Source organism: Nostoc mirabile CHAB5784 (genome assembly GCF_020829645.1).
GTDB lineage: Bacteria > Cyanobacteriota > Cyanobacteriia > Cyanobacteriales > Nostocaceae > Nostoc > Nostoc mirabile.
In genome coordinates this window covers 1-57,671 of record NZ_JAIVFS010000025.1, presented here as the reverse complement: position 1 = coordinate 57,671, position 57,671 = coordinate 1, and the positions used below count along the sequence as shown (strand labels likewise).

Below are 57,671 nucleotides of genomic sequence, written 5' to 3'. Positions count from 1 at the left end.
TCTAGATGGGTTTTGTTTTTCATAAAGAGTTTTTGGTACATACCTGGCCCCTTCTGGGCGAAAAAAACTAATGATATCAGACTAATTCAAACCACATCAAAGAGTGGGCGTGGTTTCTCTTGGACTAATGACTAATGAAGCAATTTGCCTGATCATTAGGTAGCCAATTGTGATGACAACTTGATAGTTGAAAATAAAAGCATTGTAATTCCTCACAGAACTGGTAGAATCACCATATTCTAGATAAAGAATGTGATGTTTTTGGTGTTTGTAACTACATACATGGAATCATTTAGTATTATAAACACTATATAGCTGTATTCCGATCAATTATTTGTAGATTTAGTGGAGGAAATAGAATGAGTTTGTGGCAACGCCCACTGAAAAAGTTACAAGCGATCGCGTTCAATAGAACGTATCGGTTCAGACTGAATTCGCTTAAAGGCTTTGTATCGCTCTTTTTAGTAGGGACTGTTTTGAGTGTGGCGCTTGCCGCCTGCTCTGGTGGAACTGCGAGTAATTCTTCTACCGAAGCCCCTGCTGCTAGTCCTGCTGCTGCTAGCAACAAAGATGTTGAACTAACCCTGGTTTCCTTTGCGGTTACTAAAGCAGCTCACGAAGCCATCATTCCTAAATTTGTCGAACAGTGGAAGAAAGATCATAACCAAACTGTCACCTTCAAGCAGAGCTATGGCGGATCTGGTTCCCAAACTCGCGCCATTATCGATGGTTTGGAAGCAGATGTTGTTCATTTGGCACTAGCTGGAGACACCTCAAAGATTGAGAAAGCTGGATTGATTCAGCCAGGATGGGAGAAGGAAGTTCCCAACAATGGTATTGTCTCCAAATCAGTTGCAGCATTAGTAACTCGTTCAGGCAATCCTAAAGGCATCAAGAACTGGGAAGATTTAGCCAAAGACGGCGTAAAATTAATTACTGCTAACCCCAAAACGTCAGGCGTTGCTAAATGGAATTTCTTAGCACTATGGGATTCTGTGATTAAAACAGGTGGCGATGAGGCTAAAGCTACTGAATTTGTGACTAAAGTTTACAAAAATGTCCCAGTATTGCCTAAAGATGCGCGGGAAGCGACTGATACATTCGCCAAGCAAGGGCAGGGAGATGTCTTAATCAACTACGAAAACGAAGTGATTTTGGCACAGCAAAAGGGCGAAAAGGTTGAGTATGTCGTTCCCGATGTGAATATATCCATTGACAATCCGATCGCTGTAGTAGATAAGAACGTCGATAAGCACGGAACCCGCGAAGTTGCTGAAGGTTTTGTGAAATACCTCTATACCCCAGAAGCACAGCAAGAGTTTGTCAAATTGGGATTCCGTCCTGTGGATGAGACTATCGCTCAAACTAAAGAAGTTACAGACAAATTTCCCAAGGTGAAAACTTTGGGTACAGTTGCAGACTTAGGCGGTTGGGAAGCAATTGATAAGAAGTTCTTCGCAGAGGGGGGCGTGTTTGACAAAATTCAAGCCCAAAAATAAACGGTAATTAGTCAACATAATTCGTAATTCGTAATTATTACTCCACAATTGTTCGCACAGCGTGCCATAAGCTTTGTTAGTTGCTCTGTCCTTCAATTACGAACTTGTACTGAGCCTTGGGAGAGCGTAGCCGACTTGTACTGAGCGGCGTCGAAGTAAGGGCGTAGCCGAAGTATTACGAATTACGAATACTGACAAAAAACTTCTTTTAAATTTTGAATTTTTGACTATGACGACTGTATCTCCTTCTGTGGAAGTTGGACGCAAAACGCCATTCTGGAAGACATTGGGGCGGGTTCCTTGGACTTGGCGAATCACCATTGGATACCTGACGGTGATGTTGTTTATCCCCATAATTGCCATGTTCCTGAAAGCAAGTACGGAACCTCCGGCGAGATTTTGGGCGATCGCAACCAGCGATATCGCATTAGCCACTTATAATGTCACTTTTGTGACAGCAATCTTCGCTGCCTTACTCAATGGGATTTTTGGCACTCTGATTGCTTGGGTTTTGGTTCGCTACGACTTCCCCTTAAAACGCGTGATTGATGCCACAGTAGATTTACCCTTTGCACTACCAACTGCGGTAGCAGGACTAACCCTGGCAACAGTTTACAGTGATAATGGGTGGTTAGGTTCGTTACTAGCACCACTGGGAATTAAGGTATCTTTTACCCGCACGGGAGTAGCGGTGGCAATGATATTTATCTCACTACCTTTTATCGTGAGAACTGTGCAACCCGTGCTTCAGGAAATGGAACATGAAATTGAAGAAGCCGCTTGGTGTCTAGGTGCTTCTCAATGGCAAACCTTTTTGAAAGTGATTTTGCCACCTTTATTTCCGACAATTTTAACTGGTGTTGCCTTGGGTTTCTCTCGTGCTGTTGGGGAATATGGTTCAACTGTGATTATCTCTTCCAATACGCCTTATCAAGATTTAATCGCACCTGTGTTGATTTTCCAACGCTTAGAGCAGTATGACTATTCTGGTGCAACAGTAATTGGCATAGTTTTACTATCAATTTCGTTGGTACTGCTATTAGCAATTAATTTCTTACAAGCATGGGCAAGGCGATATGACAGTAGATAAGCCAAGTTTTCACTCATCTGCATCTGATACAGATATAGCCAAGCCTAAAGAACAGAAAAGTTGGGTGCCAATAGTTTTAATTGGTATAGCGATCGCCTATTTAGCCCTAGTTCAATACATCCCGGCAATTAACGTTTTTATCCAAGCCTTCAGCAAAGGAGTTGGGCCATTTCTGTCCAATCTGACGCGGCCAGCTTTTCTCCATGCAGCTTGGCTAACGCTATTGCTGGCTGTGATTTCTCTACCTTTAAATACGGTATTTGGTTTATGTGCAGCTTGGGCGATCGCTCGTCATAAATTTCCCGGACGCGCCGTAGTTTTGAGCATTATTGACTTGCCCTTTTCCATCTCGCCCGTAGTCGCAGGATTGATGATTGTGCTACTTTACGGACGCAATGGGTGGTTTGGCCCTTGGCTCCAGGCTCATGATATCAAGATAATCTTTGCCTTTCCAGGTATGGTGCTGGCTACAGCCTTCGTGAGTATGCCCTTTGTGGCGCGGGAAGTAATTCCTGTTTTAGAGGAATTTGGTAAGGATCAAGAAGAAGCTGCTAGAACTCTAGGTGCGAAAGATTGGCAAATATTTTGGCGCGTCACCTTGCCTAGTATCCGTTGGGGTTTACTCTACGGTTTAATTTTGACCAACGCCAGAGCAATGGGTGAATTCGGCGCGGTTTCGGTCGTATCTGGCAACATTGCTGACCAAACCCAGAGCCTACCACTGTTTGTAGAAGACGCTTACAAACAATATGAAACCGAAGCTGCCTTCTCTGCGGCTGTACTGTTAGCGTTGCTAGCAGTAGTAACCTTAGTGCTGAAGGAGATTCTGGAACGGAAAACCCGCATTAAAGATGTTGAATAGAAAAATCAAGAGATTATAGTTATCCTTTGAATAGGATACAAGCAAATCATGGGACATGGTACGATCTACTTAGTACCTATCAGGAAAATACCGTTAGGGTTAAGAGTAGTTCTGTACCAATCCCGATCAGGGATTGAAATAATTCAGATATGGCTACTGACAATACACTTACCAACAAACGGATTCGACTAAGAATTCCCAAAGATTATCACCAGGAACCTGTAATTTCTCGCTTGGTGTCTAACTATGGACTGACTGTGAATATCACGGCAGCGATTTTGGGAGCGAATGCTGTCGGTGATGGTTGGTTTGACCTTGAACTACAAGGAACAGATGCACAAATTCAGAGCGGGTTAACCTATCTCCGCGACTTGGAATTGGAAGTCTGGGATGACACTAAAGAAACTGATTGGTAAGGGTTATAGCAAATATACAGTGAGGGCGTAGGGCTAGCTGCACGCCCTCACGAATCCTTTTCCTTATACCCAGTTGAGAACTGCTATATTAACCAACTACGCTTGAATGATGAAGTCTGTAGCTGTGAGAGTGGGCGCACCGCTAAGGGTGGCAAATAGACCACCGCTACCAAAACCAGCCGCACTACCATTTTGGTTGTAGAACAACTGCCCACTTACAGCGTTGTAGACAATTTTCGCTGTGCTGGCTTTGCTTAAAGTAGTCACTTTAAAATCACTGGCATTACTAAAACCTGTTCCTGGGGTAGAAGCGATGCCTACGGCAACCCGAAGCGGGAACGCATTAAAGGTAGTCTTATCTAGGATAATCTTGTCACCTTGGGAGTGTTTGAAGTCCGCGATCGGATCTTGACCAACAGCAGAACTAGCAAAAGCAGTATTGGTATTGTAAAGGAATCTGTCAGCACCCGCACCACCGACTAGAGTATCATTACCTGCACCACCAACGAGAGTGTCATTACCAGCACTACCCCGCAGCAGGTCGTTGCCACTCAAGGCGTCGATTTTGTCATTACCTCCCTGACCATTAACCACATCAGCAGAGTTGTCAAAACCCCTGATGTTGTTGGAGAGGTCATTGAGGAATGTCACTGTGTTCTTGTTGAACAGGCTAGTTTGAGTTGAGTTAGCATCCAAAACATCAAAACTGTCGAAAAGGCTGGTTTGGTCATCAAATAGGATATTACCAATGGCAGACCTTGCTCCAGAAGCTGGTAAGTTATCCAGGTTTTCTAATTGAAAGTTTTGCAGAGTGACTTTGGTATTAGGCACATTTTCAAAGGTAACTTCCAAATTGTTGGCATTTTGAGTCAATAGCAGATTTCGGGCAGTTAAGTCAGTCCCGATAAATTGCAGTGTGTCAACATTGGCAATTACTGCTGCTGATGGGTTTGTACCTTTAGTAACACCACCAAAATCGGTAATGGTGTCATTGCCATCGCCTCGGCGAATCACAAACTTATCTTGACCACCATTACCTGTCAGGGTATCGTTACCAGCTTTGCCGTCGATGATGTTGTTGGCAGGTGTGCCGAAGAGAGTATCTGCACCAGCAGTTCCCGCGATCGGAGCTATCACCTTCAGGGTGGTAGTAGCAACGTTACTGGTATTGCTGTGGGCTTCGCCATCATCGACAACAAACTGAATTGTACGGGTAGTAGTGTTGGGAGTAGCAGCTGTATTATGGTAAGTTACCGTCCGCAAAACTTTCTGGTAATTCGCTAGTGTATCTGTACCACTGAGGGTAAGGATGCCAATGGCAGCGTTGTAACTAGCGCTGATGCTGGTGCCAGTTGTGTTAGCATTGAGGCTTTCATTTGTACCATTCAAGAGATTAGTAATGGTAATGGTCGCTTGTTTGAGAGTCGAAGTGTTGATGTCGGCAACGGTGAGCTTGGCACTATCCACAACTGCTACAGGGGTGGCGCTAAAGGTGGCAGCATAATTAATGCCTGCACCAGCACCGTTGAGGTCAACTTTTGGGGCGGCGTTGCCGTAGAGGACATAGCTTTGCCCAGCATCGTCATTGCCGTTGGGGTCGGCACCACTTGCCCCAATAATCAAGTCGTCAATATCATCACCGTTGATATCTCCCGCTTTGCTGACTGAGCGGCCAGAGAAGTCACCAACAGCAATGCCGTTGATGGCGAAGCCGTTAGTGCCATTGAGGTCAGATAGGTTTAAGATGCCGTTACTCCCCACATTCGTCCCCCCAAAAACTACATAGCTTTCTCCTGCATTAGAGTTGCCGTTGGGGTCGGCAGTAACTGCCCCAACAATTAGGTCATCAATGCTATCACCGTTAATGTCCCCTGCATGGCTGACCGACCAGCCTGATTGGTCTTCAGCAGCAATACCGTTAATTAAAAAGCCATTAGTACCATCCAGGTCAGATAGGTTGAGGATGCCGCCATTCCCCACATTCGTTCTTCCAAATACCACATAACTTTGCCCGGCCAAATCTTTGTCGTTGGGGTCGGCACCTCTTGCCCCAATAATCAGGTCATCAATACCATCGTTGTTGACGTCTCCTGCATTGCTGACTGACCAGCCTGAGTCGTCAAATCTAGCAATACCGTTAATTAAAAAGCCATTAGTGCCATCCAGGGAGGAAAGGTTGAGGCTGCCACTACTACCCACATTCATCCCCCCAAACACCACATAGCTTTGTCCAGCATAATTATTGCTGGGGTCGGAACCAACTGCTCCAATAATCAGGTCGTCAATGCCATCGTTGTTAACGTCCCCCGCTTTGCTGACCGACCAACCTAATTGGTTACCAAAAGCAATGCCGTTAATGACAAAGCCATTAGTGCCATTCAGGTCAGAGAGGCTGAGGCTGCCACTACTGCCGACATTTATCCCCCCAAACACCACATAGCTTTGTCCCGAACCAATGTTGCTGTTAGGGGAGGCTAAATTGTCCCCAATAATCAGGTCGTCAATGCCATCGTTATTGACGTCCCCCGCACTACTGATTGAGATACCTAAATCGTCATTTTCAGCAATGCCATTAATAGCAAAGCCATTAGTGCCATTTAGGTCAGAGAGGCTGAGGCTGCCACTACTAGTTACATTTGTCGCTCCAAATACTACATAGCTTTGCCCAGCAGCTTTGTTGTTGTTGGGGTCGGCAAAGGAGGGTGCCCCAATAATCAGGTCGTCAATGCCATCGTTATTGATGTCCCCCCCATTGCTGACCGACCAGCCTAATACGTCACTTTCAGCAATGCCATTAATAGCAAAGCCATTAGTGCCATTTAGATCAGAGAGGTTAAAGATGCCGCCACTGCCCACATTCGTTCCCCCAAATACCACATAGCTTTGGCCAGTACGAGAGTTGCCGTTGGAGGCTAAATCTGCCCCAATAATCACATCGTCAATGCCATCGTTGTTGATGTCCCCTGCATTGCTGACTGAAAAGCCCGATCCGTCATCAGCAGCAATACCATTAATGATGAAGCCGTTACTGCCATTGAGGTCAGCGAGATTAAATGATGAATTAGCCATGATTTTCTCCTATGTTTTTTGTTATTCAGGGAGTAGCTCATATCTGCTATCAGGCAACTCTGAGTCTCGGTTACATGCAAGACAAGGATTTCAAAACCAAGCAGACTTGCTTTGTGTGCGCGTAAATTCTGCACACTTTAGGGTGACGATGATTGGTCAGATATTTAAACCAATGAAAATTAAACATACAAATTTCGCCACTAGGTTTTTACTTGAGTGTCCCTAGTTTTTTTAGTCATCATTGATCTTGATGGATTGCCAATTCGGCAATTTGATTACCCATCAGAATTAATGCGATCGCCCGCTAGTGGTCTGTCCCATTAATTTTGAGGGGTTGGATAAATCTTTGAAAGCTTAACTCTTGCGTCTTCTGTACGAAAACACCAATCTACACAAACTTTATTTTGATTGCGATCGCGTTCCCAAATCGATACCTCTGTTTCTAAAGTTTCAAGATCCGGAATTCTTCTTTGAAGACATTGACGGACGAGTACAGACAATTCAGATTCAACCATATTTAACCAAGAAGCATGTTTTGGTGTATGGTGAATCTCTAATTTTTTGGCAATTCGTCTGGCCTCGGCAGGTTGAAACACTTCATACAATGCACCGATTGTATGAGTATTTAAGTTATCCATTACCAATCGAATTACAAGAGCGTCCGCAAAGTGGATATCGACCAATTCTTTCATACAAATTGCAAAATCTACTTTGGTACGACGTGAGGTTACTTTCATGTGTCTCCATCCTAAATATGGGGCAAAAAAGGTGAACAAATTACAACTACCATTGCGTTCATATTCGTAATCAAATTTTTCAATAATTCCGGGTTTCTCTTCTGTTTTGGCTGTTGGTGGTATAGGTTGATGAACATCTTTAATCATCAGGCATAACCTTTCATCAAAGCATACTAGTGGGCGTTTTGGGTCAAGTGGTCTTGAATACAAATCAAGCACATCTTCTATTCGACATACAAATTCTGAATTTACTTGTGGGATACACCATTGCTCTTTTAACCAAGGTTTTAGCTCGTTTTTTTTAATATCCGACCAACTGTACTTTTGCTCAAGCTATCAACTATTTCAAGACTCACAAGTTTGTCTGCTAACATTCTTAAAGTCCAGCGTGCGCTCCCACAAGGTGCATCACTACAAGTTGTCGCAATTAAATATGCTTCTGCAAAAGCAGTTAATTTTTGTGGTTTCCCACTACGCTTTCGCTCTTTTAATGTCGCTTCTAAATTTTCTGTACAAAACTGTTTGCGAGTTCGCTCCACTGTTGCTACTGATATGTGTAATGTTTTTGCTATTACCTCATCACTCTTGCCACCACTGGACATAAGCAATGTATGTGCGCGACGAATTTCTCTGGCACTCGCTTTTCCCTTTTTTACTATATCTAGTAGTTTCTGTTTATCCTCGGCGCTGAGTTCAATTTTATACTTCTTACTCATACACTTTTTTTTGCTAGCGATCGCACCTGGGCTTGTGGCTTTGTTGAGTCCACATTGCTCTGTAATCAGGATACAACATTACCCCTCAAAATTAATGGGACAGACTACTAGTGGTCTGTCCCATTAATTTTGAGGGGTTCGTAGTAGGCACTGAAGTGCTTAAAAATCTAGTAGGACTTACGCAAAATATCTCTCAAACTCTGATTTCTCCGTGTACTCTGCGCCTAATAAGGTTCGTTATTCCGTAACTCTTGCGTAAGTCCTATCTAGGACTAAAGTCCTTACTACGAACTTGTTCACCCCTCGTAACTAATGGGACAGACTACTAGCCAGTCAATTAATTTCGATTAAAAACTTTAAATTGCGTTTCAAGCTGTGGAAACACTTAAATATTATTATGTCATACATCTCTACTACAGATATAGTAATTTGTCAACAGTTATAGTACTAAAATACTCCAGATCAATTGAGCATAGTTACGTGTATTTACTCATTGCTTTTTTGCGATGTTTGTGAGAATCTCCTTTACATAACAATTAATGCATTAAATCGATAGTGTTACCGTAGTTTAATAGAAGCCAGAAATATGAAAATCTCTATAAGGCTGACATTCAAGCAAGCGCAGTTGAGTTGTAGGGGTACGGCATCAGCAAAATTCTCTGCCAAACCTAAAAATTGCGTAGGCGCAGCCCGTCATAGGCATTGCTATTGGGAATTAATCTGATGTCTCAGAATAAATCCGTAGAACCCGCTTCAGTCCACAGTCGAATTCTCGTGCCTCAGAGGTATCACAGGCAACCTGTAATTTCTCGGTTGGTGTCTCGTTATGGTTTAACCGTCAATATCAAAGCTGCATCCTTAACATCTGACAGTGACAGCGATGGCTGGTTTGATTTGGAACTTTCGGGAAATCCCCAAAAACTGACAAATAGCCTATCTTACTTGCAAGGATTGGGAGTTAATTTGCTGGAATTAGCGATCGCTACCCAGATTCAACCCAACCAACACTCTTTAACTTTCCCACATCCAGCTAGCAAACGGAGTCCCAAAGACTCTAGATGGCTAAAAAATCAATGGCAAGAACAATTCCAGCAATGGATTTCTCTCGGTCAAACCAGTCGATTGCGCTTGCAACTGTGCGTCTTAAAATCTTATTACGAAGAACCAGTGATTTCCGAATTAGTTTCTCGTTATGGACTAACAGTCAATATCACCAGTGCTAGACTCCAACCCGATACCGAAGATGACGGCTGGTTTGATTTGGATTTGTGGGGGAGAACAAAGCAACTCTACTCTAGCCTGAGTTATTTAGAAAAACTGGGGCTACCAATTTGGCTGGATTTGTCTAGCGTTTATAGCGATGTCTACGACGGGCTACGCCTACGCTAATTCCCAAAATAGTCACTACCCAATGGCAGCATTAAATAACCGTCAAACCAATTCCCAAACCAGATTATCACTGGTTTCTTCAGTTGACACAAAAAGCCAAGTCACCCAAATTCGTCTGCGGATATATATTCCTAAATGCTATCTGCAAGCGCCTGTGATTTCGCAGTTAATTTCTAGTTACGGCTTGGTAGTTAATATTACTAAAGCTATGCTACAACCAAATACAGATCAAGAAGGATACTTTGACATTGAATTGCGGGGAACAGTGCCACAAATCTCTAGCGGTCTGGCTTACCTGGAATCCCTGAATCTGAGAATTGTGGGCAAACCGAATGCTGACGGCGATAGCTGGTTTTGCTGAAATAATTTAAATTTCGTAGTACCAAATTTCTTCTTCTCGCAGCACAATTCGATGCAAGGAAAGACGAGCAATCAGTCCCTCTTGCTCAAACTGTCCAAGAATACGAGTGATAGTCACACGAGTTGAACCGAGCATTTCCGCCAGGTCTTCGTGAGTCAGACGCATATCTATTAAACGTCCTTTTTCAACTTCCGAACCAAACTTTTTGGATAACCATGCCAACAGCTTGAGCAGCATAGTTTCAACTTTTTTATGGCTACGAATAACCATCAATTCTTGAGCCTGTTGGATATGGGTAAGTAGAGTTTCTGTTAGTTTACTCCATTCCTCTAAAGGTAAGACCGTCGCCTCTACTTTAGTTAGGCATTCCATTTGGTAAGGATCTAATTTTGACAAAGCCTTACCAACGACATCTCCAGGGCCCCACAATCCCAGAGCGACGGTTGTACCATCTTCCAGATAGGTAAAAGTCCGAACAAAACCCGTTTCAATTTTCCAAAGATTGTTTTGATGTTCTGGCAAAAATGACCGACGTGCAAAAACTTCTTTGGTACTACTGGATGGGTTAGGAATAACTGTGTATAAAGACACCATATTATTTAAATACTGCTTATCGATCAACTAATCGTATTATATATATATCAGGTTACTGAGTAATTTGGTAGCATAGAACCTGCCCATCCCTAAAGATAGCCCATGATTACATGGACCAGGAATGCGGGACGGAAGAATGTTCAATTCATCAGTTAGTTTAAACCATGCTGTGTCCCTACTTTCTTATATAAGACTTAAATTCCTGCACCATCGAGAAAATCTTCAATTATCCCATCAGAATTATTGCTCTTAGGGTTGTCGGTTAGTTCGTCGTCAAGCTCAGTTGGGGACAAACTTGATTGTTGCAACTCCTCGAACTGTTTCTCTAGAGCCTTGACGCGTTCAAATAAAGCGCGGATGACTTCAGCTTCTACGTCCCGTACTTTATCATGATCCAGAACATTGGTAGACGAGTTGTTCTGACGAGTCACGCGCCCTGGAATCCCAACTACAGTAGTGTTACTGGGAACATCTCGCAGCACCACAGAACCAGCTCCAATACGGACGCGATCGCCAATTTGAATATTTCCCAATACCTTTGCACCCGCTCCCACAACTACATGAGAGCCTAAAGTTGGATGGCGTTTGCCGCTTTCTTTCCCAGTCCCGCCAAGGGTGACACCTTGATAAATCAGGGCGTAATCACCCACGATCGCTGTCTCGCCAATCACAACTCCCATCCCATGATCTATAAACACTCCCTGGCCAATTAATGCCCCAGGATGAATTTCAATTCCGGTTAAAAACCTACTAATATGAGAGATAAGCCTTGGTATAAAGGGAATTCCAATTTTATACAGCCAGTGTGCCAATCGATGAAACACTAGAGCTTGGAGTCCAGGGTAACAGAACAATACTTCTAGCCAGTTACGGGCTGCTGGGTCACGCTCAAAAATGGTTCGCAAATCAGTTATTAGCATACTCTGTTAAGGTTTTCGTTGGTAGGTGAGGCTCTGAAAACAGAAACTCAGGATAATTCCTACAAAAAGATCAAGTCATTTATAGGAATTGTGTAAAATAATAATCTACGGTAAGTCGATAGCGTATAGTGGTTTTGTGGGTAATAAGTGGGATGCTATCACATTCCACACTTTGAGAAAAATTAATTTCGCATAAACTGCGAGAAGTCCCCCAATTCACCGTAGTATGTTGAGTACAGTCTTGAATAGCCAAAACTACGCTCTCTTGGATTTGTCTTCCAAAGTGGAATACGCGCTGCTGGCACTCTTAGAACTGGCAAGCCACCACGGGAAAAAGCTTCCTCTAACCATGAGCGAGATCACTGCCAAGCAACCCATACCTGAGCGCTATCTGGAACAAATTTTGACCAACCTCCGGCGTGCTGGTGTGGTGCAGAGTCAACGCGGCTCTAAAGGAGGTTTCGTTTTAGTTCGTGAACCTTGGCAGATTACAATACTTGAAATTGTCACTTTGGTAGAAGGCGAGCGGAAAGAGAAAGATACTTCTGAATCTCCGACTCTGGAAAAGACTCTGCTTTATGAAGTTTGGGAGCAAGCTAACGCTGCCTCAATTGAAGTTTTGGGTCGTTATACACTCCAAGACTTGTGCCTAGAAAGAGAGACTCGCGCACAGCAAAGTCCGATGTATTATATTTAGACACGACGGAGTAACCACATGCGGATAGCCAAAGATATCACAGAGTTAATCGGCCGAACTCCTTTAGTTCAATTAAATAAGATTCCCCAAGCTTCAGGAGCGGTTGCTCAGATTGTGGTGAAGCTAGAAAGCATGAATCCAGCATCTTCTGTCAAAGACAGGATTGGTGCGAGTATGGTGGAAGCGGCGGAGGAAGCAGGCTTAATTCACCCTGGAAAAACCGTTTTAGTAGAGCCGACTTCTGGAAATACAGGAATTGCGCTGGCGATGGTAGCGGCCGCCAAGGGTTACCATCTTATTCTAACGATGCCTGACACAATGAGCCACGAAAGACGATCCATGCTCAAAGCTTATGGCGCTCAACTAGAGTTAACGCCAGGGGTAGAAGGGATGCGAGGAGCGATCGCTCATGCAGAGCAGATTGTAGCTAAAACGCCTAATACTTATATGTTGCAGCAGTTCCGCAACCCCGCTAACCCAAAAGTTCACGTCCAAACTACAGCCGAAGAAATTTGGAATGATACCGATGGAGAGGTAGATATTCTCGTGGCGGGAGTGGGTACTGGTGGGACGATTACGGGAGTTGCAGAAGTTATTAAAAAACGGAAGCCGAGTTTTCAAGCGATCGCAGTTGAACCAAGCAACAGCCCAGTATTAGCAGGCGGTAAATCAGGGCCTCACAAAATTCAAGGTATCGGCGCGGGATTTGTCCCAGCAATTTACCGTTCAGAACTGGTAAATGAAGTGATTCAGGTAGCAGATGATCAAGCGATCGCTTACAGCCGTCGTCTAGCAAAAGAAGAAGGATTGCTATCGGGGATTTCTACTGGCGCTGCATTGTATGCTGCTATTCAAGTAGCACAACGACCAGAAAATGCAGGTCGCCTAATCGTCATGATACAGCCTAGCTTCGGTGAACGCTACCTCAGTACTTCACTGTTTAAAGATCCAGAGGAGAATGAGTGGTTGAGTAAAGTTTGATTTTTAGATTTTAGGAACTTCTAAAAAATAAATGATCTAGTAAGGTGTGTTAACGCGACAGCGTAACGCACCTATTATCTGTTAGGCGGTGCGTTAGGCTTAACGCCGTAACGCACGCTACGATTATTGATTGGATATTTTTTTAATTTGGAATCCCTGAGATTGTCACCCACGGATCAATGGTTTTTTTTGAAACCGATTTTTTAGATTTAGATGAAAAATCTAAATCTAAAATTTGCTTAATTATCTACTAGAATTTTCTTCAATTTCATCGGTACTTTCATTATTTTTCACCAAAATAATCAAACACAAACAACTAGCAGCTAGCTTTATTAAGCTCAAAGCTTCACTTTTTAATACAATAAAAGTACCTAAGCCTATAAGAACAAAAGGCACAATATTATTACCATAGCGAGTCAATACATCAGCTATTACTCTGTATTTAATTAATTTGTATGCCGCATAGCACCAAACTCCTAACAATAGAAAAAATAATCCGATAATTATCACAAAACTCTCTAAGTCGCTGCTAGCAAATAATGGCACATAGACACTAATATTGTCACTACCATTTGCAACTGTAATAGCTGCCACGCTGTAAGTTTGAGGAGATAGGAAACTAGTAATTGTTGATGCCTCAGATTCTTCAGTTGTAGCTACAACTTCCTCCAATGCATCTTCTTGCTTATTGACTAAGCTGCTGATACCTATGGCAATTGGTAGTAAACCAAGTAATCCAATCCAGCTTTTTGATAAAACTAACCCACCAAATAAACCAGAAAGACTAAGGATTAACAAAACTGTAAAACCTAGAAACTGACCGGCAACTATATGCCTGCGGCGAAAATTAGCATTTATTTGAGAAAAAAGCAACAATAGAATGACAATATCATCAATGTTAGTGGCAATGAACGCAATTGACCCTGTACTAATTGCAGTAACTAACTCGTTCATATTTTAAAAGAAATATAGACATGCTTTTATTTTGCATAGAGAATCTCACCTTAGACATTTCCAGAAATTAAATATGCGTTATCCAGAACCCTTGTAGAGACGTAGTAGTGCTACGTCTCTAGATTCTTTTTCATATCATGTCCGCTTGATTACTTATTAAACCCGAAGAACCCCACCCCGCCAAAGCTGTGCTTTGTCTCCCCTCCCCGCCTGCGGGGAGGGGTTGGGGGTGGGGTGTAATGATCGTGGTTAGCATAACTATTTATGCGGACATGATATCACTCCTATGTCTAAGAGAGTGTTTGAAAAGTCTTCTTTTTAGTAGCAAAACGTTCTAAGTACCTCTAAGTACCCTAAAAAAGGGTTACTTAGAAAGGTTTTGCACCCTTTTGAAGGGGGGTTGGAGGGATCAATAAGTGCAAAGATACAGCCAACCACTTTTCAAACAACCTCTTAATAACTGCTATAGACCTTTGCTTCACTCCCAAGTATAGTTAGCTAGTTTACCTAGAAACAAAACTGTTCCCATACTATTCACGACCAAGGCAAAACTATCGCTTAACGAGTCCAAGAAGCGCCCCATAATTTTTTTATGAAGTTGTGGAGTTTCTGGTTGAATAGCTACAAAGTCTTCTCTTGAAAAAGTATCTACACATTCGTATTTCTCTACTATCTCCTGTTCATAATTTACTGGTTTGTCTTGCTCATATTGAGTTTGGGAAAACGTGGAAAAAATCTTGCCTGTTTGCTCAAGCTCACCTACAATTTGACTGACTAAAGCCTGACTATTTTCATCGAGGTCAGCTAGACTCGCCCCACTAATCACAATCTCAGGCTCAGAATCTCCTCTGAGGTTAAAAATAATTAACAGGGTTGGCTCTATGAAGATGGGAACGTTCAATTTAATAGCAACAGTAAATTCGCAGGCGTTAGGGTAGCATTCGGGGTTGTATGTAGACATAAGTTGTACATTACTCCTTAGATAATCGATTGTTTGTTAACCCTTTAGTTCTTTGCTCTCCTCGTTAGCACAGCAAAAAACCGTTTTAAACCCGCATTTCTCACAAGCGGTGTGATCGCTATTACCCAAACTTTTATCCAGCTTAGATTTTGAGCATTTTAGACACTGCACGAATCACAACAGGGGAGCATCTCACTTTCGTAAAAAGCCTTGTAAAACCTCACCCCAACCCTCTCCTTGGTAAGGAGAGGGAGTAAGAATCTTGTTTCTCATCTGGTATATTTGCAAAACTGAGATACTCCCTTGCAAGCTAGACTCAGCGTGAGAGTTCGATAATAACCACAGCAACATTCTCTGCTATGAGATGAGTAGACATAAATTTCATAAGTGAACTTTTCTTATATTCAATATAGAATAGTTTTTATTAAATACAAAATTTATAAATCTCATATATTTTAATCAATATAGATTTAAAAGCTCATGCAAATACTAATATCTAGGTTCCTAAAAATATCAGGGTTAGCGCATCTCAAAGCCTATTGACAAGCGGACTCGCCCGATCAGCAATAAGGTTTGAAACAAAGTGGCGCTATCAGAGGATGTTTGAAAAATCGCAAAGTATACTACGAACCCCGCTTCCATTCTTCTCCCCGAAAGGTCGATAGGCTTTGAAACCCGCATTCCCTTGTAGAGAAGGCTTGCTCGGGAGGTTAGGTTTCCGAGGCTTTGATGTTACCAAAAATACTTTTCAAACATCCTCTAATTGAATTGTAATAATTCTCGTTTCAGGTCAAACTGCTGTAAGAGAAAGAGTTCTCTGCAAAGATAAAATTCTCAAAGCCAGTTGTTGAAAGGGTAATGAGGTTGCCATTGTTGTTGAAGGTAATGTTAGCAGGGTTTAGACTCTTGCCAGAAATAACACCAGATACACTAACTTCAGAACGCTTGAAAGCGCTCACGTCAAGGGTGTCATTTTAAAGCTTAGTTATTCCAGAAGGTTAAAATAATTCGTAATTGAATTAGTTGGAGATTTAGATCCCAACTTTCTTAAAAACCACAAATAAATATAATTTGGTGGGGGACTTAAACTCAATAATTACGAATTACGAATTACGAATTACGAATTAGTGAATTTGGTATGGTGATAAATCGTAGGTTCTAAAAATCCAGTATGAGTAAGCTAGGCACAGCCTTTAGTGAAGGGATAATTGCCTTCATCGCCACTAACATAGATGACATCATTATATTGTTAATATTTTTTTCACAAGTAGATGTTAATTTTCGGCGGCGGCATATCTTACTTGGTCAATATTTAGGTTTTGCAGCCATTATCATCGCTAGCTTACCAGGATTTTTTGGTGGCTTAGTCGTACAGCGAGAATGGATAGGATTGCTAGGACTGCTACCAATAGCAATTGGAATTCAACAATTAGTATCTAAAAAAGAAGAAACTACAACAGTTCAGACAGTCAGTAGTGATTTTAGGCAGTCCACACCTAGTAACCCTGTATTGTCTTTTATTTTGAGTATTTTACACCCCCAAACCTATAAAGTAGCGGCAGTAACGATCGCTAATGGTGGTGACAATATTAGTATATATATCCCTTTATTCGCTGGTCACGATCTTGCCAGCTTGGGAGTCATTCTAAGTATATTTTTTGTCATGGTAGGGGTTTGGTGTGCGATCGCTTATTTTTTAAGCCGTCAACCTACCATTGCTGATATTTTAAGTCGCTACGGTAAAGCTGTTGTACCTTTTGTATTGATTGGCTTGGGTCTGTTCATTATGTATGAACGAGGTACATTCACTCTACTACCTTGGGTGAGAAGTTAATCAATGTTGGATTTTGAATGCTGGATTTGAGGTTGAACGATGAAAACCCCAATCTGAAATCTAAAGTTTGTCATAGAAATATGCACAAAATCGTTAGTGTTCGATCTTCGGAGAAAAACTTTTTGTTTACCAATTCTTAACCTAGATGAGGTTGAGTATCAATATAATAGTCTGACTTATTAAAAGCTGTGTAATGCAATACTCCCTTATCTCTGCGATTAGGTGCAATCCTATCCGTTTTCGCCCAAGCATTCAACCTGTTTTTTGTCTGATTTCAATGATCACCCCATTTTTGTGCTTTACCTCAGCACAAGCTCAGATAATTGGACAAGATATCACTTCAATTACTACTGACACTGCTTCGTTTCCTACTACATCCATTACCAACGTTGCAGGTGATAGCGAATTCGCAGGCAGTACTTTTACTCTCAACTTCGGTGGGCAAATTCAATCAATTACAGGATTAACCGCCACAGAAGGTAGCACAACATTTAGATCCATCCCTACTTTTGTGCAGATTCGCCGTAACCCTGCTACAGATGAGAGAAAGCTAGCTTACTACCAAGGCAGTTTTGACTCTTCCTCTAATACCTTTAACTTTATCAGTTTGGGCCCACTTCCAGAAAAAACGCTGTTTAGTATCAACAATATCTTGGCAGGCCCAGATAACGTTTTTACTAACACAGGTGCAAATTTAAGCGGCACACTTTACAACGGTAACGCTAGTATCGAGCGGCTTGACTTTGTACTTGTTAAACCTGTGAAGGCAAGTAATAAAATTCGCTTTACCGTCTTCGAGCGTGGATTACCAACTGGACACGATGGTTTCGGTATTGCGGCGATTACAAGTGTGGATAAACATGGAAATCCTACTTCCTACGGGCCTATTTACGTGATAGCAGCTTCCACCTGGGGTAAAACACCCTTACAAGACCCGATTCCCCAATATTATTTCCTAAACAATGCTGCCAAAAATAATCGTGGAATTCCCATAAACCCTGCACTCACTATTCCACCGAACCAAGTTTTAGGAGGTCTTCTGATTCGCACCGACGAACTCGTGTCACAGGGAAAAAAGGTCTACGGCTACTCGCTGTTTGCCCCTGATGTTACTTGCACTCCCAAAACACTGCTGAATGTTGCTAATTCTTGTTTTCCTACGAATACTGGAACGAACGGAGGGATAGATTTAGCCGCACCTAATCTCGGTGCCGTCTTTTTGGAGAGTGAGTGAGCAGCGAAAAACTTTTACAACCAAACTCTATTACCGAGTTTTGTCAAACCTGATGAACTAATTTCCAACTCACCATCATTAAGATGGTATAAATGATAAACCGTAGTGGGCGTTGCGGAGCTACCTGGCAGATTTTAGCGCCTACTAACACCCCCGGAACAGAGCCTAGCCATATAGGTACTACCAGACTCCAATCGACTGTTCCCAGGCTGAGGTGACCGAGGGCTGTAAACAGCAGTAAAATTGCTGCGTGTGAAATATCTGTACCCACTAACTTCCGTGCATCAAGCCGGAAAAACCCAATCAGCACCAGGGCAAACATTGAACCTGAAGAGACGCTAGTTAGACCAACCAAACAGCCTAAAATTGCTCCCAAAGTGATTGTCACACAGCGCCCAAAGTTTGTTTCTAAGTCTAACTTTGGTAGTTCGGGTAAATGAAATTTAGGGAAAAAAGTCAATAACAACAATTGCACTAATGCTAATAGTGTGACTAGCAAAATCATCACACCAAGCAAACGGAGCAAGATGTTATCCAGGTTATACTCACCTGTACGTTTAAGAAAGTGCAAAATTCCCACGCCGAACAGTGAGCCTGGAACACTCCCAAATGCCAGCCATTTGACAACTTCTGTGTCAAGGGTTTTCTGTTCCCAATGCTTGACGCTACCAACAATCTTCATCAATGTGGCAGCCACAACATCAGAACTCACTGCTATAGAAGGCGGAACCTGAAAGACAAAAATCAACATTGGGGTGATGAGAGAGGCTCCCCCAATTCCCGTCAAACCAACTATGATGCCAACAAAAAAGCTTAAGAACGGTAGTAATAAATATTCCATACTCTTCGGGGGTTTCAACAATCAGTTATTAGTTATCAAAGTCCTGTTGAATCTCCCACTTCCTATTAAGTGAGACCAATTTGAAAAATGATTGCGACAGATGGACAGAGAAAACCCAGATACACCAAGCGGTTTCCAATCCAAAATCTAAAATTCAAAATCCAAAATGGTATGAGCAACATAGGTTAAGGTTTAAATCCCCAAATAAAGCCTTGATAACTGTTCACTGACTTAACTACGAGCAGCTATAACTGAAAGTCAGCTAAAGCTTCACTACTAGAGAGCAGCAATTCAGCCAAACTATAGCCCAGTCGTAGACAGAGCTAGTGATGCCAAGTTATTGTGTTTCTCAAGGGATGAGTGACACAAAGGTTATCCAGCTAAAAGTTAGGGCAGAGGATTCCTGGACAACTTAAAACCTGTATGGAAGTTTTTGGTAGCATGACAACTGGCATTTAGCTGAAACAGGCTTTGATAACTGCTTATGGGTCAGTTGCTCTGCTAAAATCAACTTCTAACTGGTTTTTTGCGGTTTTACATGTAAAAGCACGTAAGGCGATGCACTTACCGTATTTTACTTGTAAGCATGAGCAAACGTCCAGCGTATTCGCGTTGTATCTCGCTAGATTATCTGGATAAAGAGGGAGTGGGTAGAGACGCGATTAATCGCGTCTGTACTGGGGAGTGGGAGTAGGGAACAGGGGAGGTAGGGGAGGTAGGGGGAGAATATTAATGCCCAATACCTAGTTAAGAACTCAGCGCTGAAAAATGCTTGACTTTAAAGCACTTATCGCGCTAATTTAAAACAAACCATTCGGTCGGTAATATTTTATTTACAGCAATTTTCAATTCAATCAATTACTCTACTGCCCAGTACAGACGCGATTAATCGCGTCTCTCCCGACTCGCCGTAGCCCATTCATCTAAAAATCGCTGTAATGTCCAAAGGCGAAGAAACAAAAAGCAGAATTCTCCACCAAGCAGCTGAACTGTTTAACCAACAGGGATATGTAGGCTCATCCATGTCAGACATCATGCGTGTTACGGGATTACAGAAAGGAGGAATTTACAATCACTTCCAAAGCAAAGATGATCTCGCGCTACAGGCTTTTGACTTTGCGATCGCTCGCATCAAACAGCATACTAGATTTGCATTACGAAGCAAACGCCACGCACTAGAACGCCTGCAAGCAATCATTGGCGTATTTAGTAGCTTCACCGAAAATCCACCTATCAAGGGAGGGTGTCCACTGCTAAATACTGCTGTGGAGAGTGATGATGCTCATCCGGCGTTGCGGGAACGCGCCCAACAGGCGATGAATTCTTGGCTGCATCTGATTCGTCGAATTATTGAAACGGGAATTAAAAAGGGAGAAATTCGCCCTGAAGTGAGTGCTGATGAAATTGCTACGATCATAATTGCAACGCTGGAAGGAGCAGTAATGATCAGCAAGCTTTATGGAGATTCAATTCACATGCATAGGGTAATTAATCACCTGAATCAATATTTGGAAACTCACCTTTAAATGTATGGTACAAATCAAGGTATATGGTTTAGCAGAAAAATTAAATCCTGTGAAAATGGAGCTATCAAATATAATCCATGCCACTGTTATTGAGGTTTTACAGCTTACGCCTGAAAAAAGATTCCACCGTTTTTTACCACTGGATAAATCAGATTTTTACTATCCATCTGATAGATCAGACAATTATCTGATTATCGAAATTAGTATGTTTAATGGACGCTCGGTGGAAACAAAAAAAGAGTTGATTCGCCTGCTGATTCAAAATATTAATAAAAAGTTGAATATTCCTGTGTACGATATTGAAATCACAATATTTGAAACGCCCAAATATAACTGGGGGATTAGAGGTTTACCTGGCGACGAGTTAATCTTAAACTATAAAATAGAACTTTGAAATATGGGCAATGGGTTATTAGGCAATTAATAATTATCCATGCTTGAAAGGAGGAATTTTTTTATGATTTTACAGACCAATCGGGTTGAAAAAATATCAAGAGAAATAATGCTAGTAAATAACAATTTGCACAGACCATTAGAGGTAGTATTAGAAATTCCTGTAAAAACATACGACATTGATTTTATGGGAATCGTGAGTAATATTGTGTATATCAGATGGCTAGAGGATTTACGTTTAAAGTTTTTAGATGAACACTGGCAACTCAATCAACAAATTGAGCAAGGATATGCACCTGTTCTAGCTGGAACTGAAATTGAATATAAACGTCCGATAAAGATTATTGATCAAGTAATTGGACGTTTATGGCTGAGTAATTTAGGACGGTTGAAGTGGACTGTGCAAGCTGAAATTTTATCTAACAATGAGTTAGCAGCAGTGGCTACCCAGAAGGGGGCTTTTGTCAGTTTACAAAATAGTCGTCCTATTCCCATTCCAGAGGAATTACAGAAGAAATATTTCGAGGATCAAAAAGGGAATTTAAAAGACTGTTTATAAAGTAATACGCTTGAGTTAAGACTTGATCCTCCCTAACCCTCCTTAAAAAGGAGGGAACTAGAGCAAGCCTTTTTAAGGTGATACAAATCCTAGTTCGTAGTGAGCGATTCATCGCTCATAGCAAGGTTTAGGGACTTCCAGAAAATAAATTATCCAATTTACTCAGATAATATTTTTCTTTCTCCCCCTGCTCCCTGCTCCCTGCCCCCCTGCCTCCACAGCGATAGGATATTTTTTTAGTTGGAAGTCCCTTATCAGGACTAAAGCCCTTACCCAACGGGAAAGTTAGTCGCTCATGGGGGAAACCCCCTTCTCTACGAGACGCTCCGCGTTCACGTAGTGTCTCGTAGAGAAGGCGCTAGCCTCTCACGAATGGGAGAAGACCGCGCTAACTCACTACAAACTTTAATTTATTTACGCCTAGCTACTTAAACAGTGAGAGGCTATTTTCAAACACACTAATTTACTTAGCACTAGTCAATATACTTTCGATATCTGCTAGCTGCACCACTCCTGAAAAAGTTGGACTATTAATTACAAAAAAAGGTGTGCCAGCAACAGCCAATTTCTCAGCTAGTTGAATATCTTTTGTAATTGCGGGAGTAGCAAGAGTAAGGTCGCGTTTAAATTTACCCAAATCTAGCTTCAGTTTTTTAGCAATATCTAAATATAACGCTTGACCTAGTTGCTTTTGATTAGTAAATAGCGCATTATGATATTCCCAAAATTTGCCCTGCTGATATGCCGCCCAAGCCGCTCTTGCAGCTGGCAATGCTTCAGCATGAATTGAAGTCAGTGGAAAATTCTTGTAAACTAATCTTAGTTTATCTGGATACTTTGCTAACAATTCTTTCAATGTTTTATGCGCCTCAGCACAGTAGGGACATTGAAAATCTGAAAATTCTATTAGCAGAGTTTTTGCTTGAGTTGAACCTGTGCTGGGAGACTCACCAATCACTGTTTGAGGATTCGTCTTTAAATCCTGTAAAAATGATTGCTGTGCTTGCTTGACTTTCTGCTGTTGTTGCTGCTGATAAGTTTGAACAGATTCGATAATCACCTCTGGATGTTCGCGGATAATTTGTAATACTTGCTGTTCCAACTGCGGATCAATACCGCTAGCAGCTTGTGCAGAAAATGACCAGGTGACAACCAAAAGTAGCAGACCTATTGCTGTCCAAGTACGGAGATACTGAAATAAGGGAGTAAACCAATCAAAGAATGTACGCATACAAAAACTCTTAACAATTCAAAATTCAAAATGACGCTCTCTACGAGACGCTGCGCGTAGCTTGCTTCTCTGTAAGAGTACGCGGACTCGCTCATAGCGTTGCCATGCCGAAGGCGTTGCCTAAGAAGAGAAGGCTTTACGCTGCACTAACAAAATTCAAACATTTTAGACATTTTCAGACGGGGATTTAAACCCCGAATAAAAATGATACTACGTGTAGAGGTAGGGGTATTAAACCCTTTGATTTACGATAAAATATTTTTTTGTTTCACCTATAGACGCGCATTAGCTTCGATTTACGAGTAAGCTTCGATTTAAAAAGAGCCAGCAATCATCCCAGCAAGTAAAATAAAACCAATCCACACGTTTTGCCGGAACATCTCACCATAAACAGGATTAGGTAAGTCTCGCTGTCTTAATCGCAGAGACTGCCAAACCCATCCAATAGTAGCAACTGCAAGGCTAATCCAGAAGGCTAAGTGCAGATGTATGAGTACACCTAACCAAGCCAATAACAAGATTGTGCCAGCAAAGAAAATTCCAATGGCTACAGGGGCATAATTCCCAAAAAATAGAGCGCTAGAATTAATGCCAATGCGGCGATCGTCTTCCTTATCGCTCATGGCGTAAACTGTATCAAATCCCAATGTCCAAAGTACAGTCGCGCCCCAAAGTAACCAAGTTGGTTGGGAGATGGTTTGTGTGACTGCACTCCAGCTAATCAACACCCCGAAACCCCAAGCGATGGAAAGCACCAGTTGCGGCACAGGAAACACCCGCTTTGCACCTGGATAAAGCAGAATTACGGGCACTGCTGCCACGCATAACCAGAAACTTAGGGGGTTAAGATAAAATGCCAGGATAGCTGCACATGCTAAGGATACGATCGCAACTACAATCCCAACTTTCACAGACAAGGCGCGAGAAGCGAGGGGGCGATCGCGTGTTCTCTCCACTTCTGGATCAATATCCCGATCCCACAAATCATTGACAACACATCCGGCGGCACTTGTGGCCAGAGTACCTAATATAATCACACCAACCAGAGGTAAAGGCGGTTTCCCAGAAGCTGCCAAAAACACAGCCCAAAGGGCAGGAATCATTAAAATTAACCGTCCTTCTGGTTTATGCCAGCGCAAAAGCCGGATAATTACAAGCCAAACTGGTTGCTGGGGGCGTTCTGGCGTCCTTAACATAGTACTGGGGAGTGGGGAGTGGTGAGTGGGGAGTGGGGATTGGGCATTGGGCATTGGGCATTGGGAATTGGGCATTGGGCATTGGGGATGAGTCTTTAATACTCGCCGACGAGTCTTTGATACTCGCCGACGAGTCTTTGAACTCCGTTAATGAGTCTTTGAACTCCGTTAATGAGTCTTTGAACTCCGTTAATGAGTCTTTGATACTCGCCGACGAGTCTTTGAACTCCGTTAATGAGTCTTTGATCTCCGTTAATGAGTCTTTGATCTCCATTCCTCTGCTCCTATGCCCCATGCCCCATGCCCCATGCCCAATGCCCAATGCCCAATGCCCCATGCCCTACTTCACACATCTTTACATCTATAGAATAACGTTATTTGTTATTTGTAAAAACATAACCTCAAGTGGCAACTTTAAATATTTTTAGATAGTCACTACGGTTAGAAACAGTAGGGTGAATATACTTAGCTCAGTTACCCTCGACCAAAGATGAAGAGTGCTGAGTACGGGCTAAACGCCCCGCTACCGCTAACACTACTCAGTTTGAGCAAGTGTGTTGCAACAAATTATCAGTGCCAGCTACCCCGACATACCACCGTTTGCCATCATTTCTTATAAAGAGAGAAAACTAGATGCTAAATTTAGTTTCTAGCTGGGAGAGTGTTCCAACTCAACCACCTAAGCAACATCGGATTATTGCTGCCATTGACCTGGGAACAAATTCTCTACACATGGTAGTAGTCAAGATTGATCCCACACTACCAGCTTTCAGCATTATCGCTAGAGAAAAAGAAACTGTAAGACTAGGCGATCGCAATCTTAAGACTGGGGAACTTAAACCAGAGATAATTGAAAAGGCGATCGCTGCTTTAGGACGCTTCCAAGAAGTTGCCAAAACTATCAATGCTGAAACAACCATTGCTGTGGCAACTAGCGCTGTGCGGGAAGCCCCGAATGGTAAAGATTTTTTGCACAGAGTAAAAACGGAGTTGGGTTTAAGCGTTGACTTGATTTCTGGTCAAGAAGAAGCGCGACGAATCTACCTTGGCGTGCTGTCGGGGATGGAATTTAACAACCAGCCCCAGATGATTATTGATATTGGCGGTGGTTCCACAGAGTTAATTTTGGGTGATAGTCACCAAGCACGCACTCTCACCAGTAGCAAAGTTGGTGCAGTGCGACTCACTAGCGAGTTAATCACCACCGACCCCATCAGCAACACTGAGTTTCAGTATCTGCAAGCCTATGCACGCGGGATGTTAGAACGTTCCGTGGATGAGATACTAGCAAACCTAGAGTTTGGAGAATCTCCCCGTTTGGTGGGTACGGCTGGCACAATTGAAACCCTGGCGATGATTCATGCACGAGAAAAGTCGGGTGTTATTCCTTCGATTCTCAATGGCTATCAGTTCAGTCTTAAAGACTTGCAAGAGTTGGTAAATCGCTTGCGGAAACTGAATAATTCAGAAAGGGCTGCGATTCCCGGTATGCCAGAGAAGCGGGCTGAAGTTATACTGGCTGGTGCAGTAATATTACAGGAAGCAATGACGCTTTTGGGTAGGGAATCGATAACAGTTTGTGAGCGTTCTCTGAGGGAAGGCGTAATCGTAGACTGGATGCTGACCCACGGTTTAATTGAAGATAAGCTGCGCTACCAAAGTTCAGTTCGGGAACGCAATGTTATCAAACTCGCTAATAAATACCACGTCAATTTAGAATATAGCGATCGCGTCGCAAAATTTGCCAAGAGTTTATTTGACCAAACTCAAGGTACTTTACACCACTGGGGGTCTGACGAGCGACAATTGCTGTGGGCAGCTGCAATATTACACAATTGCGGTCATTATGTCAGCCATTCGTCTCACCACAAACACTCTTACTATCTAATTCGCAATGGTGAATTACTCGGTTATACAGAAACTGAGATTGAAATTATAGCCAATTTAGCGCGTTATCACCGCAAATCGCCGCCTAAGAAAAAACATGAAAATTCCCAGATGTTGCTGACTAAACACCAGCGACAAATGGTCAGTCAATTGAGTGCAATTTTAAGATTAGCAGTGGCATTAGATAGACGACAAATTGGTGCGATCGCTCAAGTCCAATGTGAGTATTATCGACAATTTCAGCAGGTAAACTTGCTGATTTTTCCATCTCAACCTGATGATGACTGTGCTTTAGAACTTTGGAGTTTAGATTATAAAAAAGGAGTATTTGAGGAAGAATTTGGAGTGAAATTAGTAGCGACTTTAGAAAAGTCTAGCGTTGCTAAATTGTCTTAGAAAGTAGTGTGCGTTAACGCAGTGTAACGCACCTGCTGAATGTATAAATGCACATACATGCGCTACTACAAATCATCTGTATTTTACACGTTTGCTTTCAAATTTCAGTTAATTCATATAGTTTTCATCCAACTTAAGGATGAATTGAGAAACTATCTAAAGGAGTAGTTTAAAACTAAACTAAAGGAGTAGTTTAAAAACCAAAATTCTAATTATAATTAGGTTTATAAAATAATCTATTTACTCTAGGTTATGTTGCAATTGGATATCTGAGCTGGGAAAACTTAGATATCCATTATATAGAATTTTAATCAAGCAGGCTCAATTGCTTGGTTCTCTCCACTGGAGAATACTCACGCTTCAGCATAGAGCTTGTGGGGAGCATTCCACTTTTTTGCATGTCATTGCAAGCGTTGCGAACGCGAGTGCGTCTCTTAGAGTTGCAATCACAAAATCCTCCAACTCAGAGCGAGTCCATGCGATTGCTTCGTCGTTCCTCCTCGCAATGACCGAAGACAAAAAGGATACAAGCCCCTCTCTTACAAAGTTCTGAGCGGAGGAAACCTCCGCTCAGACTTTGCGCTAAATTCATTTATGGAAAATATAAAAACAATTGTGCCGCGATGCTTCAGCTTTAACGCCAAAAAGTCCAAGTTTTCAGCAGCCCTAAATTTATTTATGGGGATTTTATGCCGTGAATTTTGAATACTTCGGCTACGCTCAGTACAAGTTTTGAATTTTGAATTCGCCGAAGGGCTGACAATTATTTTCTCATTTTAGAAATTGAAGCACTCAAAGTAGAAAATCCTTGGTTGCAAATAGCTGGTAAATATAAAGATGATCCACAATTTGATGAGATGCTGGAATATATACAAGAATATCGACGTGAATTGGATGCAGGCAATGAAGCCAGGTAAACTCAGAGGTGAATGATTTAAGGATAAGCAGAAGTGGGAAAGAGGAATGGAAGCGGGGTTTATAGTATACTTTGCGACTTTCCAAACATCCTCTTAAATGTATCTATCTGATTACAATCTTCAGCCTCCTGTAACCTTAGCTACACCATTAATTCCTTCTCTTTGAGACGCTACGCGATCGCAAAACTACATAATTTCGGTAAAATTGGGTAAAGCAATTTTTGCACTTGTTAAACAAAGGCATCAGCAAACCCATGCAACTGAAACTCAGTGCATCTAAACTTCCCTTCGCCCCTCTCCTCTTAATTGCCCCCTTTTTCCTATGGGGGACGGCAATGGTAGCCATGAAAGGAGTAATACCCCACACCACACCGCTATTCATGGCAGGTGTGCGTCTGATACCAGCAGGGATGTTAATTCTGATTGCAGCAGCATTCATGGGTAAACCCCAGCCGAAGGGTTGGGCTGCATGGCTGTGGATTGCCTTATTTGCCCTCGTAGATGGGACGCTGTTTCAAGGCTTTTTGGCAGAGGGATTAGTTAGAACCAGTGCGGGGTTAGGGTCTGTGATGATTGACTCGCAACCCTTGGCTGTTGCCTTGCTGTCGTTGTGGCTATTCCAAGAACACATTGGTTTTTGGGGATGGTTGGGGCTAGGCTTGGGTGTCACAGGCATTAGTTTAATCGGCTTACCTGATGAGTGGATTTTGCATTTTCTCGACTCAGGCGCAAATATTACAATTGGCAACTGGCAAGATTTGTTTGCTAGTGGCGAGTGGTTGATGCTGTTAGCAGCCCTATCAATGGCAGTGGGAACAGTGTTGATTCGGTTTGTGTGCCGACATGCTGACCCAGTAACCGCCACGGGATGGCACATGATTTTGGGTGGATTGCCACTATGGGGAGTTTCATCAGTTGTCGAATCCCAGCAGTGGGAGAATCTAGGAGCATCTGATTTAGTGGCTTTGGGTTATGCTACCGTATTTGGCAGTGCGATCGCCTACGGATTATTCTTCTACTTTGCCTCTAGTGGCAGTCTCACCAGTCTTAGTTCCCTCACCTTCCTCACACCCGTCTTTGCCCTACTATTTGGCAATCTCTTTCTCTCAGAAGTCCTCAGTCCGTTGCAGTGGGTCGGTGTTTTTCTAACTTTAATCAGCATCTATCTCATTAACCAACGTGATACTTTAGCAGCGCAAAACGACACAGTTACTGTCGGCGAGATAGCTAATATACAGCAACCAGTTTTAGAAGCATCCGCTAAAAAATTAAACCCCATAACTTTAGCAGTCAGAGAATCTGAACGAGAAATTTTACCCTAACTGGTAATTCGTAATTCGTAATTCGTAATTCGTAATTCGTAATTCAGTAGGGAGATGAGGGAGAATAACTAATGCCCAATGCCCAATGCCCAATGCCCAATGCCCAATGCCCAATGCCCAATGCCCAATGCCCAATGCCCAATAAAAAAATGACAGTTAACATTTGGTAATTTGGTAATCTTGAAGGTATTGTGGTATCGAAGAAGAATACTTCAAAAGCACCTTCGGGCTGAAACTTGCAATATGAGGCTATGCCGTTCCTCAATTTTGATATTTACCTGTTTTTCTTGCGTGGGTTTTTACCCAAATCGTGCAAGCACAGCAACACCTAACCTAGCACCTGAAATTTTAGAACTTGCACAAGCTAGTTCGACAGTTACTGCTAGTCCGACTGTTTTGAGATATGGTAGTCGAAAATCAGATGTGCAGAGATTACAAACCCAATTAAAGGAGTTGGGATACTACAGTGGCGTGGTAGATGGAGAGTACAACGCCAATACAGAAATCGCTGTAACTAAATTCCAGAAAGCACAGGGTTTAAAAGTAGATGGCCTTGCTGGTCTGGCGACTAGGGGGAGACTGCAAGCAATAATGGTAGCCAAAAATCATATTGTCACTTCTCCAATAGTTACTTCTCCAATTATTAACTCTGCTGCTGCAACTTCCAAAGCAACTACAGCACCTAAACCAACCGAGAGGGGTTTTGTCTGGTGGTTAATATTTTCCATCGGAGTTCTAGGAAGTATTGGCGCACTTGTTTACCTGCTGAAGTGGTTTGGTCAGGGCAAACAAGTGCAATCCGAAATATCAGAGACTAAAAGTTTGAGTGAAGCTAACAAAAACCCCATAATATTACCCTCACCAGAGACTGTAACTAATCCACAAACAGTTACGCCACCAATCGCCACACAATTACTGCTACCAGAAAAAACTTCCCGGCTAGCTAAACTAAATATTGTTGACGAATTAATTCAAGACTTACGCAGTTCTGACCCAACGAAGCGGCGCAAGGCTATTTGGGATTTGGGTCAGCAGGGAGATTCGCGGGCAATTCAGCATCTGGTTGACCTGATGATTGATGCCGATTCTCAAGAAAGCAGCTTAATTTTAGCAGCTTTGGCAGAAATTGGCATCCGCACACTCAAACCAATGAACCGTGGCCTAGCAATTTCACTCCAAGATGAAAGTCCACAGGTACGGCAAAATGCGATCCGTGACCTGACGCGCGTTTATGACATGATGAGTCAAATGAGTCAGATGTTGCACCATGCACTGGAAGACCCAGATGCCGAGGTGCAAGCAACAGCACGATATGCTTTAACTCAGATGAATCGAATGCGTGGTTTGCCGGAACAACAAAGTATACCAGAAGATTCACATAACGATTCACGAGAATAAACCTAAAAATATTTCAATTGGATTTGGATATTAGTGTCCGGGCCTGCCACCAAAAACGCTGCTTCGCTAAACTTGGCCGCTCTTGTGCGAATTTCTGGGTTCCTGGAAAATCCAAAGCCTTCGCTTGGTATACCTAAAACATTGCTATTGAGAGTGCCGTCGTTATTTTGATCGTGGAAGACAGCAACGGCGTAACTACCCGCTTTCAAGTTCTCAAAGGTAATGGGTAAGGGAGTGCCAGTAATCTTGGTACACTGCTTTTGTAAGCCGCGATCGCGATCGCTAGGAAATCCTTCACTGCTAGCAAATATACTCACACAAACTTGTCCTTGTTTATTCTTCAACCCATCAATTTCTACGGTGAGCTTGCCGTTAAAATTTGCCTTGGCACTAAATGACCACGCCAGATTTCCCAGAACTGCCAATAGCAGCATACTAACTCTCAACCCTCTAACCATAAAATTTTCACAAGGTAAAATAAGTTTTGCTGAAATAAGTTTTAACTTTGATTCAGATCAGGCAGATTCATGGTGGCATTATTCAGTTAATACTCGCAAGGATATTGGTATATTTAATTGTATACTTTTCTAAGTAAGTCGGCGTTAACGAAGAGACAAGGGGTTAACAATTCAAAATTCAAAATTAAAGACATTTCACTAGGGGACTGTTACCCCAACTGTAGCAAGCTCCCGCAGGGTAACTAATGCTACATGTAAAAATTTGAAAAAGTAGGGGGTTTTATACCTCCTACTTTTCCTCGCTTGGATAGAGAATTTTGCGGAATCAGTTCAATCTACTAATGGTGTATAATGGTGTATTGGTAGCTCATATTAGAAATATGCCAAAGAGTAAATCAAGAAAATACAGCGTATTTCAGGTAAATGAAGTACAGGGGTAGGGGCACAACATGTTGTGCCCCTACGATTATCTATACCTCACGCCTGTTGCAATCTGCTGTATTTACCCTAAAATCTCCCAATTGAGCTTTGTTCTTCAGAAAATCCAGTTCCATCACCTTCTTTGAGAAATCCACTGTAGGCTTCCATACCGTGTTCACCGATATCCAAACCTTCTAGTTCCTCTTCTTTGGATACTCTGATACCTAAAGTAGCTTTCAGTGCTAGCCAAAAGATGCTACTGAGTAAGACAGTGAAGCCGCCTACTGAGACAACGCCCAGCAACTGAACACCGAACTGTCCAAAACCACCACCTGCAAATAAACCTTTTGCTGGGCCAAGTGTATCGCTATACCAGGAATAAACACCAGGGCCAACTGCCCACAGACCCACTGCTAGAGTTCCCCAGATGCCACAAACTAGGTGAACTGAGGTAGCTCCCACTGGGTCATCAATACCAAGTTTGTCAAAGAATGTTACAGAAAAAACTACCAGTACTCCAGCAATCAACCCAATGAGTAAAGAAGCAGGAATGCCTACGTAAGCACAAGACGCTGTAACACCAACCAAGCCAGCCAAAATACCATTGATAATCATTGACAGGTCTGGTTTACCTAAGTACAACCAAGCTGTAATTGTAGCGGAAATTCCACCGGCAGCACCAGACATGTTAGTGGTTACAGCAATGTGACTGATCGCACTAGGATCGGCAGCCATCACAGAACCGGGGTTGAAACCAAACCAGCCCAACCACAGGATCAGACAGCCCAAAGTGGCAATACTCATGTTGTGACCAGGCATAGCAACAACTTGCCTATCTTGATATCTACCAAGGCGGGGCCCAAGAAATGCTGCTCCCATCAAAGCTGCCCAGCCACCTACGGAGTGAACCACCGTACAACCGGCAAAATCCCAAAAGCCTCTGTCTGCTAGCCAACCAGTTCCCCAAATCCAGTGTCCGGTGATGGGGTAGAGAATACCTACAAGTAAGAGGCTGAAAATTAAGAAATCAACAAACTTAATCCGTTCGGCTACTGCACCAGAAACGATTGTTGCTGCTGTTCCAGCAAACACTAGCTGGAATAAAAACTTGGCAGCTAAAGGTACACCAGCCCAACTAATAGCACCGAAAACACCTTTATAAGCGTCTCCTGTGGCGGGACTGTTATCTGCTCCTCCTAAGAAAAACCCATTCAATCCAAAGAAGTCGTTGCCATCACCGAACATTAAGCCAAAACCGAGCACCCAAAAGGCAATGCTGGATAAAGCAAATACAATCAAGTTTTTGGAAAGAACGTTGACAGCGTTTTTCTGGCGACAGAAGCCAGTTTCTAACATACAAAAACCAGCGTTCATGAAGAACACTAAAAAGGCAGCGATCGCAACCCACAGTGTATCAAGAGCAACTTTGAGTTCTGCTGTCGTTGGCCCTGCGGCTGGAGTTTGGGCAACTGCGGCATAACCCCAACCCAACACAATCAGACAAGCTAAAGGTAAGCAGGCTTGCCAACTGGGAGAGAGTCGCTTAATTGCTAGATTAAATAGCTTGACTTTTGAGTTTATCTGTGGATTGACAGCGTAATTTCTTGCAGACAGACGCCTATTTTTTGTTTTCGATTTTTGTTTGTACATGAATTTGAACATCATCCTTAAAAAAGGGAAAAAACAGGTTAAGCAGAAAAAACTACCGTCCGAAGTTTAATCCAGTGGTTTTTGATATTTTTCCTTTAGACCACTTGTTTAAAAACCAGAAAACAAAATTACCTTAGTAGGAGTTTAGGAAACTCTTGGCACATCTGTAAATATTTTTTTTAGCTATTCTTAAGTAATTATGGTGTAGTTTCTGAAACAGTCAAGTGTTCTTTACTTAATCTTTAATTTTTCACAAAGAAGTTTTGTGCAGCAAATTGCCAGAAATTGTCAATATTATGTCTAGAAAAAAGGGTGCAACACAGTTACAGCCGATTTTTCCAACACTAAGATGGTTACAGCGAGGTCAATTGAGTTTTCTAGTAAGGCATTAACTACACCTCTTTGGCAGATCAAACCTGCTTCTAACATGGCAAAGCCAATTTCATGAAGAATACTAAAAAACTAGTGATTAGTACGCAGGTAGTATCAATGGAAATTTGCAGTTTAGTTGTAGTTTCAGATAAAGACTCAATAGTGGGAGCTTTACAGAAATTATCGAACAGAATACATGCGTCAGTCGTCAGAATTCAGTTGGGTATTCTGTATGACTGGCGTCTGAATAATCGGCGTTTTTGCACCCCCACAAAACTAGAATTTTTGGTGGTCAACTTTCGTAGTCGCGGGTCTGAATCCCCGACTGATTGATTATGACTCCTGAATTCTGACTTCTGAATTCTTCTTCAAGAGACTACTTCCTATTTTACCCTTGGTAAATTTATGCCTAGACGGATAAATTTGACTGATTGTCTATTTACTCAAACCAAAAAACTGTATCGCAGAATACATTTTTTTGCTTTTGTTATGGCAAATAGCTCCTGATGCAACAAGTCAAGCATCTATATCCTTTATAGGTAGGTATTTTTCGATTTCAGGATAGGACAATTATGAATAATATTAAATTTTTATACAAAAAATTAATTTTTTGTTACTTTAAAAGCTACATTGAAGACCAGTAATTCTCCTTTAAACCGACCACTGGGTGAAATAACCGATAAATTGCCCACAGCCTCCACCATGCAATCTTGTTGATAAAAGTGACCCTTGTAGAGATAAACTCAACACGAAGGTTAAGATAATTCATAATTCATCCCTGCGAAAAGATTTGTATTAAAAGCAACGCAGATTTCCAAGCTTATCCTCAGATACTGGATTGATCGAGCTATTTACATAAGAGTTATGACTCAGGTAAACTCACAGGCGATCGCTATCTTAATTGATTGGGTGCGCTAGTTGAGCAAGGACTCTCCACTTTCTGGCTTATCGTTAGACATCGCCTTGCTCATTAAGCACGAATCAGCGACGGAAACATCTATCGAAACTCCCATACAAGCTTATAGGCTAAATTAAATAGAACCGTAGGAGGAAACAAGGCTAACAAACCTAATTTCCTTAAAAAAAGAGGGTTTACAGTACCTGTAATATGGGAGACTTGGCAATATTCCCTATAAATCAGATTCAAGATGAGTAAGACAATTTCGGATATCGCAGTTAAGACTATCAACGGTGAGGATAAGCAATTAAACGAGTATACCGGGAAGGTACTCTTAATTGTGAATGTGGCTTCCTACTGCGGTTATACTTCTCAATACGAAGGGTTAGAAACATTGAACCAGAAGTATGGGGAAGCAGGGTTACGTATTTTGGGGTTCCCCTGTAACGATTTTGGAGCGCAGGAACCAGGAAGCAATGAAGAGATTGTGCAATTCTGCACGAGTAAATATAGTGTTACCTTTGAACTATTCGATAAAGTTCATGCCAAAGGCTCACAGCAGCATCCACTGTATGAGAGACTTACCAAAGCCGTTGAGCCGACCGGAACTGTTGCTTGGAACTTTGAAAAATTTTTAGTTAATAAACAAGGTGAAGTGATAGCTAGATTTAATAGTAGTGTCCAGCCAAATTCACCAGAAATCATTGCCATAATTGAGAAAGAATTAGCTAAATAGTCATTAGGTTGTACTATTGGTATTGATTTTTGGCTCTGGAGTGTTAATTTATTTACGTCCAGTCCCTTAATTGAGAATATTTTCTCAATGAGTAGTTTAATTTATTTGTGTCTAATTTGTCATGAACGTTGCAATCATTGGTTGTGGTTATGTTGGTTATAAAGTTGCTGAATATTGGCATAAAAAGGGGGATTTTGTTGTCAGTGTAACCACAACTTCTTCTGAGCGTGTCCCGGCACTAAAATCAGTATCTGAAAGAGTTGTAGTTACCCGTGGTAATGACTTAGATAGTCTAAAATCAGTTTTGCACGATGAAGATGTTGTAGTTTTGAGTGTTGGTGCAAAAGGCGCAGAAGTTTATGAAGAAACTTATCTACAAACTGCTCAAACTTTAGTTTCATCCTTGCAGCAGGTTCCGAGTGTAAAACAATTAATCTACACAGGTAGCTATGCAGTGTATGGTGACAGAAATGGTGTATGGGTAGATGAAGAAACACCGCTTGCACCCGCTAATTTAAATGCACAAATTCTCCGAAAAACAGAGGATGTGCTGCTATCAGCATCTAGCGAAAATCTCCGCGTTTGTATCTTTCGCTTAGGAGGAATTTATGGCCCTGGTAGAGAACTGTTGAAAATATTTAGTAGATATTCTGGTACAACCCGTCCTGGTGGCGAGGATATCACAAATTGGATTCACCTAAATGATATTGTTGGTGCGATAGAATTTGCCCGTCACCGTCGTTTGCAAGGGATTTATAATCTGGTAGATGATGCACATCTCACCAGTCAAGATTTGCTAGATAGCCTATTTGAAAAACATAATTTACCCAAAGTTATATGGGATACTTCTATTAAGAGTACCCGCCCATATAATGCTTGGGTATCGAATGAAAAGCTGAAAGAGGCTGGATATCAGTTAATTCATCCACAGATGATTTTTTAGTAAGTATTAAAAACTAGGAATTATGCAACCATCTGCTGTAACTAACACAACCAATTTGACAGCATCTCCTAGCCAGTTTTACAGTTGGCAGAATTATCGTTGCGCCTATGAAGTTCATCAACCAACTAACACAACACCTGAAGGCATTCCCTTACTGTTAATTCATCCTATTGGCGTTGGATTATCGCGGCAATTTTGGCAGCGATTTTGTCGGGAATGGTATAATACAGGTCAGAGGAATTCAATTTACAACCCTGATTTACTAGGATGTGGCGAAAGTGATATGCCTTATATGGCTTACACTCCTAGTGATTGGGCAGAACAGTTGCAGTACTTTTTACAAACAGTAGTGCAAAAACCTGTGATTGTAGTAGTACAAGGTGCTTTATTACCAGTTGCGCTCGCATTAGTTCAAAAGCAATCAAACTTAATTGCCAGACTTGTACTCTCTGGGCCTCCAACGTGGGCTTTGATGACAAATAAATCACCAGAATGGCGGCAAAAATTTACTTGGAATCTGTTAGATTCGCCTTTTGGGAGTGCTTTTTATCGCTATGCACGCACCCGAAAGTTTTTACATTCTTTCTCGACTCGTCAACTTTTTGCTTCTGATAATGCTGTGGATGCAGAGTGGTTGAATACATTGCTTGCAGGTGCAGAAAATCCCGCTAGTCGTCATGGAGTGTTTTCTTTTCTAGCAGGGTTTTGGCGACAGGATTATACTAATTCTATCGCCTCTATTGAGCAAGCAACATTAGTGGTTATGGGGGAGAGTGCATCGAGTATTAGTCAAAAAGGTAAAAAAGAAACGCCAGACGAACGCTTGACTCATTATCTCGCCTATTTGCCTCAAGGTCGAGGTATAAAAATAAATGGGCGCAATGTTTTACCCTATGAATCAACTGCTGAATTTGTCGCAGCGATCGCGCCATTTATCAACGAGAATTCAGAACCCAAGAGTTAGAATTCAGCATGAATTGGTGGAGTCCGACACAACGAATAGGGGTAGTTGAGCGCAGTTGAAACTCAGTGCATCGCTGGGTAATGAATATTGGTTTAAAATCTTGCCCCTTATAGGCGCAACGAAATTCAAATATTCTTCCGGTTATTACTCCATCCCTTAAGAGCGGGACGCTGCGCGAACATGGGTAGAGTATTCTGACTTCTGACTTCTGAATTCTGTTTTATTAATGAAGTTTTTTAGCTGATTGATAGTTACACTACACCAGTCTTCCCATGATAGGTTATGACTGGAATTGATTACTAAAGGCAAGCAAAATTATGTTCCCCAATCGCCGAGGAGAAAGAGTTCCCAGCGTCACTTTTCATACTCGTGTGGGCAACCAGTGGGTGGATGTGACAACCGATCAATTGTTTGCTAATAAGACAGTGGTTGTCTTCTCCTTACCAGGTGCTTATACACCGACTTGTTCATCAACTCATCTCCCTGGTTATAACGAATTGGCCAGGGTTTTCAAAGAAAATGGAGTTGATGACATTATCTGTATTTCTGTGAATGATGCCTTTGTAATGAACGAATGGGCAAAGGATCAAGAAGCAGAAAATATCACACTCATTCCCGATGGTAATGGTGAATTTACTGAAGGCATGGGGATGCTGGTAGATAAATCAGACTTAGGGTTTGGGAAGCGATCGTGGCGCTATTCTATGCTGGTAAGAGATGGTGTAATTAACCAAATGTTTATTGAGCCAGACGAGCCAGGAGATCCTTTTAAGGTATCCGATGCTGAGACAATGCTCAGATATATCAACCCCCAAGCAGTGAAGCCCGAAGTAGTTTCTCTGTTTGCCAAAGTGGGTTGTCCCTTCTGTGCCCGTGCCAAGACGATGCTCAAGGAACATGGCATTAACTACGAAGAAATTACCTTGGGTAAGGATATCACCACCCGCTCGTTACGAGCGGTTACAGGTGCGACAACAGTTCCCCAAGTGTTTATCGATGGTAAATTAATTGGTGGTTCTGAGGCATTAGAAGCCTACTTCGCTGCTAAATAGGTTTCAGTTGGCGCACACAGGCGTCACCTGTATCAACTTCAGGTGAAAGTCACGGTATTTTTGACCATAGCCTGATTTGTGAAAATTGAAAGCTACAAATCCCTCAATACTGCTCGGGTTTTGGTGCATAGTCATTGAAGATCCCCCTTAGTCCCCCTTAAAAAGGGGGAAAATAAGCCCCCCTTTTTAAGGGGGGTTGGGGGGATCGACTCAAAACCTACGCAGTATTGACAAATCCCTGACTTCTCAAAGAAGTTGGGGATTTTGTTTCTATTCAGCAATTAACAAATCTTCAGATGAATAGATGTAGTTTTGTCTAGCTATTCACTACTTATCCGATAAAATTGATTCGGATTGAATTCCCCTTTATTTAAAAGACAATATGTTTGCTAGAATCCGCCGAATTTTGAGCCAATTTTTTAGTAAATCAAGGACAATCAACAACGAACCAGTGAATAAAGTAAGTTTGATTGTCATTATTTTAATTGATATTTTTATTTTGATTAATGTTTTTACCGGACTCGATGATATTAGTAGATGGCATATCAGCCCAACTGAGGCTTATCCATGTTATTCAGAGTGGCAAAATTACCGGACAAAAACCACTCAAGAGAAAGACTATGAAATTGTTAAACTTTCATTGCCAGATAATCTGAATAATCAACTCAGTTTTCAGCGAAACTATCAACAAGCCGAAGCAGGACATCTGGGTAAGGTTTCTAAAACGTGCTTACAATATGCCGACTACAAAGATAAACTTAACAATCCCCAAAAGGAGCAAATCATCAAAACTATTGATCAGAAACAAGCGAAAATCAGTTCGCTTGAACAAGCAAATCGCACTATTAAAGCCCAATATGACTCAACCCTCTTAGAAAAAATTGCAGGTCAGGGTCGTGAACAATCAATTAATCAAGTCAGTGCTGAGAAAGCTAAACAAACATTAGAACAAAATAATCGCCAAATTTCTACCCTTAAACAAGAAAATTCTACTCTTAAAAATGAACTGCTTGCCAAACCAGAAAGCATTAGTTTTCTAGCCTTTCTTAAAGATGACAATCAATTCGGGGAAGTTGACAAAGGCTACGAGCAGGCATCATTTTGGTATCCAAGTATCCAGCTTGCTTTTCAGTCCCTCTTTCTTCTACCGTTGATTCTCATTGCCTTATCAGTTCACAAATTTGCCCAAAGAAGAGGATATGGACTCATCTCGCTAATTAGCTGGCATTTGCTAGTCATCTTTTTTATCCCATTAATCGTTAAAATATTTGAATTTCTTCAAATCGGGGCAATATTTAAATTTCTCTTTGATATTATTAGCGCCCTTTTTGGTGGTTTACTTTTCCTGATAAATTATGTTTATATCTTGCTAATTCCAATTATCGGTTTTGGAATTATCCAGTTTTTTCAAAAGTTTGTCTTTAATGTTAAAGTCCAGGCAGCTAGCAGAGTTCAAAAATCACGCTGTGTAAATTGCGCCAAGAAAATTCGACACCTTGATACTTACTGTCCGCACTGTGGTTATTATCAAGATATTGAATGTCAAAACTGCCATAATCTTACTTATAAACATTTGCCCTATTGTAAACATTGTGGAGCTTCTCAAAATTCTAGTATTTTGTAATCTGTGAATTCGTGAAACTTTCGACATGCTTGGCTCAAAATAACATGATTAAGTTTATTTAGTGTTCATGAGTCAAAGTAACTAAAGCTGTCTCCTGATAGATGACATTGAGAAACAACTTCTACGTTAATTGATGACAACGGACTTAATATGGAAAAAGTGAAAAAAGCCAATATAGAGATTCAGTCGCCTCTTTCTTTTCTCAAAAACCTGTTGATTGCCCGTTGGCGATCGCTCTTACTTCTCTTGATAGGAGTTTACTTACCTTTGCAGGTTTTTGAAATTCTGACAGTGAAGATATGGGAGAATCAAGCTGGCTTCCCGTGGGATGTGCCTATTTTGTTAGCAGTTCATTCTACAGCAAACCCACAGCTTGATGTTTTAGCCGTGACGCTAGCGAGAATTGGAGAGCCTTGGACGGCGATACCGATTTTAGGTGCGATCGCACTCATATTATTACTTCAAAAACGCTGGCGATCGCTAGCTTATTTACTCACCGTCTCAGTGGGAAGTGTGATCATCAACCGCACAGCAAAGGAATTAATGCATCGAGTGCGTCCACAATTGTGGCAGTCCATTGCGCCTGAGTCTAGTTTTGCATTTCCCAGTGGTCATGCTATGGCGAGTATAACTGTAGTAGCAATTTTGCTATTTTTAACTTGGGATACCTCCCGGCGCTGGTTAGTTCTCATCCTCGGCAGCTTATATGTAATAGCTATTGCGTGGTGTCGTCTCTATCTGGGGGTACATTTTCCCAGTGACGTTCTCGCAGGTTGGATGGTTGCATTAGGTTGGACAATTGGCGTCAGTCTAATTATCAAACCCTATAGAACTATAGCCAAATCGGTAGATGGCGATCGCCCTGATGATGAAACTACCTTACTTCCTGAAGAAAGAGAGTTGATAACTAAGGACTGATATTATATCCAGGGCAAACGCATCAAAAGTATAAGAATCCTTAATAGCAAAGGTTTGAGTGTTTGATAATTGAGGGAATTTTTTCATCAATATCCTTATACAGCAGGTATTTCAGAAATTATATGCGTTTGCCCTGGTATTCTCCCTTAGTTTTTTTCAGAAATAAAATCGGATTGCTATAGCAGAGGTAAAAGTTAAATTTAACTTTTTTGTGTTGCTCACGACATCTAAAAAATAATGAGTATGTTATGTTACTGAGCGACATCATTAATGATCTCATTTTCAGCAATTAACTTAAGTGTGAATATAGCCATTGCGGTATAGGCAACCAGAGGATTTCTAAATCTTCCTGGCCAAGACTATACCAAACTTTCTGGTGAGTTCTCACGAAAAGCTAGTTTAAATAACGAATTTATAGCACCTGATATCACAAATAATTTGTGAAAAGCAGCTACTACAAAATCCGTTAGATAAAACTATTATAGCTGTTTTCAATTGTATGGAATACATATCTGTTGAGGAGTGCAAAGTCTTGCGCCCCATAGTGGATTGCATCCATACGATAATCGCTATACCCAGTCTGAGGGAGATCCATAAAAATAAATCTTCAGCCTGATTAATAACGAATAACCGACTACGCCCACACTGAAACTACGTTCGGTGGAGCATTTCTTAAAGAGTAGGCTGGAGATTTATTTCGGGTTGGTGTCTGAGCAAATTTTTGTAGGAGTTAACTGAACAAGATGAAACTGTGCAAACAACGTCAAAGCAAAAATAGCGTATTGATTTTAACTTCTCTGGCTGTGTTGGCGTCTCCATTAGTATTGCCCTTGCAACAAGCCTCTGCACAAACATTAACGACCGTTGTAAATTTCAACGGTACTAATGGAGCGGCCCCAAGAGCAGGTGTGCTTGCAGGGAAGGATGGCAATCTTTATGGAACCACTTCCGAAGGTGGTTCGCAAAATAGAGGAACAGCATTCAAATTAACTGGTTCTAATTTTAGTACTCTGACTACATTAGTTAACTTCACTGGAACCAATGGAACTAACCCAGTTGCTAGATTATTCCAGGCAAGTGATGACAATCTATATGGTGCAACCTTTACAGGTGGTACAAATAACCTCGGTACGTTGTTTAAGTTGCAAAAACCAACTTTTACAAACTTGACAACTCTTTTAAATTTCAATGGCACTAATGGAGCCAACCCAGCAGGTCGATTGATTTCAGATAGCGATGGCAAGAATTTGGTGGGGATAACTTCTGCTGGTGGGGTCAACAGCAGAGGAACTGTATTCAGGATTCCTCTGACTGGTGGTGTCCCCACTATCTTGGTTAACTTCAACGGTACTAATGGAGCAACTCCATTAGCAAGGTTGCAATTAGGTAGTGACGGAAACTACTATGGCAGCGCCTCAGCAGGTGGAGCAACTAATAATGGTGTGGTATACAAGTTAACTCCCGCAGGAGCAATAACTTCATATAACTTTAGTGGCGCTAATGGGCGAAATCCCCGGTCTGCATTAATTGAATCTGATAAATTTCTCTATGGCACAAGTTTTCTGGGTGGAGCCAGTAATCGAGGAGCTATATTTAGGTTTCCGCTCGGTGGCGGTACACCAGTTTTAGTTGCCAGTTTTAATGGTAGCAATGGGGCCAACCCCACAGCTGCACTCACAAAAGGAAGGGACGGTAACTTCTACGGTACGACTTCTACAGGTGGTGCAAATAATAAAGGAGGCATCTATCGGTTGACACCTGAAGGAACCCTCACTTTGTTGTTTAGTTTTAGTGGCACGAATGGGGCAACGCCAGAGTCTACCCTAATTCAACTTGCTGATGGTGCATTTTACGGTACTACCTCTGCTGAAGGCGCTTCGGGACGAGGAACTGTGTTTAAATTTACACCATAGCCTCAAATATAATCTACCTGCAAAATAGTAGAACGTAGATTTGAAAAATGTAGATTTTCCACTTTCAGATAGTCAGTTATTAAGCGTAACTATCTGAAAGTGGAAAAGACATTCGCAGATAAGCCAGGGCAAACGCATCTTATTTACTAATAAAAACTAAAAAGTATTTTTAAATTATCTAAATAACTGTAAAATTGGATAAAGTTATAAACAAATTGAAGAAGAACCTAGAAGTCAGAATTTAGGAATCAGAATCAATTAGTGGGAGATTCAGACTCGCCACTAATTGTAGACCCCTAAATTGAAAATTTAGCGGGGGTCTTAAACCCACTTATTCAGACGCGACGCTCGAATACTCGCTAACGCTGCGCTATCGCGGACTCGCTCATAGCGTTGCCATGCCGTTGGCGGAGCCTCTGGTAGAGAAGGCTTTACGCTACGCTATTTGCCAGTCATACAGAATTCATGCTGAATTCTGACTCCTGACTCCTGACTCCTGAATTCTATTTAGATAAATCGTATTTTATCAGAGAGCATTAATTATCTTATCTTCAAAAAGATAACTCTTTATTAAGACTCAAAAACTCATGGATTGAGGATCTAAAAGTAAAATTATCTTAAAAAATAAGTGGAATTTTTACATAAAATATTCAATTCCAGTGTTGACCAAATAATTACTAATTCGTAATTCGTAATTCGTAATTAAAGAGGGTACAGAGCAAGCACTAAATCTTTGTAGGACTTACGCACAGCTAATGAAAAACGAACCACAGAGGACGCAGAGGTCACGGAGAAATGAGAGTTTGAGAGGGTTTTTGCGTAAGTCCTACTTTGATTTAGGGTCTACAATCAGTGGCGGGTACAGAGCAAGCACTGATTGCAATTACGAATTACGAATTATCAATTACGAATTATTTTGACGTGCTATTTTTTTGCTAATGCTAAAAGTATTGTTAAATAGTTGTTATCTATCGCGGCGAGAAACTGTTTATTTTTTATTCCACGTTTAAGACGCTTCTCTTTATTTAAAAGATTGACTGCAATTTGTCGTAATACTGGGAAAGTCTGGGGGGCATTATCTTTGCTAATCCGACAATTATCTTCTTTTAAAGCTACATCCAGCACCCAATGCAATGAATTTTCAATTTCCCAATGATTCCGTACAGAATTGACAATTACAGCAGATTGCAACAGGCGTGAGGTACAGATATCGTAGGGGCACAACATGTTGTGCCCCTACCCGTGTACTTCATTTACCTGAAATACGCTGTAAGTTCTCAATAATACAAAAAATATATTGGCATCTTGATATACATGTAAAAAAAAGAGGAAGTAAATTTGACTATTTTAGAATTTTCATTACTAATTTGGATTGGTTCATTTAGCGCTGGCTTATTAGGGGCGCTAACTGGGTTAGGGGGCGGAGTAGTAATTGTTCCCTTATTAACCTCGGTATTTGGCGTTGATATTCGCTATGCCGTTGGTGCTTCACTGGTATCTGTAATCGCTACTTCTTTGGGTGCAGCATCTACCTATATTAAAAAAGGCTATACCAATTTGCGATTGGGAATGTTTTTAGAAGTAGCGACAACCATTGGTGCGATCGCAGGAGCAATGATCGCCACTTTTGTTTCTGTCAAAGCCTTAACTATCGTACTAGCGATCGTCCTCATTTATTCAGCATACCTTTCACAACGACCCAGAATAGAACATATTGAAGATGAAGTAGCAGATCCTATAGCAAATTATCTAAAACTGAATGGTACTTATCCAACTCCTGATGGAGTAATGTCTTACCAAGTTCATTCAGTACCAATGGGTTTTAGTGTGATGTTAATAGCTGGGGTGCTTTCTGGGTTGCTTGGTATTGGTTCCGGGGGATTCAAGGTATTGGCGATGGATCAAGCCATGCGTTTACCCTTTAAAGTTTCTACCACCACTAGCAATTTTATGATCGGCGTGACAGCAGCAGCATCAGCTGGAGTTTACCTAGCACGCGGCTATATCGATCCAGGACTATCTATGCCGGTGATGTTGGGGGTATTACCTGGTGCTTTCTTGGGCGCACGAATTCTGACAGGCGCTAAAACGCAGATTTTGAGAATTATCTTCAGTGTTGTGCTAGTGGTAATGGCTTTGAAAATGGTCTACAACAGTTTAATAGGGGGGCTGTAAAATGTATAAATTTAATAGTAACTTTCGCTGGACATTCCTGGCACAACCTGATATTGAAGTGGTTACACTAACCTTACCGCAGGAAAATATAGACTCTAATATCGAAAAATTAGAACAGTCCAGTAACACAGTAGCACAATTGCCTAATAGCTGTGAGATTGATGCTAACAAGAATGTGACAAAAACATTAAGTGAGCAGCAATTGGAATATTTGCTCAGTAACCTCATGAAATATGGCGTTTTGATAGCTAGTGCTGTCGTTTTGCTGGGGGGGATACTCTACTTGATTCATCACGGTGCTGAACCTGCTGAATATCACTTTTTTCGCGGAGAACCATCGGAATTTCGCTCACCAGGAGGTGTAGTAAAAGCAGTTTTATCAGGTAGTGATCGCGGCATTATTCAACTCGGACTTTTACTACTAATTGCTACTCCAATTGTCCGCGTTTTTATCTCCCTATTAGCTTTCCTGCTACAGCGAGAATTTATTTATATGATTGTTACCTTATTAGTATTGGCTAGCCTGATTTACAGTCTTGTAGGAGCGTATTATTAGTAATAATATTAAAAGATAAGGGGTAAAATCAACCTTTTCCCCTTAACCTAAAATTAATTTTTAGACCTATTACGAGCCTTGCAAAAGGTCATTTATTGAACTTATACTCTGTTTAATTTGTTCTAAAACAGAACTTCTTAATAAGTCAAAGCTGACTGTTGAAAAATTGAGTAATCCCAAAGCATATAATAGGCTCGAAATCCCAATAAATAAAGCCAAAAATCTGCCAAAACAACCGGGATTAATTTCAATAAAACCTAATTTAGATTGCCCAATTACAGCAATCGTTACAAAAACAATTCCTGCTATTAAAAATGTGCTATTTGGAGTTAAATCTGTCATTTTGTTATTAAGATACCTCAGTAATTTTATTGTAGCTATTATTAATTCAAATTTATGCCCAGTCTATATAGAAAAACATAAAAATTTTGCTACTCAACATCGACTCACTCAAGTCTAAGGAGGCTTTGGCTATTGCAGGATCGGTATTGGATTTCATCCTATGCTATGATTTAAAAAGATATATTTTGATTTTTAAACCTATTGAGCGACAAATAGCGATTTAGCTTAGATACCAAAGAAAAAACTCAGATTTTGCAAGATGTGATAGCACTCATGCATCTCTGATATAAATCAGCCCTGAGTAGCATCTAAGTTAAACCTCTATTTGGCTGAAACTATGCAGTGGCAAAACTTTCAGCATCAAAAAGCCAAAATGTTATCACTTCTGTACTAGACTTTGGTTTAGTTTATATATTAAACTACACTAATTCGATACGAATAGTGGGTTTTTATGGAAAGCGTCCAAAACGTCAGTCAAGAGTTGAATGTAGCAGGAGACACAACTCTGGAGGGCTTAGAACAGTTTACTCCAAAAGAGTTCAAAAAAGACATTTTCAAAAAACTCAGAGGTGGATTCTTTCTAGTACTGGGATATTTATTGTCACCACTATGTTGGTGGAATGACTTACTATTTAATTTGCCAATAGCTTATGGTTTTGGGTATGCATGTAGTTTACTTTCCCCAAAATTACTTCTACCTTGTTCAATTATAGGATACTGGCTCTCTAATATTGTGGGAATTCTCTTGATGCAATTCGGTTCTAAAGACATTTTTCAAAAAGAACCTCAAGAGCATAACCTCAAAAAAGAATTAATCACTGGTCTAATTTCTTCAACAGCTTATACCCTGTTGATTATACTATTGATCCAGTTGAAGATTCTCGATTCTCCTATTTTATTCGCCAACGGTTAATTTAGTTGATTACATTTCTACAAATGAATCAATTGTAGGGATGCACAGATGTGCGTCCCTATGTATATAGCGGTTCTCAGTTGAGTAGGTACAGAACCCAATACGCTTGGGTTAAGGCTAAAACTCTTTATCAAAGTCAAATTTTTAACGTAGACGCAAAGCGGTGAAGCAGCGCGGTCTTCTCCCAAGGGGAGACGCCAAGGGCGATGGGGGTTTCCCCCATGAGCGACTGCACCAAGCCGGAGGGCTTGCCGCAGGCTACCGCAGAGGCGCAGAGAAGCCAGTGCGTTGGGCGGGTTCCCCGACTTGTTCGCGCAGCGTCTCCCCTTGGGAGAAGCAACTGGCGCGAAACAGAGAGAAGAGAAAAAAATCCTTAACCCAAGCGTATTGGTACAGAACCCTACCCCAACCTCTTCCCCGTTTTTCGAGAGCTTGCTCTGATGTACCTCATTTGATTAGGAAAAGCTATAAGCAGATATTTTCTTAAAAAGAATCTCAATTTTTATCAAATTTTAAAATTTCACTTAAATTAAACAATTTTGGAGCCTCCTTACTGACAATTAATGGCAGTTTACCATTCCATTTTTCTATTGCTTGCCTTTGCAGAATTTCTGGAGTTAAACCATCACGTAATAATCTGTGCGCCTCAGCCTCTCCTTTTGCTAAATTAACTTTTGCCTCAGCCTCTTTTGTTGCTTTCAAGGCAATAAACTCTGCTTGTTTTGCTTCCTGTTCAGCAATCTGCTTCGCCTCCACCGCCTCACCAAATCTTTCTGAAAAATGGACATGAACTAGAGAAATATCATCAACTGCAACGTGATAGCTACCCAGTCGTGTGGACAATGCATCATCTACTCCACCTTTGACTTCCCCTCGTTTAGTAATAATTTCTTCAGCAGTATATTTTGCCATTACTGCTTTTAGCACTTCTTCAACTGCCGGGTTAATAATCCGAATAACTACATCTTGTTCATCTCCAATTTCTTGAAAAATGGCATTTGCTTGCTGGGGAATAATATGCCAATTTAGAGCAACATCAGTGAATACATTTTGTAAATCTTTAGAAGAAGCCTCAGCCGAAATTTCCTGCTTTTGGACTCGAATACTCAACTTTTTTACAGTATTAACTACAGGAATAATTAAGTGAAGTCCTTCTCCTAATATCTGGTTTTGTACTTCGCCAAATTTCATCAATACACCACGTTCGCCTGCATTTACAATTACACAAGGCGTGAGAAAGAGAGTTATCAAGAACAAAAGAGCAGTCAGTTTACCGGCACTGTTAAAAGTTGTATTTTTTTTCATCTGTGTGAAACATGTATGCGTCTTGCATAGAGACACATATTTAGGAGTTGTAACCTTCTTCTCGTCATGCTCTTATAACTTTGGTTCTAAGTTAATTTTCATATCACTCTAGCTAAGGTAACAAATCAGTATTACCAATAAGCAAGTCCCTGACTAAGCAGTTAATTTATTGAATATACAGGCATATAGTTCAGCCGTCAATGTGTACTTTACTACCCCAACTTGGAGCTAGCGAAGCTTAGGGTAGCTTTATGTTTACCTAAATTACTGTAATAATATCGAAAAATCGTAGTATTTGAAAAGTTAATACCAATTCAAAAAATCTTTGCGACAGATTAATCATCTGTAGGGGCGCAAGGCCTTGCGCCCCTACCCGTATATTTGTCGGATTCTTTTTTCAAACTGGTATGAGATTGCCCTTCATTGAGTAAAGCAGCAGGGCAAATCACACTGTTAATTATCAAAAAATGTACCCAGATGCTTCCCCAACGATAAAGAATATGATCATTGAGGAAATTTGTCAGGAAGCAACGGGAGCAGCAATCACAGTTTTTCAAGGCTATACGCTACAGGATCTTTACGATAAAGCACTAGAGGCGCAACGTATCCAACCCATGTACTACATTTAGCTATTGTTTTCAATTTATAAAGTTACTGCAAAGTTTGAGATAAAACTTCGTAAAGTTACTCCGTGAAAACTCTATAAGTGTAAAGTATAAGTTGTAAAAAGTTTAGATATTACGCGATCTGCAACTTATTCTTAGAGCCCAGCTTCCATTTCTCTTGCCCACTAGGAGAGAAGTTTTGATTCTTGCTCCCCAACCTAGTAGTAAAGGGGTTGGGGGTTAGGTTTGAGAGAAAGTTGCACACGGCGTAATATTAGCTTTGGGTATTTACACAAAATTTAGATAACTATGAAAATAGGAAAGACAACCTTATGTATGGGAGTAGGGCTGGGGCTTTCTTTTGCCCTTTCGGCTCCTGCAATAGCAGTAGGAATTGGTGGCGGTATTACAAGCGGCCCTGATGACTCATTTTATATCGACTTCACTCTCTTTGACGAGGTGCTTTCTACGTCCGATGTAGTTAGCATCACCCTAAACGGTAGTACAGCTAGTACTTTTCCCCTTGTTTGGGAAGATGTCGTCAACGAAATTCCTCCACCTGGTGCATCAGTTTCAATCTCTGGTCAAAATACACAATTACTAGCCTTCAACTTTACCCCAACCTCTGATGGATTTAACCCCGGTGAAAGTTTTAGCTTCTCTGTAGACCCAGACACAGTTGATGACCCAGATGCTGGTATTACTATCCAACAACTGATTGGAACACAAGTCAATTTTAATTTTGCGGACTCCTCATCGTTTCTCGGTGTGTTCGTGGATAATCCAGCGCCAAATGCTGGATTAGTATTGCGTCCGCGGACTGTACCCGAATCGGCTTCATCCTTAAGTATGGTGTTTGGCGCTTTGGGTGTAGGTTTAGTGCTAAAACGCAAACAAAAAGCTATAGCTAAAGTATAAATTGAGAGGCAAGTATTATGTCATCCCTGGTAGCTACCAGGGATAAGTCGAAAACGCGGATGTTCGACGTATCGACTCAAATTGTTGTTAGCGATCATCTCATCAGCATATTCAAAGCCTGCACCGTAGGCATCTGCAATCGCTAACTCTAGCAGCATATTCGTATTAAACTAAAAACGGACGCGCCAGAAAAAAGCTAGAAACTGATTTAGCATCTACCGGCTCACCCTCCAGAATCGCTTTCTCTAATTCTTCGGGAGTCAAAAACACAGTTTCGATATCCTCGTCCCCATCTTGTGGTGGTGGTGTTTCCAGCTTTTCCAAATCTCGCGCCAGAAAAGCATAGATAATTTCATCAGAATAGCCGGGAGCTAAGAAAAACTCGCCTAATTTGTCCCATTTTTTGGCACTATAGCCAGTTTCTTCTTCGATTTCACGCTGTATCGTCTCTAAAGGTTCTTCATTTGCTTCCACAGTTCCCGCCGGAAATTCTAATATGCGTCCCTGAATTGCAAAACGATACTGGCGCACGAGTACAAGTTTACCCTCTGGCGTCACCGGCACAGCTAGAGCGCCACCAGGGTGACGAATACATTCCCATTCTCCTTCTGATTTATTAGGCAAACGCAAGCGATTAACTTCAAAATCAAATTTGCGTCCTTTATAAAACAGGCGTTGTCTTAGTAGTTGTGGTAATTCTCTACCTAATGGCATAATAAAATCTGATTATCTGTGAATACAGAAGTGAAATCAGCGTTCTTCTGCGTTTAAGGATGGTATTTTTAATTGCCCATCAATAAATGTACATCAGAACAGTCTACCTCTTTCAGCAGTTCTTTAATAACATACCCAGATACTGGTTCTATCCAATCTGGGGCAATTTCTGCCAGTGGAACTAACACAAAGGCCCGATCCCGCATTCGTGGATGCGGAATCTGGAGATTTGGTGTATCCAGAATAATGTCATCAAATAATAACAAATCTAAATCCAGGATTCGTGGCCCCCAGCGTTCCTGACGCACACGCCCAAATTGCTGTTCAATTCCTAACAAAATTTCTAATAACTGCTGGGGTAGGATTTCTACCTGCAATGTGACGCAGCCATTTAGGTAATCTGGCTGTGGTGGCCCCACAGCTTTGGTTTGGTACCAATTGGATCTGGCTTCTAAGAGAATACCTGGAGTTTGAGCTAAAGTTTCTATAGCTGCTTCTAAAATTGTTTGGGAATCGCCGATATTACTACCAAGGGCAACGGCGCTTCTTCTTGGCTTTGCTTTGGCGTACCTCGCCTTAAGCATCGCACTCTCCTTAACTAAGCTGTTTTCGGGCTGTCTTTGCCAATACTTCAGTACATCTATACATTTATTCCAGAAAATGCCAATAATTTCAGATATCAAAATTGCAGCGTTTTTACAAAACTAAATTAACCAAATCTCAAAAACATTATTTTATGGTGAATTTAGTTAATTCTTTATAGGATATTATACTAACACAGATGTAGTGCTATAACCCCAAAGCTGATTAATGGTGGTTATACAATTACTACTTTGAGCGAGGAACTGACGTGGGGAAGCTTACCTCCTGGTTCAAGCAAAGACCAACTAATTTGAGTGACTCTGACAAGGAGGAACAAATGATAGCTTACCACCAGCACATCTGGCGCAGGCGAGGCAGTTACTGAGCAAATGAAAATTTTACGATCTAGGATGAAGGCCAATCAGGCAACTCGCGGTAAACCACTCTATCGTCGCATCTGGTTTTGGGCAGGCTTGGGTTTAGGTGGTGGTATCGTTGCCTTGATCTACGGCATCAGTTTAATAGATCGGACTTTGCCAGATCAGTCCGAGTTGAATGCCGTGGTTAGAGAGCAAACACTGACCATCAAAGCCGCCGATGGAACTATATTACAACAACAAGGTGAAACGGCCAGAGAACAGCTAAAGCTGGAACAAATACCAGATAATTTAAAAAAAGCTTTCATCGCCTCAGAAGATAGAAGATTTAAGCAACACAACGGAGTTGATCCACAAGGGATTGCCAGAGCGGGTTTGAATAATTTGCGATCGCAAGGTGTAGTCGAAGGTGCTAGCACCATCACCCAACAGCTAGCGCGGATTCTGTTTTTGAAACAAGAACAGACAATCTGGCGCAAACTCAAGGAAATCCGCCTAGCACAAAAAATGGAGAATGAATTAACCAAAGATCAGATTTTAGAGCGTTACCTAAATCTGGTTTATTTGGGAGGTGGAGCTTATGGTGTGGCAGATGCATCCTGGGTATACTTTAGTAAAACGCCAGACGAGCTTTCTTTAGCCCAAATGGCAACGATTGCTGGATTAGCCCCTGCTCCTAGCTTATACGCCCCAGACAAGAATCCAGAAGCTGCAAAACGGCGGCGGGACTTGGTATTGCTACGGATGCAAGAAGATAAAATAATTACGTTAGAACAAAGACAGGCAGCAGTCCAAGAACCACTGACTCTCAAAACCAGTTTACCCAAGCGACTGGAAGTAGAATCACCCTACTTTACCAGCTACATCCAAAAAGAATTGCCGAAGTATGTTTCTGCTAACGTGCTAAAAAGTGAGGGATTAGTAGTAGAAACCACGCTGAACCCGACTTGGCAGAAAGTCGCAGAAGAGGCGGTTGCCAAAACGCTGCGAAATCAAGGAAGCTGGGAAAACTTTAAGCAAGGATCAATGGTGGCCATTGACCCCCGTAACGGCGAAATTAAGGCAATGGTTGGGGGAAAAGATTTTGGTAAAAACCAGTTTAATCGGGTTACTCAGGCACAACGGCAGCCAGGATCGACATTTAAAGGGTTTGTATATGCCACTGCGATCGCTAGCGGTAAAAGCCCCTACGATGCCTATGAGGATGCGCCCTTTGTTGTAGACGGCTACGAACCAAAAAACTATAGTGAAAGGTTTCGGGGTTCGATGAACATCCGAGATGCCCTCACGCGCTCTATTAATATTATTGCGGTGAAGGTGTTGATTGATGTGGGATTTACGCCAACGATTAAACTTGCCCATGATATGGGGATAAAATCTGAACTCAAGCCCACGTACTCCTTGGCTCTTGGCTCAAACGAAGTCAATTTGTTGGAATTGACTAGCGCCTATGGCAGTTTTGCTACTCTTGGATTGCACACAGAACCTCATGGTATTACTCGCATCCTCAACCGCCAAGGCAAGGTGATCTGGTCAGCTAATTTCAAGTCAAAACGGGCCCTTGACGCTGACAGTGCCGCCATCATGACTTGGATGTTACGCAACGTCGTAGAAGCGGGAACTGGTGCTGCTGCTCAATTAGGTAATAGACCAGTTGCTGGCAAGACCGGCACCTCCGACGAAGCCCGTGATTTATGGTTTATTGGCTACATTCCCCAGATGGTGACAGGGGTTTGGCTAGGTAACGATGACAACCGCCCCACAGACGGCAGCAGTGGTAGTGCGGCTTACACCTGGCACGAATTTATGGAAAAAGCCGCAGAGGGGATGCCCGTAGAAAAGTTTCCCAAACGTCCTAAGTTAGAAGGTCGTAAAGGCACTATCAAAGCCCAGTCAATCAAGCCCAAACAAGTGCTAAATCGTTCTATTTCCTCTGATGATGACTCACAAAGGGAAAGTGCTAGAAATTCTGAAGAGAGTGGTTCATCTAGGAGACGTAGAAGGAGGAGGAGCTATTCTCAAGAAGAACAGCAATCAAGTAATTATACCCCAAGACGGAGAAGACGCGATCGCACCCAAGAATCAAGTTCCAATAACTCTTCCTCAGAATCATCTCGTCCACGGCGGCGATCTAGAAGAGTAGAATCTGATTCTTCTTCTCCCCCGCCTCGAAGAAGTCGGCGATCTTCCTCTCCCGCCAATAGTTCTGGTTCTTCAGGTTCTTCATCGTCACAGCCATCCTGGCGGGATAAACTTAGACCTTCTAATTGAAGAGTGGGCATTGGGCATGGAGAAGAGGACTTGGGGACAAGGAGAAAGACTTGTTGCAAGTTCTCACCTCTTGTCCCCTTGTTTCCTCTGCTCCCCCTACCCTCTGCCCTTTTCTATGCAATATGAAGTTACTCAAACTAAACTCCAGAGGGATGTTAAGTGATACGCTCATTCTATAGTGTGTCAAGTAGTGTTACTTAACATTGGAGAATATACTCATGCATATATTGATGCAGGCAGCAGATTCAGTTGCAACAGGTGGCGGTCAGTTTCCTTTTGCTTTCACCTTGGTCTATGTCGTTGGTTTTATTGCTGCTGTAACCATTGGTTCAATAGCTTGGTACAACTCGAAACGCCCCGCAGGTTGGGAAAGCAAAGAGCGTCCTGATTTTGTGCCTAAGGTTGATAAAGAAGAAACTCCGGGTCTGGGTGATCCGAAGTCATAATTTAGTCATTAGTCATTAGTCAGTAGTCATTAGTTATTAGACTATGGACTTTTGACTATGATTAGTTTTGCACGTCAACCCAACGGCGGTAAAGCTTTTGAATTTGTTTGAGAAGTGCAGTGTGAGCCGGTTGAGTTGAATCATTCGGCTTCGCTATATCCTGCAATTCCGTCAGGAGTCTGGCTTCTTCGACGGCAACTTCGCCATCACTATAAATTAAGCCACTGATGGCTTCAATTAGATTTTCACAATCTTCAAGGCTGGGGCGATCGCCTAAATACTCACGCACCCAGTCATAGCATTCTTTTGGCTGTACAGGAACGAATTCGTACAGCCAAGGCTTAATTTCTGGATCGTTAGCCAAACCTTTTGCTTGAGCTATTTCGCGGAGATATTGCCGTTCTTCTGGTTGGATTCTGCCATCGATCCAGGCGGCTCCAATCAGGATTTTAACTAAGTTTTTGACATTGTCAGGGGTAACCATTGCTGCCTCCTCTGGTAGATTCAGGCCTCCACCAAATCGTACAATCCCAAACAGTATTCACTCGGAATTATTGGTTTTTCTTAAGCGCACCATAAAAAAGCCATCCATGTCCTGTCGATGGGGCCAGACTTTAAACCAACCTTGAGGTGTGCTATATGCAGAAGTAGGCAACTCAAAGCCGCTTGGAGACTCAATTTGCCAATCAGGTGACTCAGCTAAAAATGCCGAAATTACTTCTTCGTTTTCTGCTGGATGCAATGTACAGGTGGCATAAACTAGTACACCACCAGGTTTGACAAAAGTTGACGTATGTGTTATTAATTCTTTTTGCAGCACCGAAAGTTCCCGGACAGATTCTGGTGTCTGTCGCCAACGAGCATCAGCATGACGGTGCATGGTTCCTAGCCCAGAACATGGAGCATCAAGCAATACGCGGTCTGCGGTGTTTTGAAATTGGTTGAAGTGGCGACTATCACCAGTGTAAATTTGAATAGATTGTAAATTTAGCCGTTGAGAATTTTCTTGGAGTTTGCGAAGACGAGAAGAAGTGCGATCGCAAGCCCAAATTTTACCCTTATCCGCCATTAACTCAGCGATGTGGGTTGTTTTACCCCCTGGTGCAGCACAGGCATCAATTACCACCTCACCGGGTTGGGGGTCGAGCAAATGACTTACCAATTGGGCGCTACTATCTTGTACAGTCCACCAACCTTCTTTGAAACCAGGTATTTTTTGAATTGACCCACTATTACCAATCAATCGTAAAGCTTGGGGTAAATGAGGAATCCGTCTCACCAAAATACCAACAGATTGCAAAGCCGCCTCAACTTCTTCGATGGAAGTGCGAAGTGGGTTGATACGCAAGTCGATTGTTGGTGATTGGTTCATCCATTCACACAGTTGTTCTGTCTCAGCCAAACCCAGTTGTTCTAACCAAACTTGAATAATCCAGTCTGGAAAGCTGTGTAAAATACCCAAGCGTTCCACTCGGTTTTCTGGAAGTTGTAACGGATCGGTGTGGAGAGATGAGGGGGATGAGGGAGTGTTTTCTCCCCCTGCTCCCCCTGCTCCCCCTGCTCTTCTAAGATACTGGCGTAATAGACCGTTAACAAAACCCGTTAGCCCAGAAAAACCGTTTTCTTTAGCTAGTTGGACAGTGGTATTAACAGCAGCTGAGGCAGGAATACGCTCTTGATAGCGCAGTTGGTAGAAACCTAGATGTAAGATGGTGCGGAGGTCTTGTGGTTGTTGATGAGATTTCTTTTTGGCGAGTTGATCGATGAGAGTATCAAGAGTGCGCTGCCTTCTGACACTCCCATAAACCAATTCTGTCAGTAGGCGGCGATCGTTATCAGCCAAATTAACTTTTTGCAGTACTCTGTCTAGGGCAACATCAGCATAAGCCCCCTTGTGAACATCTCGCAGGGCGATAAAAGCTAGTTGACGGGGGTTTGTCATGGAAACTTGATTCAGGAGTCAGAAGGCTTTTGTATTTTAACTCCCAACTCTTTACTAATTCCTAATTCGTAATGACGCTCGTTCCGACGCTCGATGACTCGCTAACGCTGCGCTATCGCTACCGCTTCGCTAACGTAATTTGTAATTGTCGGATTTAATTTCCCCTTGTTTATAGGTGGTTTTGTTTCAATCCGAGTCTAAATTCCTGTCTGGAACTGTCTTTTAATTACGAATTACGAATTATAAATTACGAATTATTGCATATATGGGTCTACACTAGCGATTTCAAATTCACATGCTCTAGAAACCTGTTCTGCTGGTAATTTACCAAAGCTGATTAATGGTAAATAAGTGGGGTTTGCCATCAGTTCTTTTGCTAATAAGAACCCAGTAATTGTCCAAGTTTGATATTTCCGAGCTTGTTTGCCAATTAGTCGCCCTTTCTTACCGTCGTAATATTCTGGCCATTCATCTGTACTGAGGCGTCCTTGGGCAGTTTCAATAGCCTTTTGTGCAAGACTTGTTCTATTAGTTTTCACCGCCGCCGCCGCTAACATCCACATTAAAACTGGCCAACTACCAGCATTATGATACGACCAGGGGATATTTTTGGGGTCACATCCAGTTACAATTCTGTATTCTTCATGTTCTAAAGCTGGGAAACAAATTTTCATTGGCATATCTCCCACCAAATCATCCCATCGATCCTCAATGAGAGTCATAATCGCTTGTGACTGTTCTTCGGTAGCTAAGTCTGAAATGATTGCCATTAAGTTTCCGAGTGAAAAGAAGCGAGTATCTAGCTGTGACGGCCCGACATTACCTGCTAGATAACCACCTTTTTTTGGTAGCCACTTATCTAATTCATAATAGGGAACAGAATCTACATATATGTTGAACAGATTAATAGCACCCTTGCCATATTCTTCACTTTTGAAACGATAAATTGCATTCAGGCGATTAATATCTATCCAATAATGCTGGCGAATATGAGCGCATAAAAGAGGCAATCGGTTATCAATGGCTGCAACAATATCGGAATTCCCTTGGCAAACTAGCAGTTCCCGAGATGCACGCAATGCTGTGTAAAAGAGAACTTGTAGTTCTATAGGATGCCCATAAATGCCCATACGACGGTCAATCATACAAGCACCATCTGGAACCAACAGCGTTGGGTACATATCAAAACGATTCGCCAAGCAGATTTCCATGATTAACCTGATACCATTTTGGAATTCAGGTTGATAGGCTAGAGAAAAATCTTCTGTGGCGACTACATAAGCACGCAATAAAATAATCCACCATAAGCAAGAATCTACGGGTGTAACTCTAGCGATCGCATGTTCACCAAAATCAGCCTCTAAATATTCTTGTCCATTTTCTGATACAACTTTAAAGCTAGCTGGAATTAATCCTCGTCCAGGTTTATAGGCATCTAATGCCCTTTCTTTAGGTTGTAACTTTAAGGTTTCTTCTAAGAAATTACGAACAATATCTGTTCTACCTTTGATCAGAAAAATTAGACCTGAAGAGACAAAATCCCGAACAAAGCACTGGTCATAATTGAGCGCCTCTACAGATGCATCATAAGCGGCTACCGTCCCAACGGGGCGTCCCTGATAATAGAGAATTGATTTTTCTAGTGTTCGCCAAGCTTCTTCGACTTCTTTTAAATTTTCAGTAGTTTCCAATTCGTTTACGTGCATCGCCAGAATAGCTCCATTTGGATTGTGAATTTGTGGTAGATGCGTCTTCATTTATTATTTTTGCCATTCTCAGCATAACAAAAACGATTCTTTGAATAGCAAATATAATTTGAATAAAAATTAATTAACTAAAAACGAATAAATCTGCTGACATAGATGCAGCTTTATTACTAGTTAATTTGCTTATAATGGATTACTATTTTGGTGAATTCTAGTTGTTGCTCATCACCGCAAGCAGTAACATGATTTTAAAAACAGTTACACTAGATATATTTTTAAATTATTTATTGTTCCGTTTCATGTCCAGAATCTTTGCTTTACCAAATAAAAACATATCTTCAGTGCTGTTTAGGATTTGCATGAAGTTAAAACTGGTTACAGTATATTTACTTGAGCAGGATTAGTTTTTGACACTAAGAAGTCAGATTATTCCCCTATATTCTAATAATTTATAACGTTTTTTCAAAATATGCAATATAAATGCTTGAAAAAGCCAAGATGTCAATACTTCTTAAGAGTTATATATTTTACCATAGTGACATTTGTGAGCGTTTAACTGCTCCTGGAATTCTTTATAAGCTTGATTAATTGCTTGCATAGAGGCTTTTGCGATGTCTACGACGGGCTACGCCTACGCAGAACTATTTACATCAGGATGATACAATCTTGCTAATCGACGGTAGGCAAGTTTAACAACATTGGGGCGATCGCCCTGATTTACGCCCAAGACTTCCCACCATTCCCCAGATAACACAGAGTCGAGATTGACACTCCCCGCTCTAAAGAGACGGGGATTCTTTAATCAAAGACATGACTTGCTCATCCAGGATTACTCCAACATGAGTAGAGGACTCATCTCCTAAAGCGGGGAAGAGCATCAAGTGCAAAAGT

51 protein-coding genes and 1 pseudogene are annotated in these 57,671 nt (G+C 41.7%); 30 read left to right on the top strand and 22 right to left on the bottom strand.

All coding sequences use genetic code 11. The features are described 5' to 3' along the window. Positions 1–359: 359 nt before the first annotated feature. The 4 genes from LC653_RS17830 (at position 360) to LC653_RS17815 (ending at position 3,867) form a co-directional block, all read left to right on the top strand. Complete coding sequence (locus tag LC653_RS17830; protein WP_229495762.1) at positions 360–1,499, top strand: sulfate ABC transporter substrate-binding protein; 1,140 nt, start codon at positions 360–362, stop codon at positions 1,497–1,499. Between the two features lie 229 nt (positions 1,500–1,728). After that, positions 1,729–2,589 (top strand): sulfate ABC transporter permease subunit CysT, encoded by an 861-nt coding sequence (cysT, locus tag LC653_RS17825; RefSeq protein WP_229495761.1) that lies wholly within the window; start codon positions 1,729–1,731, stop codon positions 2,587–2,589. Continuing rightward, a complete protein-coding gene (gene cysW / locus LC653_RS17820; protein ID WP_229495760.1) occupies positions 2,576–3,451 on the top strand; it encodes a sulfate ABC transporter permease subunit CysW in 876 nt (291 codons plus the stop codon). The genes cysT and cysW overlap by 14 nt, the downstream gene beginning before the upstream one ends. 149 nt (positions 3,452–3,600) lie before the next feature. Then, positions 3,601–3,867, top strand: coding sequence for an NIL domain-containing protein (locus tag LC653_RS17815; RefSeq protein WP_229495758.1), 267 nt, complete (start codon positions 3,601–3,603; stop codon positions 3,865–3,867). Between the two features lie 96 nt (positions 3,868–3,963). Here the strand turns inward: LC653_RS17815 and LC653_RS17810 are convergent, their stop codons facing one another. Then, a complete protein-coding gene (locus tag LC653_RS17810) occupies positions 3,964–6,936 on the bottom strand; it encodes a beta strand repeat-containing protein (protein ID WP_229495757.1) in 2,973 nt (990 codons plus the stop codon). A gap of 320 nt (positions 6,937–7,256) precedes the next feature. Next, a protein-coding gene (locus LC653_RS17805) for an IS630 family transposase (protein WP_229495756.1) occupies positions 7,257–8,389 on the bottom strand; the annotation gives its coding sequence in 2 pieces (ribosomal slippage) (positions 7,257–7,969 and positions 7,969–8,389; 1,134 coding nt in all). Between the two features lie 723 nt (positions 8,390–9,112). Between LC653_RS17805 and LC653_RS17800 the strand changes: the two genes are divergently transcribed. Next, positions 9,113–9,778 (top strand): NIL domain-containing protein, encoded by a 666-nt coding sequence (locus tag LC653_RS17800; protein WP_229495755.1) that lies wholly within the window; start codon positions 9,113–9,115, stop codon positions 9,776–9,778. Next, a complete protein-coding gene (locus LC653_RS17795; RefSeq protein ID WP_372478185.1) occupies positions 9,750–10,139 on the top strand; it encodes an NIL domain-containing protein in 390 nt (129 codons plus the stop codon). Before LC653_RS17800 ends, LC653_RS17795 begins: the two co-directional genes overlap by 29 nt. Positions 10,140–10,145: 6 nt before the next feature. Here LC653_RS17795 and LC653_RS17790 read toward each other — a convergent pair whose 3' ends face one another. Beyond that, complete coding sequence (locus tag LC653_RS17790) at positions 10,146–10,733, bottom strand: Crp/Fnr family transcriptional regulator (RefSeq protein ID WP_229495752.1); 588 nt, start codon at positions 10,731–10,733, stop codon at positions 10,146–10,148. A gap of 194 nt (positions 10,734–10,927) precedes the next feature. Further along, a complete protein-coding gene (cysE, locus tag LC653_RS17785; protein WP_229495750.1) occupies positions 10,928–11,653 on the bottom strand; it encodes a serine O-acetyltransferase in 726 nt (241 codons plus the stop codon). Between the two features lie 226 nt (positions 11,654–11,879). Between cysE and LC653_RS17780 the strand changes: the two genes are divergently transcribed. Both LC653_RS17780 and cysK read left to right on the top strand, forming a co-directional pair. Beyond that, positions 11,880–12,350 carry an RrF2 family transcriptional regulator gene (locus LC653_RS17780; RefSeq protein ID WP_229495748.1) on the top strand — a complete coding sequence of 157 codons (471 nt, stop codon included), beginning with the start codon at positions 11,880–11,882 and terminating at the stop codon, positions 12,348–12,350. An 18-nt stretch (positions 12,351–12,368) separates the two neighbouring features. Then, the gene (cysK, locus tag LC653_RS17775; RefSeq protein ID WP_229495747.1) at positions 12,369–13,331 is read left to right on the top strand and encodes a cysteine synthase A; all 963 of its coding nucleotides are present in this window, start codon (positions 12,369–12,371) and stop codon (positions 13,329–13,331) included. 243 nt (positions 13,332–13,574) lie between these two features. Here cysK and LC653_RS17770 read toward each other — a convergent pair whose 3' ends face one another. Further along, the gene (locus LC653_RS17770; RefSeq protein ID WP_229495745.1) at positions 13,575–14,285 is read right to left on the bottom strand and encodes a cadmium resistance transporter; all 711 of its coding nucleotides are present in this window, start codon (positions 14,283–14,285) and stop codon (positions 13,575–13,577) included. Between the two features lie 478 nt (positions 14,286–14,763). Beyond that, positions 14,764–15,246, bottom strand: a complete 483-nt coding sequence (locus LC653_RS17765) for a hypothetical protein (protein WP_229495744.1) — start codon at positions 15,244–15,246, stop codon at positions 14,764–14,766. Between the two features lie 1,171 nt (positions 15,247–16,417). On the opposite strand from LC653_RS17765, the gene LC653_RS17760 reads away from it, so the two are divergent. Both LC653_RS17760 and LC653_RS17755 read left to right on the top strand, forming a co-directional pair. Next, on the top strand, positions 16,418–17,080 hold the full coding sequence (locus LC653_RS17760) for a cadmium resistance transporter (protein WP_229495743.1): 663 nt from the start codon (positions 16,418–16,420) through the stop codon (positions 17,078–17,080). A 277-nt stretch (positions 17,081–17,357) separates the two neighbouring features. After that, positions 17,358–18,314, top strand: coding sequence for a hypothetical protein (locus LC653_RS17755; RefSeq protein WP_229495742.1), 957 nt, complete (start codon positions 17,358–17,360; stop codon positions 18,312–18,314). Between the two features lie 43 nt (positions 18,315–18,357). Here LC653_RS17755 and LC653_RS17750 read toward each other — a convergent pair whose 3' ends face one another. Further along, positions 18,358–19,155, bottom strand: coding sequence for a sulfite exporter TauE/SafE family protein (locus tag LC653_RS17750; protein WP_229495740.1), 798 nt, complete (start codon positions 19,153–19,155; stop codon positions 18,358–18,360). Positions 19,156–20,093: 938 nt separating this feature from the next. Here LC653_RS17750 and LC653_RS17745 point away from each other — a divergent pair. The 3 genes from LC653_RS17745 to LC653_RS17735 all read left to right on the top strand — a co-directional run bounded on the left by LC653_RS17745 (position 20,094) and on the right by LC653_RS17735 (position 21,633). Further along, positions 20,094–20,681: a TetR family transcriptional regulator C-terminal domain-containing protein gene (locus tag LC653_RS17745; protein ID WP_229495739.1), complete on the top strand. Its 588-nt coding sequence runs from the start codon at positions 20,094–20,096 to the stop codon at positions 20,679–20,681. A gap of 4 nt (positions 20,682–20,685) precedes the next feature. Continuing rightward, entirely contained in the window at positions 20,686–21,075 is a 390-nt protein-coding gene (locus tag LC653_RS17740; protein WP_229495737.1) for a tautomerase family protein, read from the top strand. A 108-nt stretch (positions 21,076–21,183) separates the two neighbouring features. Then, positions 21,184–21,633 (top strand): acyl-CoA thioesterase, encoded by a 450-nt coding sequence (locus tag LC653_RS17735; RefSeq protein ID WP_229495826.1) that lies wholly within the window; start codon positions 21,184–21,186, stop codon positions 21,631–21,633. A gap of 463 nt (positions 21,634–22,096) precedes the next feature. Here the strand turns inward: LC653_RS17735 and LC653_RS17730 are convergent, their stop codons facing one another. Further along, on the bottom strand, positions 22,097–22,864 hold the full coding sequence (locus LC653_RS17730) for a DsbA family protein (protein WP_229495734.1): 768 nt from the start codon (positions 22,862–22,864) through the stop codon (positions 22,097–22,099). A gap of 314 nt (positions 22,865–23,178) precedes the next feature. Next, positions 23,179–24,060 (bottom strand): 4-hydroxybenzoate solanesyltransferase, encoded by an 882-nt coding sequence (locus LC653_RS17725; protein ID WP_229495825.1) that lies wholly within the window; start codon positions 24,058–24,060, stop codon positions 23,179–23,181. Positions 24,061–24,693: 633 nt separating this feature from the next. Between LC653_RS17725 and LC653_RS17720 the strand changes: the two genes are divergently transcribed. From LC653_RS17720 to LC653_RS17710, 3 genes are all read left to right on the top strand, one after another. Continuing rightward, on the top strand, positions 24,694–26,343 hold the full coding sequence (locus tag LC653_RS17720; RefSeq protein WP_229495731.1) for a Ppx/GppA phosphatase family protein: 1,650 nt from the start codon (positions 24,694–24,696) through the stop codon (positions 26,341–26,343). 1,171 nt (positions 26,344–27,514) lie between these two features. Continuing rightward, a complete protein-coding gene (locus LC653_RS17715; RefSeq protein WP_229495728.1) occupies positions 27,515–28,582 on the top strand; it encodes a DMT family transporter in 1,068 nt (355 codons plus the stop codon). Between the two features lie 243 nt (positions 28,583–28,825). Further along, positions 28,826–29,980, top strand: coding sequence for a peptidoglycan-binding protein (locus tag LC653_RS17710; protein ID WP_229495727.1), 1,155 nt, complete (start codon positions 28,826–28,828; stop codon positions 29,978–29,980). 2 nt (positions 29,981–29,982) lie between these two features. On the opposite strand, the gene LC653_RS17705 is transcribed toward LC653_RS17710, so the two are convergent. The 3 genes and pseudogenes from LC653_RS17705 to LC653_RS17695 form a co-directional block, all read right to left on the bottom strand. Beyond that, positions 29,983–30,414, bottom strand: a complete 432-nt coding sequence (locus LC653_RS17705; protein WP_443689858.1) for a DUF2141 domain-containing protein — start codon at positions 30,412–30,414, stop codon at positions 29,983–29,985. Positions 30,415–30,945: 531 nt separating this feature from the next. Next, on the bottom strand, positions 30,946–32,508 hold the full coding sequence (locus LC653_RS17700) for an ammonium transporter (RefSeq protein ID WP_229495724.1): 1,563 nt from the start codon (positions 32,506–32,508) through the stop codon (positions 30,946–30,948). Positions 32,509–32,850: 342 nt separating this feature from the next. Next, positions 32,851–33,047: pseudogene (locus LC653_RS17695) on the bottom strand (ammonium transporter); the annotation flags it as partial. 981 nt (positions 33,048–34,028) lie between these two features. Here LC653_RS17695 and LC653_RS17690 point away from each other — a divergent pair. From LC653_RS17690 to LC653_RS17660, 7 genes are all read left to right on the top strand, one after another. Then, positions 34,029–34,514, top strand: coding sequence for a glutathione peroxidase (locus LC653_RS17690; RefSeq protein ID WP_229495723.1), 486 nt, complete (start codon positions 34,029–34,031; stop codon positions 34,512–34,514). A 121-nt stretch (positions 34,515–34,635) separates the two neighbouring features. After that, the gene (locus LC653_RS17685) at positions 34,636–35,457 is read left to right on the top strand and encodes an SDR family oxidoreductase (protein ID WP_229495722.1); all 822 of its coding nucleotides are present in this window, start codon (positions 34,636–34,638) and stop codon (positions 35,455–35,457) included. 22 nt (positions 35,458–35,479) lie between these two features. Then, positions 35,480–36,421, top strand: a complete 942-nt coding sequence (locus tag LC653_RS17680) for an alpha/beta fold hydrolase (RefSeq protein WP_229495721.1) — start codon at positions 35,480–35,482, stop codon at positions 36,419–36,421. 317 nt (positions 36,422–36,738) lie between these two features. Beyond that, a complete protein-coding gene (locus tag LC653_RS17675) occupies positions 36,739–37,473 on the top strand; it encodes a glutathione peroxidase (protein WP_229495719.1) in 735 nt (244 codons plus the stop codon). 382 nt (positions 37,474–37,855) lie between these two features. Beyond that, a complete protein-coding gene (locus LC653_RS17670) occupies positions 37,856–39,097 on the top strand; it encodes a hypothetical protein (RefSeq protein WP_229495718.1) in 1,242 nt (413 codons plus the stop codon). A 150-nt stretch (positions 39,098–39,247) separates the two neighbouring features. Then, the gene (locus tag LC653_RS17665) at positions 39,248–40,015 is read left to right on the top strand and encodes a phosphatase PAP2 family protein (protein ID WP_229495716.1); all 768 of its coding nucleotides are present in this window, start codon (positions 39,248–39,250) and stop codon (positions 40,013–40,015) included. 743 nt (positions 40,016–40,758) lie between these two features. Then, complete coding sequence (locus tag LC653_RS17660; RefSeq protein WP_229495715.1) at positions 40,759–41,928, top strand: choice-of-anchor tandem repeat GloVer-containing protein; 1,170 nt, start codon at positions 40,759–40,761, stop codon at positions 41,926–41,928. A 924-nt stretch (positions 41,929–42,852) separates the two neighbouring features. On the opposite strand, the gene LC653_RS17655 is transcribed toward LC653_RS17660, so the two are convergent. Then, positions 42,853–43,119 (bottom strand): ISAs1 family transposase, encoded by a 267-nt coding sequence (locus LC653_RS17655; protein WP_267923103.1) that lies wholly within the window; start codon positions 43,117–43,119, stop codon positions 42,853–42,855. Positions 43,120–43,266: 147 nt separating this feature from the next. On the opposite strand from LC653_RS17655, the gene LC653_RS17650 reads away from it, so the two are divergent. Then, on the top strand, positions 43,267–44,103 hold the full coding sequence (locus LC653_RS17650) for a sulfite exporter TauE/SafE family protein (RefSeq protein ID WP_229495713.1): 837 nt from the start codon (positions 43,267–43,269) through the stop codon (positions 44,101–44,103). A gap of 1 nt (position 44,104) precedes the next feature. Next, positions 44,105–44,659 (top strand): DUF1634 domain-containing protein, encoded by a 555-nt coding sequence (locus LC653_RS17645; RefSeq protein ID WP_229495712.1) that lies wholly within the window; start codon positions 44,105–44,107, stop codon positions 44,657–44,659. Between the two features lie 69 nt (positions 44,660–44,728). On the opposite strand, the gene LC653_RS17640 is transcribed toward LC653_RS17645, so the two are convergent. Then, positions 44,729–45,001 carry a hypothetical protein gene (locus tag LC653_RS17640; protein ID WP_229495711.1) on the bottom strand — a complete coding sequence of 91 codons (273 nt, stop codon included), beginning with the start codon at positions 44,999–45,001 and terminating at the stop codon, positions 44,729–44,731. Positions 45,002–45,452: 451 nt separating this feature from the next. Here LC653_RS17640 and LC653_RS17635 point away from each other — a divergent pair, with 451 nt between their 5' ends. Continuing rightward, positions 45,453–45,914: a DUF7980 family protein gene (locus LC653_RS17635; RefSeq protein ID WP_229495710.1), complete on the top strand. Its 462-nt coding sequence runs from the start codon at positions 45,453–45,455 to the stop codon at positions 45,912–45,914. Between the two features lie 495 nt (positions 45,915–46,409). Here the strand turns inward: LC653_RS17635 and LC653_RS17630 are convergent, their stop codons facing one another. Further along, positions 46,410–47,219, bottom strand: coding sequence for a prohibitin family protein (locus LC653_RS17630; protein WP_229495708.1), 810 nt, complete (start codon positions 47,217–47,219; stop codon positions 46,410–46,412). Between the two features lie 500 nt (positions 47,220–47,719). Here LC653_RS17630 and LC653_RS46275 point away from each other — a divergent pair, with 500 nt between their 5' ends. Next, the gene (locus LC653_RS46275; protein ID WP_267923100.1) at positions 47,720–47,848 is read left to right on the top strand and encodes a hypothetical protein; all 129 of its coding nucleotides are present in this window, start codon (positions 47,720–47,722) and stop codon (positions 47,846–47,848) included. A 285-nt stretch (positions 47,849–48,133) separates the two neighbouring features. Continuing rightward, a complete protein-coding gene (locus tag LC653_RS17625) occupies positions 48,134–48,742 on the top strand; it encodes a PEP-CTERM sorting domain-containing protein (RefSeq protein WP_229495707.1) in 609 nt (202 codons plus the stop codon). 20 nt (positions 48,743–48,762) lie between these two features. On the opposite strand, the gene LC653_RS17620 is transcribed toward LC653_RS17625, so the two are convergent. The 3 genes from LC653_RS17620 to folK form a co-directional block, all read right to left on the bottom strand. Beyond that, a complete protein-coding gene (locus LC653_RS17620) occupies positions 48,763–48,900 on the bottom strand; it encodes a hypothetical protein (protein ID WP_229495706.1) in 138 nt (45 codons plus the stop codon). A gap of 7 nt (positions 48,901–48,907) precedes the next feature. Beyond that, positions 48,908–49,456: an NUDIX hydrolase gene (locus LC653_RS17615; RefSeq protein ID WP_229495705.1), complete on the bottom strand. Its 549-nt coding sequence runs from the start codon at positions 49,454–49,456 to the stop codon at positions 48,908–48,910. Between the two features lie 68 nt (positions 49,457–49,524). Next, complete coding sequence (gene folK / locus LC653_RS17610; RefSeq protein ID WP_229495823.1) at positions 49,525–50,040, bottom strand: 2-amino-4-hydroxy-6-hydroxymethyldihydropteridine diphosphokinase; 516 nt, start codon at positions 50,038–50,040, stop codon at positions 49,525–49,527. A 387-nt stretch (positions 50,041–50,427) separates the two neighbouring features. On the opposite strand from folK, the gene LC653_RS17605 reads away from it, so the two are divergent. After that, positions 50,428–52,686, top strand: coding sequence for a transglycosylase domain-containing protein (locus LC653_RS17605; RefSeq protein WP_308189098.1), 2,259 nt, complete (start codon positions 50,428–50,430; stop codon positions 52,684–52,686). 218 nt (positions 52,687–52,904) lie between these two features. After that, positions 52,905–53,132, top strand: coding sequence for a photosystem II assembly protein Psb35 (psb35, locus tag LC653_RS17600; protein ID WP_229495704.1), 228 nt, complete (start codon positions 52,905–52,907; stop codon positions 53,130–53,132). Between the two features lie 61 nt (positions 53,133–53,193). Here psb35 and LC653_RS17595 read toward each other — a convergent pair whose 3' ends face one another. The 4 genes from LC653_RS17595 to LC653_RS17580 all read right to left on the bottom strand — a co-directional run bounded on the left by LC653_RS17595 (position 53,194) and on the right by LC653_RS17580 (position 57,534). Next, complete coding sequence (locus LC653_RS17595; RefSeq protein WP_229495703.1) at positions 53,194–53,616, bottom strand: tellurite resistance TerB family protein; 423 nt, start codon at positions 53,614–53,616, stop codon at positions 53,194–53,196. A 57-nt stretch (positions 53,617–53,673) separates the two neighbouring features. Beyond that, on the bottom strand, positions 53,674–55,074 hold the full coding sequence (locus LC653_RS17590; protein WP_229495702.1) for a 16S rRNA (cytosine(967)-C(5))-methyltransferase: 1,401 nt from the start codon (positions 55,072–55,074) through the stop codon (positions 53,674–53,676). Positions 55,075–55,328: 254 nt separating this feature from the next. Beyond that, positions 55,329–56,780, bottom strand: coding sequence for a glycoside hydrolase 100 family protein (locus LC653_RS17585; RefSeq protein ID WP_229495821.1), 1,452 nt, complete (start codon positions 56,778–56,780; stop codon positions 55,329–55,331). Between the two features lie 631 nt (positions 56,781–57,411). After that, the gene (locus tag LC653_RS17580) at positions 57,412–57,534 is read right to left on the bottom strand and encodes a J domain-containing protein (protein WP_229495701.1); all 123 of its coding nucleotides are present in this window, start codon (positions 57,532–57,534) and stop codon (positions 57,412–57,414) included. Positions 57,535–57,671: the final 137 nt, after the last annotated feature.

Excerpts from the sequence above, each read along its gene's own strand:
- LC653_RS17615 (WP_229495705.1), bottom strand. The coding sequence starts at position 49,456 with ATGCCATTAGGTAGAGAATTACCACAACTACTAAGACAACGCCTGTTT.
- LC653_RS17800 (WP_229495755.1), top strand. The coding sequence starts at position 9,113 with ATGTCTCAGAATAAATCCGTAGAACCCGCTTCAGTCCACAGTCGAATT.
- cysT (WP_229495761.1), top strand. The coding sequence starts at position 1,729 with ATGACGACTGTATCTCCTTCTGTGGAAGTTGGACGCAAAACGCCATTC.
- folK (WP_229495823.1), bottom strand. The coding sequence starts at position 50,040 with ATGCTTAAGGCGAGGTACGCCAAAGCAAAGCCAAGAAGAAGCGCCGTT.
- LC653_RS17595 (WP_229495703.1), bottom strand. The coding sequence starts at position 53,616 with ATGGTTACCCCTGACAATGTCAAAAACTTAGTTAAAATCCTGATTGGA.
- LC653_RS17780 (WP_229495748.1), top strand. The coding sequence starts at position 11,880 with ATGTTGAGTACAGTCTTGAATAGCCAAAACTACGCTCTCTTGGATTTG.
- LC653_RS17740 (WP_229495737.1), top strand. The coding sequence starts at position 20,686 with ATGGTACAAATCAAGGTATATGGTTTAGCAGAAAAATTAAATCCTGTG.
- LC653_RS46275 (WP_267923100.1), top strand. The coding sequence starts at position 47,720 with ATGATCATTGAGGAAATTTGTCAGGAAGCAACGGGAGCAGCAATCACA.
- LC653_RS17700 (WP_229495724.1), bottom strand. The coding sequence starts at position 32,508 with ATGTACAAACAAAAATCGAAAACAAAAAATAGGCGTCTGTCTGCAAGA.
- LC653_RS17830 (WP_229495762.1), top strand. The coding sequence starts at position 360 with ATGAGTTTGTGGCAACGCCCACTGAAAAAGTTACAAGCGATCGCGTTC.
- LC653_RS17665 (WP_229495716.1), top strand. The coding sequence starts at position 39,248 with ATGGAAAAAGTGAAAAAAGCCAATATAGAGATTCAGTCGCCTCTTTCT.
- LC653_RS17685 (WP_229495722.1), top strand. The coding sequence starts at position 34,636 with ATGAACGTTGCAATCATTGGTTGTGGTTATGTTGGTTATAAAGTTGCT.
- cysE (WP_229495750.1), bottom strand. The coding sequence starts at position 11,653 with ATGCTAATAACTGATTTGCGAACCATTTTTGAGCGTGACCCAGCAGCC.
- LC653_RS17630 (WP_229495708.1), bottom strand. The coding sequence starts at position 47,219 with ATGAAAAAAAATACAACTTTTAACAGTGCCGGTAAACTGACTGCTCTT.
- LC653_RS17730 (WP_229495734.1), bottom strand. The coding sequence starts at position 22,864 with ATGCGTACATTCTTTGATTGGTTTACTCCCTTATTTCAGTATCTCCGT.
- LC653_RS17640 (WP_229495711.1), bottom strand. The coding sequence starts at position 45,001 with ATGACAGATTTAACTCCAAATAGCACATTTTTAATAGCAGGAATTGTT.
- LC653_RS17720 (WP_229495731.1), top strand. The coding sequence starts at position 24,694 with ATGCTAAATTTAGTTTCTAGCTGGGAGAGTGTTCCAACTCAACCACCT.
- LC653_RS17660 (WP_229495715.1), top strand. The coding sequence starts at position 40,759 with ATGAAACTGTGCAAACAACGTCAAAGCAAAAATAGCGTATTGATTTTA.
- LC653_RS17645 (WP_229495712.1), top strand. The coding sequence starts at position 44,105 with ATGTATAAATTTAATAGTAACTTTCGCTGGACATTCCTGGCACAACCT.
- LC653_RS17765 (WP_229495744.1), bottom strand. The coding sequence starts at position 15,246 with ATGTCTACATACAACCCCGAATGCTACCCTAACGCCTGCGAATTTACT.
- LC653_RS17795 (WP_372478185.1), top strand. The coding sequence starts at position 9,750 with ATGTCTACGACGGGCTACGCCTACGCTAATTCCCAAAATAGTCACTAC.
- LC653_RS17810 (WP_229495757.1), bottom strand. The coding sequence starts at position 6,936 with ATGGCTAATTCATCATTTAATCTCGCTGACCTCAATGGCAGTAACGGC.
- LC653_RS17750 (WP_229495740.1), bottom strand. The coding sequence starts at position 19,155 with ATGGAATATTTATTACTACCGTTCTTAAGCTTTTTTGTTGGCATCATA.
- psb35 (WP_229495704.1), top strand. The coding sequence starts at position 52,905 with ATGCATATATTGATGCAGGCAGCAGATTCAGTTGCAACAGGTGGCGGT.
- LC653_RS17635 (WP_229495710.1), top strand. The coding sequence starts at position 45,453 with ATGGAAAGCGTCCAAAACGTCAGTCAAGAGTTGAATGTAGCAGGAGAC.
- LC653_RS17760 (WP_229495743.1), top strand. The coding sequence starts at position 16,418 with ATGAGTAAGCTAGGCACAGCCTTTAGTGAAGGGATAATTGCCTTCATC.
- LC653_RS17605 (WP_308189098.1), top strand. The coding sequence starts at position 50,428 with ATGAAAATTTTACGATCTAGGATGAAGGCCAATCAGGCAACTCGCGGT.
- LC653_RS17625 (WP_229495707.1), top strand. The coding sequence starts at position 48,134 with ATGAAAATAGGAAAGACAACCTTATGTATGGGAGTAGGGCTGGGGCTT.
- LC653_RS17725 (WP_229495825.1), bottom strand. The coding sequence starts at position 24,060 with ATGTTAAGGACGCCAGAACGCCCCCAGCAACCAGTTTGGCTTGTAATT.
- LC653_RS17790 (WP_229495752.1), bottom strand. The coding sequence starts at position 10,733 with ATGGTGTCTTTATACACAGTTATTCCTAACCCATCCAGTAGTACCAAA.
- LC653_RS17710 (WP_229495727.1), top strand. The coding sequence starts at position 28,826 with ATGAGGCTATGCCGTTCCTCAATTTTGATATTTACCTGTTTTTCTTGC.
- LC653_RS17620 (WP_229495706.1), bottom strand. The coding sequence starts at position 48,900 with ATGCTGCTAGAGTTAGCGATTGCAGATGCCTACGGTGCAGGCTTTGAA.
- LC653_RS17755 (WP_229495742.1), top strand. The coding sequence starts at position 17,358 with ATGATCACCCCATTTTTGTGCTTTACCTCAGCACAAGCTCAGATAATT.
- LC653_RS17590 (WP_229495702.1), bottom strand. The coding sequence starts at position 55,074 with ATGACAAACCCCCGTCAACTAGCTTTTATCGCCCTGCGAGATGTTCAC.
- LC653_RS17715 (WP_229495728.1), top strand. The coding sequence starts at position 27,515 with ATGCAACTGAAACTCAGTGCATCTAAACTTCCCTTCGCCCCTCTCCTC.
- cysK (WP_229495747.1), top strand. The coding sequence starts at position 12,369 with ATGCGGATAGCCAAAGATATCACAGAGTTAATCGGCCGAACTCCTTTA.
- LC653_RS17745 (WP_229495739.1), top strand. The coding sequence starts at position 20,094 with ATGTCCAAAGGCGAAGAAACAAAAAGCAGAATTCTCCACCAAGCAGCT.
- LC653_RS17735 (WP_229495826.1), top strand. The coding sequence starts at position 21,184 with ATGCTAGTAAATAACAATTTGCACAGACCATTAGAGGTAGTATTAGAA.
- LC653_RS17680 (WP_229495721.1), top strand. The coding sequence starts at position 35,480 with ATGCAACCATCTGCTGTAACTAACACAACCAATTTGACAGCATCTCCT.
- LC653_RS17690 (WP_229495723.1), top strand. The coding sequence starts at position 34,029 with ATGAGTAAGACAATTTCGGATATCGCAGTTAAGACTATCAACGGTGAG.
- LC653_RS17705 (WP_443689858.1), bottom strand. The coding sequence starts at position 30,414 with ATGCTGCTATTGGCAGTTCTGGGAAATCTGGCGTGGTCATTTAGTGCC.
- LC653_RS17815 (WP_229495758.1), top strand. The coding sequence starts at position 3,601 with ATGGCTACTGACAATACACTTACCAACAAACGGATTCGACTAAGAATT.
- LC653_RS17585 (WP_229495821.1), bottom strand. The coding sequence starts at position 56,780 with ATGCACGTAAACGAATTGGAAACTACTGAAAATTTAAAAGAAGTCGAA.
- LC653_RS17770 (WP_229495745.1), bottom strand. The coding sequence starts at position 14,285 with ATGAACGAGTTAGTTACTGCAATTAGTACAGGGTCAATTGCGTTCATT.
- LC653_RS17675 (WP_229495719.1), top strand. The coding sequence starts at position 36,739 with ATGTTCCCCAATCGCCGAGGAGAAAGAGTTCCCAGCGTCACTTTTCAT.
- cysW (WP_229495760.1), top strand. The coding sequence starts at position 2,576 with ATGACAGTAGATAAGCCAAGTTTTCACTCATCTGCATCTGATACAGAT.
- LC653_RS17670 (WP_229495718.1), top strand. The coding sequence starts at position 37,856 with ATGTTTGCTAGAATCCGCCGAATTTTGAGCCAATTTTTTAGTAAATCA.